At 62.8% G+C, this 57,172-nt stretch carries 53 protein-coding genes, 1 tRNA gene and 1 pseudogene (1 of these 55 cut by a window edge); 25 read left to right on the top strand and 30 right to left on the bottom strand.

What is annotated here, in order from left to right:
- The 4 genes from narH to G471_RS0107485 form a co-directional block, all read right to left on the bottom strand.
- On the bottom strand, positions 1-1,361 hold the 5' portion of the coding sequence (gene narH, locus G471_RS0107500; RefSeq protein ID WP_028994810.1) for a nitrate reductase subunit beta. 190 nt of this gene lie to the left of the window's left edge; the window shows 1,361 of its 1,551 coding nt (coding positions 1-1,361); the start codon lies at positions 1,359-1,361; the stop codon falls past the left edge of the window.
- A 26-nt stretch (positions 1,362-1,387) separates the two neighbouring features.
- A complete protein-coding gene (locus G471_RS0107495) occupies positions 1,388-5,137 on the bottom strand; it encodes a nitrate reductase subunit alpha (RefSeq protein WP_028994809.1) in 3,750 nt (1,249 codons plus the stop codon).
- A 75-nt stretch (positions 5,138-5,212) separates the two neighbouring features.
- Positions 5,213-6,859: an MFS transporter gene (locus tag G471_RS0107490; protein WP_051295349.1), complete on the bottom strand. Its 1,647-nt coding sequence runs from the start codon at positions 6,857-6,859 to the stop codon at positions 5,213-5,215.
- An 18-nt stretch (positions 6,860-6,877) separates the two neighbouring features.
- Complete coding sequence (locus tag G471_RS0107485; protein WP_028994807.1) at positions 6,878-8,143, bottom strand: MFS transporter; 1,266 nt, start codon at positions 8,141-8,143, stop codon at positions 6,878-6,880.
- A gap of 221 nt (positions 8,144-8,364) precedes the next feature.
- Here G471_RS0107485 and G471_RS19600 point away from each other — a divergent pair.
- The 3 genes and pseudogenes from G471_RS19600 to G471_RS0107475 form a co-directional block, all read left to right on the top strand.
- Positions 8,365-8,445: pseudogene (locus G471_RS19600) on the top strand (c-type cytochrome); the annotation flags it as partial.
- 279 nt (positions 8,446-8,724) lie between these two features.
- Complete coding sequence (locus tag G471_RS0107480; protein WP_028994806.1) at positions 8,725-9,186, top strand: ankyrin repeat domain-containing protein; 462 nt, start codon at positions 8,725-8,727, stop codon at positions 9,184-9,186.
- Positions 9,180-9,671 (top strand): DUF411 domain-containing protein, encoded by a 492-nt coding sequence (locus tag G471_RS0107475; RefSeq protein WP_028994805.1) that lies wholly within the window; start codon positions 9,180-9,182, stop codon positions 9,669-9,671. The genes G471_RS0107480 and G471_RS0107475 overlap by 7 nt, the downstream gene beginning before the upstream one ends.
- A 3-nt stretch (positions 9,672-9,674) precedes the next feature.
- Here G471_RS0107475 and G471_RS17000 read toward each other — a convergent pair whose 3' ends face one another.
- The 13 genes from G471_RS17000 to nosZ form a co-directional block, all read right to left on the bottom strand.
- Positions 9,675-10,922: an FAD-dependent oxidoreductase gene (locus tag G471_RS17000; RefSeq protein ID WP_157272465.1), complete on the bottom strand. Its 1,248-nt coding sequence runs from the start codon at positions 10,920-10,922 to the stop codon at positions 9,675-9,677.
- Between the two features lie 50 nt (positions 10,923-10,972).
- The gene (locus tag G471_RS0107465) at positions 10,973-11,854 is read right to left on the bottom strand and encodes a bile acid:sodium symporter family protein (protein ID WP_028994804.1); all 882 of its coding nucleotides are present in this window, start codon (positions 11,852-11,854) and stop codon (positions 10,973-10,975) included.
- Between the two features lie 36 nt (positions 11,855-11,890).
- Positions 11,891-12,391 (bottom strand): TlpA family protein disulfide reductase, encoded by a 501-nt coding sequence (locus tag G471_RS0107460; RefSeq protein WP_245580530.1) that lies wholly within the window; start codon positions 12,389-12,391, stop codon positions 11,891-11,893.
- Entirely contained in the window at positions 12,388-13,215 is an 828-nt protein-coding gene (locus tag G471_RS0107455; RefSeq protein WP_028994802.1) for an ABC transporter permease, read from the bottom strand. The genes G471_RS0107460 and G471_RS0107455 overlap by 4 nt, the downstream gene beginning before the upstream one ends.
- A gap of 1 nt (position 13,216) precedes the next feature.
- Positions 13,217-13,651, bottom strand: coding sequence for a nitrous oxide reductase accessory protein NosL (locus G471_RS0107450; RefSeq protein ID WP_245580529.1), 435 nt, complete (start codon positions 13,649-13,651; stop codon positions 13,217-13,219).
- Between the two features lie 73 nt (positions 13,652-13,724).
- Positions 13,725-14,576 carry an ABC transporter ATP-binding protein gene (locus G471_RS0107445; RefSeq protein WP_028994800.1) on the bottom strand — a complete coding sequence of 284 codons (852 nt, stop codon included), beginning with the start codon at positions 14,574-14,576 and terminating at the stop codon, positions 13,725-13,727.
- Positions 14,577-14,629: 53 nt separating this feature from the next.
- Entirely contained in the window at positions 14,630-15,595 is a 966-nt protein-coding gene (locus G471_RS0107440; protein WP_028994799.1) for a NapH/MauN family ferredoxin-type protein, read from the bottom strand.
- Positions 15,595-16,398: a 4Fe-4S dicluster domain-containing protein gene (locus G471_RS0107435; RefSeq protein ID WP_245580528.1), complete on the bottom strand. Its 804-nt coding sequence runs from the start codon at positions 16,396-16,398 to the stop codon at positions 15,595-15,597. Before G471_RS0107435 ends, G471_RS0107440 begins: the two co-directional genes overlap by 1 nt.
- 38 nt (positions 16,399-16,436) lie before the next feature.
- Complete coding sequence (gene nosD / locus G471_RS0107430) at positions 16,437-17,795, bottom strand: nitrous oxide reductase family maturation protein NosD (protein WP_028994797.1); 1,359 nt, start codon at positions 17,793-17,795, stop codon at positions 16,437-16,439.
- A 4-nt stretch (positions 17,796-17,799) separates the two neighbouring features.
- Positions 17,800-18,780, bottom strand: a complete 981-nt coding sequence (locus G471_RS0107425; protein ID WP_028994796.1) for a hypothetical protein — start codon at positions 18,778-18,780, stop codon at positions 17,800-17,802.
- Positions 18,781-18,899: 119 nt separating this feature from the next.
- Complete coding sequence (locus G471_RS0107420) at positions 18,900-19,631, bottom strand: c-type cytochrome (protein ID WP_043421158.1); 732 nt, start codon at positions 19,629-19,631, stop codon at positions 18,900-18,902.
- Between the two features lie 31 nt (positions 19,632-19,662).
- On the bottom strand, positions 19,663-19,971 hold the full coding sequence (locus G471_RS0107415) for a c-type cytochrome (RefSeq protein ID WP_028994794.1): 309 nt from the start codon (positions 19,969-19,971) through the stop codon (positions 19,663-19,665).
- An 80-nt stretch (positions 19,972-20,051) separates the two neighbouring features.
- The gene (gene nosZ, locus G471_RS0107410; protein ID WP_245580527.1) at positions 20,052-22,385 is read right to left on the bottom strand and encodes a Sec-dependent nitrous-oxide reductase; all 2,334 of its coding nucleotides are present in this window, start codon (positions 22,383-22,385) and stop codon (positions 20,052-20,054) included.
- A gap of 292 nt (positions 22,386-22,677) precedes the next feature.
- Between nosZ and G471_RS0107405 the strand changes: the two genes are divergently transcribed.
- The 14 genes from G471_RS0107405 to G471_RS0107340 all read left to right on the top strand — a co-directional run bounded on the left by G471_RS0107405 (position 22,678) and on the right by G471_RS0107340 (position 33,391).
- Positions 22,678-23,367 (top strand): SCO family protein, encoded by a 690-nt coding sequence (locus G471_RS0107405; RefSeq protein ID WP_245580526.1) that lies wholly within the window; start codon positions 22,678-22,680, stop codon positions 23,365-23,367.
- Positions 23,364-24,053, top strand: a complete 690-nt coding sequence (locus tag G471_RS0107400; protein WP_028994791.1) for a hypothetical protein — start codon at positions 23,364-23,366, stop codon at positions 24,051-24,053. Before G471_RS0107405 ends, G471_RS0107400 begins: the two co-directional genes overlap by 4 nt.
- A complete protein-coding gene (locus G471_RS0107395; protein WP_028994790.1) occupies positions 24,046-24,384 on the top strand; it encodes a hypothetical protein in 339 nt (112 codons plus the stop codon). Before G471_RS0107400 ends, G471_RS0107395 begins: the two co-directional genes overlap by 8 nt.
- On the top strand, positions 24,381-24,965 hold the full coding sequence (locus tag G471_RS0107390) for an SCO family protein (RefSeq protein WP_088177960.1): 585 nt from the start codon (positions 24,381-24,383) through the stop codon (positions 24,963-24,965). Before G471_RS0107395 ends, G471_RS0107390 begins: the two co-directional genes overlap by 4 nt.
- A 22-nt stretch (positions 24,966-24,987) precedes the next feature.
- Positions 24,988-25,614, top strand: a complete 627-nt coding sequence (locus G471_RS0107385; RefSeq protein WP_157272464.1) for a hypothetical protein — start codon at positions 24,988-24,990, stop codon at positions 25,612-25,614.
- A gap of 99 nt (positions 25,615-25,713) precedes the next feature.
- Positions 25,714-26,139, top strand: a complete 426-nt coding sequence (locus G471_RS0107380; RefSeq protein ID WP_028994787.1) for a c-type cytochrome — start codon at positions 25,714-25,716, stop codon at positions 26,137-26,139.
- Positions 26,140-26,172: 33 nt separating this feature from the next.
- On the top strand, positions 26,173-27,552 hold the full coding sequence (locus G471_RS0107375; protein ID WP_028994786.1) for a cbb3-type cytochrome c oxidase subunit I: 1,380 nt from the start codon (positions 26,173-26,175) through the stop codon (positions 27,550-27,552).
- A 153-nt stretch (positions 27,553-27,705) separates the two neighbouring features.
- The gene (locus G471_RS0107370; protein WP_028994785.1) at positions 27,706-28,296 is read left to right on the top strand and encodes a cytochrome c oxidase subunit 3; all 591 of its coding nucleotides are present in this window, start codon (positions 27,706-27,708) and stop codon (positions 28,294-28,296) included.
- Positions 28,283-28,576: a cytochrome C oxidase subunit IV family protein gene (locus tag G471_RS0107365; RefSeq protein WP_081700158.1), complete on the top strand. Its 294-nt coding sequence runs from the start codon at positions 28,283-28,285 to the stop codon at positions 28,574-28,576. The genes G471_RS0107370 and G471_RS0107365 overlap by 14 nt, the downstream gene beginning before the upstream one ends.
- The gene (locus G471_RS0107360; protein ID WP_028994783.1) at positions 28,576-29,376 is read left to right on the top strand and encodes a CbbQ/NirQ/NorQ/GpvN family protein; all 801 of its coding nucleotides are present in this window, start codon (positions 28,576-28,578) and stop codon (positions 29,374-29,376) included. The genes G471_RS0107365 and G471_RS0107360 overlap by 1 nt, the downstream gene beginning before the upstream one ends.
- 4 nt (positions 29,377-29,380) lie before the next feature.
- Entirely contained in the window at positions 29,381-30,109 is a 729-nt protein-coding gene (locus tag G471_RS16995) for a Crp/Fnr family transcriptional regulator (RefSeq protein ID WP_081700157.1), read from the top strand.
- A gap of 63 nt (positions 30,110-30,172) precedes the next feature.
- Complete coding sequence (locus G471_RS0107350) at positions 30,173-30,577, top strand: cytochrome c oxidase subunit III (RefSeq protein WP_028994782.1); 405 nt, start codon at positions 30,173-30,175, stop codon at positions 30,575-30,577.
- Positions 30,574-31,530, top strand: coding sequence for a 4Fe-4S binding protein (locus tag G471_RS16990; protein ID WP_081700156.1), 957 nt, complete (start codon positions 30,574-30,576; stop codon positions 31,528-31,530). Before G471_RS0107350 ends, G471_RS16990 begins: the two co-directional genes overlap by 4 nt.
- Before the next feature lies 1 nt (position 31,531).
- Positions 31,532-33,391: a nitric oxide reductase activation protein NorD gene (locus G471_RS0107340; RefSeq protein WP_028994781.1), complete on the top strand. Its 1,860-nt coding sequence runs from the start codon at positions 31,532-31,534 to the stop codon at positions 33,389-33,391.
- Between the two features lie 246 nt (positions 33,392-33,637).
- On the opposite strand, the gene G471_RS0107335 is transcribed toward G471_RS0107340, so the two are convergent.
- A tRNA-Arg gene (locus G471_RS0107335) sits at positions 33,638-33,714 on the bottom strand.
- A 99-nt stretch (positions 33,715-33,813) separates the two neighbouring features.
- On the opposite strand from G471_RS0107335, the gene G471_RS0107330 reads away from it, so the two are divergent.
- Positions 33,814-34,686 carry an HDOD domain-containing protein gene (locus tag G471_RS0107330; protein WP_028994780.1) on the top strand — a complete coding sequence of 291 codons (873 nt, stop codon included), beginning with the start codon at positions 33,814-33,816 and terminating at the stop codon, positions 34,684-34,686.
- On the opposite strand, the gene G471_RS0107325 is transcribed toward G471_RS0107330, so the two are convergent.
- Positions 34,687-35,187 (bottom strand): C40 family peptidase, encoded by a 501-nt coding sequence (locus tag G471_RS0107325; RefSeq protein ID WP_043421151.1) that lies wholly within the window; start codon positions 35,185-35,187, stop codon positions 34,687-34,689. It lies immediately after the preceding gene.
- Positions 35,188-35,248: 61 nt separating this feature from the next.
- Between G471_RS0107325 and G471_RS0107320 the strand changes: the two genes are divergently transcribed.
- The gene (locus G471_RS0107320; protein ID WP_028994778.1) at positions 35,249-36,700 is read left to right on the top strand and encodes an NAD-dependent succinate-semialdehyde dehydrogenase; all 1,452 of its coding nucleotides are present in this window, start codon (positions 35,249-35,251) and stop codon (positions 36,698-36,700) included.
- A gap of 28 nt (positions 36,701-36,728) precedes the next feature.
- Here the strand turns inward: G471_RS0107320 and G471_RS0107315 are convergent, their stop codons facing one another.
- The 10 genes from G471_RS0107315 to G471_RS0107270 form a co-directional block, all read right to left on the bottom strand.
- Complete coding sequence (locus G471_RS0107315) at positions 36,729-37,712, bottom strand: SPFH domain-containing protein (protein ID WP_028994777.1); 984 nt, start codon at positions 37,710-37,712, stop codon at positions 36,729-36,731.
- The gene (locus G471_RS0107310; RefSeq protein WP_157272463.1) at positions 37,703-39,403 is read right to left on the bottom strand and encodes a GGDEF domain-containing phosphodiesterase; all 1,701 of its coding nucleotides are present in this window, start codon (positions 39,401-39,403) and stop codon (positions 37,703-37,705) included. Before G471_RS0107310 ends, G471_RS0107315 begins: the two co-directional genes overlap by 10 nt.
- Positions 39,384-40,691 carry an HD-GYP domain-containing protein gene (locus G471_RS0107305; RefSeq protein ID WP_043421148.1) on the bottom strand — a complete coding sequence of 436 codons (1,308 nt, stop codon included), beginning with the start codon at positions 40,689-40,691 and terminating at the stop codon, positions 39,384-39,386. The genes G471_RS0107310 and G471_RS0107305 overlap by 20 nt, the downstream gene beginning before the upstream one ends.
- A 6-nt stretch (positions 40,692-40,697) precedes the next feature.
- On the bottom strand, positions 40,698-41,426 hold the full coding sequence (locus tag G471_RS0107300) for a type III pantothenate kinase (RefSeq protein ID WP_028994774.1): 729 nt from the start codon (positions 41,424-41,426) through the stop codon (positions 40,698-40,700).
- On the bottom strand, positions 41,423-42,211 hold the full coding sequence (locus tag G471_RS0107295; protein ID WP_028994773.1) for a biotin--[acetyl-CoA-carboxylase] ligase: 789 nt from the start codon (positions 42,209-42,211) through the stop codon (positions 41,423-41,425). Before G471_RS0107295 ends, G471_RS0107300 begins: the two co-directional genes overlap by 4 nt.
- A gap of 9 nt (positions 42,212-42,220) precedes the next feature.
- Complete coding sequence (ntrC, locus tag G471_RS0107290; protein ID WP_028994772.1) at positions 42,221-43,633, bottom strand: nitrogen regulation protein NR(I); 1,413 nt, start codon at positions 43,631-43,633, stop codon at positions 42,221-42,223.
- Between the two features lie 47 nt (positions 43,634-43,680).
- Positions 43,681-44,742 (bottom strand): nitrogen regulation protein NR(II), encoded by a 1,062-nt coding sequence (gene glnL / locus G471_RS0107285; RefSeq protein ID WP_043421147.1) that lies wholly within the window; start codon positions 44,740-44,742, stop codon positions 43,681-43,683.
- A 21-nt stretch (positions 44,743-44,763) separates the two neighbouring features.
- Positions 44,764-45,210: a DUF4124 domain-containing protein gene (locus tag G471_RS0107280; RefSeq protein WP_028994770.1), complete on the bottom strand. Its 447-nt coding sequence runs from the start codon at positions 45,208-45,210 to the stop codon at positions 44,764-44,766.
- 111 nt (positions 45,211-45,321) lie between these two features.
- Complete coding sequence (gene glnA / locus G471_RS0107275; protein ID WP_028994769.1) at positions 45,322-46,737, bottom strand: type I glutamate--ammonia ligase; 1,416 nt, start codon at positions 46,735-46,737, stop codon at positions 45,322-45,324.
- A gap of 190 nt (positions 46,738-46,927) precedes the next feature.
- On the bottom strand, positions 46,928-48,091 hold the full coding sequence (locus tag G471_RS0107270) for a cation diffusion facilitator family transporter (RefSeq protein WP_028994768.1): 1,164 nt from the start codon (positions 48,089-48,091) through the stop codon (positions 46,928-46,930).
- A gap of 46 nt (positions 48,092-48,137) precedes the next feature.
- Between G471_RS0107270 and G471_RS0107265 the strand changes: the two genes are divergently transcribed.
- The 4 genes from G471_RS0107265 to clsB are packed head-to-tail and all read left to right on the top strand — an operon-like array spanning position 48,138 to position 51,709.
- The gene (locus tag G471_RS0107265; RefSeq protein WP_028994767.1) at positions 48,138-48,590 is read left to right on the top strand and encodes a rhodanese-like domain-containing protein; all 453 of its coding nucleotides are present in this window, start codon (positions 48,138-48,140) and stop codon (positions 48,588-48,590) included.
- Positions 48,591-48,650: 60 nt separating this feature from the next.
- Entirely contained in the window at positions 48,651-49,748 is a 1,098-nt protein-coding gene (nadA, locus tag G471_RS0107260) for a quinolinate synthase NadA (protein ID WP_028994766.1), read from the top strand.
- A gap of 10 nt (positions 49,749-49,758) precedes the next feature.
- Complete coding sequence (locus tag G471_RS0107255) at positions 49,759-50,517, top strand: endonuclease/exonuclease/phosphatase family protein (protein ID WP_028994765.1); 759 nt, start codon at positions 49,759-49,761, stop codon at positions 50,515-50,517.
- Entirely contained in the window at positions 50,507-51,709 is a 1,203-nt protein-coding gene (gene clsB / locus G471_RS0107250; RefSeq protein ID WP_028994764.1) for a cardiolipin synthase ClsB, read from the top strand. The genes G471_RS0107255 and clsB overlap by 11 nt, the downstream gene beginning before the upstream one ends.
- Here clsB and gluQRS read toward each other — a convergent pair.
- Entirely contained in the window at positions 51,684-52,634 is a 951-nt protein-coding gene (gene gluQRS, locus G471_RS0107245) for a tRNA glutamyl-Q(34) synthetase GluQRS (protein ID WP_245580525.1), read from the bottom strand. The two genes, clsB and gluQRS, sit on opposite strands and share 26 nt — an antisense overlap.
- An 84-nt stretch (positions 52,635-52,718) precedes the next feature.
- On the opposite strand from gluQRS, the gene rpoH reads away from it, so the two are divergent.
- Together rpoH and G471_RS0107235 are read left to right on the top strand one after the other, a co-directional pair.
- Positions 52,719-53,579, top strand: coding sequence for an RNA polymerase sigma factor RpoH (gene rpoH, locus G471_RS0107240; RefSeq protein ID WP_028994762.1), 861 nt, complete (start codon positions 52,719-52,721; stop codon positions 53,577-53,579).
- Between the two features lie 174 nt (positions 53,580-53,753).
- Positions 53,754-57,172 (top strand): retention module-containing protein (locus G471_RS0107235; protein ID WP_028994761.1); only part of this gene is annotated, 3,419 nt, incomplete at its 3' end.

The following is a 57,172-nucleotide window of genomic DNA, read 5'->3' as shown; positions in this document are numbered from 1 at the left end:
TCCTCGTAATTGGCAATCGCCAGATAGCGGTACATCGCCTTGGCCGTGTCCTCGTCGATGCCAGCGGCAGTCAGCGGGCGGATGTCCGGCGTGCCTTCGACATTGACCGAGCGCATGTAGGAACGCATGGCGATCAGGCGGTTGAGTGCCGAGACGATGTATTCCTCCTTGCCGGCGGTCAGCAGGTTGGCCAGATACTTGACCGGCAGGCGCATCGCCGAGGCCTTGGGAATGACGCCGTCGGCTTCGGTCGGCAGGTTCTTCTGGTCGATCTGCGACTGCACCGGGGACAGCGGCGGCACATACCAGATCATCGGCAGCGTGCGGAATTCCGGATGCAGCGGGAAGGCGATCTTCCATTCGACGGCCATCTTGTAGATCGGCGACTTCTGGGCGGCGTCGATCCACGACTGCGGCACGCCGTCGGCCAGCGCCTGCTCGATGATCTTCGGGTCATTCGGATCGACGAAGAGGTCGAGGTGGGCCTTGTACAGATCCTGCTCGTTGTCGGTACTGGCGGCATCAAGCATCTTGTCGGCGTCGTAGAGGATGATGCCGTTGTAGCGGATGCGACCGACGCAGGATTCCGAGCAGACGGTCGGCAGGCCCGATTCGATGCGCGGGTAGCAGCCGATGCACTTCTCGGCTTTCGACGATTCCCAGTTGAAGAAGACCTTCTTGTACGGGCAGCCCGAGATGCACATGCGCCAGCCGCGGCAACGATCCTGGTCGGCAACGACGATGCCGTCCTCCTCGCGCTTGTACATTGCCCCGGACGGGCACGAAGCGACGCAGGCCGGGTTGATGCAATGGTTGCAGATGCGCGGCAGGTAGAGATGGAAGGTGTTCTCGAACTGCTTGTACATCTCCTTTTCCATGTTCGAGAAATTGCTGTCCTTCGAGCGCTTCTCGAATTCACCGGCGAGGTCGTCTTCCCAATTGGGCCCCCAGGTGATCTTGTCCATCTTCTCGCCGGTGATCTGCGACACCGGCCGGGCCGTCGGCGCGGCTTCCGACAGCGGCGCGTTCTGCAGGCGGGCGTAGTCGTAGGTGAAAGGCTCGTAGTAATCGTCGATCTCGGGCATGTTGGGGTTGGCGAAGATCTGGACGATCTTCTTCAACTTGCCGCCGGCCTTGAGTTCGAGCTTGCCGTTGAGCTTGGTCCAGCCACCCTGCCACTTGTCCTGGTCCTCCCAGTTCTTCGGGTAGCCGATGCCGGGCTTGGATTCGACGTTGTTGAACCAGGCGTATTCGATGCCCTTGCGGTTGGACCAGACGTTCTTGCAGGTCACCGAGCAGGTATGGCAGCCGATGCACTTGTCGAGGTTGAATACCATCGCGAATTGTGCGCGAATTTTCATGTTGATCTCCTAGATTGCGTTCGCGATTACTTGCTGCCGACACCGACCGGATTGCGCTGGGCTTCGCGTTCCGGGGTCAGCGGACGTTCCAGCCAGTCGATATCGCGGTCCTCGACCTTGTGCAGCACCACCTGCTCGTCGCGGTTGCAGCCGACCGTGCCGTAGTAGTTGAAGCCATAGGCGAGCTGGGCGTAGCCGCCGACCATGTTGGTCGGCTTGACGACGACGCGGGTGACCGAGTTGAGGATGCCGCCGCGTTTGCCGGACGACGGCGAACCCGGCACGTTTACGTTCTTCTCCTGGGCGTGGTACATCAGCGCCATGCCGCGCGGGACGCGCTGCGACACCACCGCCCGGGCCATCGTCGCGCCGTTGGCGTTGATCGCCTCGACCCAGTCGTTGTCGGCCAGGCCGATCTGCCTGGCGTCGTCCTCGGCGATCCAGATGTAGGGACCGCCGCGGAACAGCGTCAGCATGCGCAGGTTGTCCTGGTAGCTGGAGTGGATGCCCCACTTCGAGTGCGGCGTGATCCACGACAGCGTCAGGTGCGGCTTGCGGCGCACACTGTCGGGGACGGTTTCATGGGCCTTCAGGTCGACCGGCGGCTTGAACACGCAGAAGCCTTCGCCGAAGTCGAGGAACCACTCGTGATCCTGGTAGAAGTGGGCGCGGCCGGTCAGCGTGCGGAACGGGATGTGCTCGTGGATGTTGGTGTAGCCGGCGGTGTAGGACACCGTTTCCGACTCGATCCCCGACCAGGTCGGCGCGGTGATGATCTTGCGCGGCTGGGCGACGATGTCGCGGAAGGTGATCTTGTCCTCATGGCGGCCGGCGTACAGGTGATGGTGATCGAGGCCGGTCTTCTTCGACAGCGCCGACCACGACTTGTGCGCGACCTCGCCATTGGTTTCCGGCGCCATGCGCATCACCGAGTCGCAGACGTAGATGTCCTCTTCCAGCGACGGCATGCCCTTGGACACGCCATCGACCTGGACGGTCTTGTTGAGGACGGCGAGTTCCTTGTATTCCTGCTCGGTGTTCCAGTCGATGCCCTTGACGTTGTTGCCGAGCTTGGTCATCAAGGGGCCGAGCGCGATGTACTTGTTGTAGGTCTGGCCGTAGTCGCGCTCGACCAGGCGCAGCGCGGCCATGGTCTTGCCCGGGATCGGCTCGCACTCGCCGCGCTTCCAGTTCTTGACCTGGCCGAAGGGCTGCGCCAGCTCCATCGGCGAGTCGTGCTGCATCGGCAGCGCGACCAGATCGCGCTTCTTGCCCAGATGTTTTTCGGCGAGTGTGGAGAAGGTCTCGGCAATCGCCTTGAAGATCTGCCAGTCCGACTTCGATTCCCAGCCCGGCGTCACGGCTTCGCCCAGCGGGTGGATGAAGGGGTGCATGTCGGTGGTGTTGAGGTCGTTCTTCTCGTACCAGGTGGCCGTCGGCAGGATGATGTCGGAGTAGGCACCGGTGGAATTGAGGCGGAAGTTGATGTCCACCATCAGGTCGAGCTTGCCGACCGGGCCGTCTTCCAGGTAATTGACCTGGCTGCAGGCGGCGCCGTGAGTGCCCTCCTGCATCACGCCGTTCTGGGCGCCGAGCAGGTGCTTGAGGAAGTACTCATGGCCCTTGGCCGAGGTGCCGATCAGGTTGGCGCGCCAGACGAACAGGTTGCGCGGCCAGTTGACCGGGTTGTCCGGGTCGGCGAAGGCAACATCGAGCTTGCCGCTCTTGAGTTCTTCGACCACATGTTTGGCGATGCCGGCCTCGTCGGTCGCACCCTTCTTCTCGGCTTCAGCGACGAGATCGAGCGGATTGCGGTTGAAATGCGGCGCCCCCGGCAACCAGCCCATGCGCACCGCGTCGACGTTGTAGTCGGCGAGCGTGTAACCCTTGTATTTGTTCTTGCCGGCCGGCGACAGCAAGGCGTCGGCATCGACCGTTTCGTAACGCCACTGGTCGGTGTGGAAATACCAGTACGAGGTCGAGTTCTGATGCCGTGGCGGCCGTTGCCAGTCGGTGGCGAAGGCGATCGGCGCCCAGCCGGCCTGCGGGCGCAGCTTTTCCTGGCCGACGTAATGCGCCCAGCCGCCGCCGGTCTGGCCGACGCAACCGCACATGTGCAACAGGTTCATGATCGACCGGTAGGTCATGTCATTGTGGTACCAGTGGTTGATCGCCGCGCCCATGATGACCATCGACTTGCCGCGAGTCTTCGATGCGTTCTCGGCAAACTCGCGACCGGTACGTTCGATGTCGGCGGCCTTGACGCCGGTCACCTTGGCCGCCCAGGCCGGGGTGTAGGCGACATCGGCATCGTCGTAGGATTGCGCGACGTTGCCGCCACCCAGGCCGCGATCGATCCCGTACTGGGCGATCTGCAGGTCGAACACGCTGGTCACCAGGGCTTCCTCGCCATTGGCCAGCTTGACGATGCGGACCGGGACATGGCGCAGGATCAGCGTCGATTCGCCATTTTCGAAATGCGGGAAGCCGACACTGACCACGCCGTCACGGCGCTCGATGCAGCTGAGTTCGGCTTCGATCTCGCCACCGGCCGCCTGTTCGAGCAGGTTCCACTTGCCGTCCTCGCCCCAGCGGAAACCGATCGAACCGTTGGGAACGACGAAGGATTGGTGCTTGCTGTCGAAGACCACGGTCTTCCACTCGGGGTTGTTCGCTTCGCCCAGGTTATCGACGAAGTCGGAGGCGCGCAGGTTGCGGTCGGACACCCAGTTTTCGCCATGCCGGCGCAGCATCACCTGCATCGGCATGTCGGTGTACTTGCGGGCGTATTCCAGGAAATAGGCGTCCTGGCGGTCGATGAAGTATTCCTTGAGCGCGACATGGCCCATGGCCAGGAAAGCCGCCGTGTCGGTGCCCTGGCGGACCGGCATCCACAGGTCGGCGAACTTCACGTACTCGGCGTAGTCCGGCGCCATCGAGACGATCTTGGCGCCCTTGTAGCGGACTTCGGTGGCGAAGTGGGCATCCGGCGTGCGCGTCATCGGCAGGTTGGCGCCGGTGATGATCAGGTAGGTCGAGTTGTACCAGTCGGCGGCTTCCGGCACGTCGGTCTGCTCGCCCCAGGTCTGCGGCGAGGCGGCCGGCAGATCGCAGTACCAGTCGTAGAACGAACCGCAGGCGCCACCGATCAGCGACAGATAGCGCGAGCCGGCGGCATAGGAAATCATCGACATCGCCGGAATCGGCGAGAACCCGTAGATGCGGTCCGGGCCCCATTTCTTGATGGTGTAGATGTTGGCGGCGGCGATGATCTCCTTCATTTCCTCCCAGCCGGCGCGGACAAAGCCGCCCAGGCCGCGCACGCCGACATACTTGATGCGTTTCTGCGGGTCGTTCTGGATGGCTTCCCAGGCTTCGACCGGGTCAAGGCCCTTGGCCCGTTCGGCGCGGTACAGGTCGAGCAGGCGACCACGGATCATCGGGTGCTTGATCCGGTGCGGCGAGTACAGGTACCAGGAGAACGAGGCGCCGCGCTGGCAACCGCGCGGTTCGTGGTTGGGCAGGTCCTCGCGGGTGCGCGGGTAATCGGTCTGCTGCATTTCGAAGGCAACCAGGCCGTTCTTGACGAAGATCTTCCACGAGCAACCGCCGGTGCAATTGACGCCGTGGGTCGAGCGGACGACCTTGTCGTGCCGCCAGCGGTTGCGATAGGCATCCTCCCACTGGCGATCTTCGTTGGTGACGACGCCGTGGCCCTTGGCGAAGGTGCTCTGGACCTTGCTCAGAAATTTCAGGCGGTCAAGAAAATGACTCATGTTGTGCTCCTCGTTTGGCGACCTGCCCCAGGCCGCGGGGTTGATTGCAGAATGCGGTGATGGTGATGAGACGGCTCAGGGGTTGTGGATGTAGGCGTTCTTGCGCAGGTAGAACCACCAGTTGATGACGACGCAGATGGCGTAGAAGATGGCAAAGCCGTACATCGCGTTTTCCGGGGTGCCGGCCTTGATCTGGCCACCGATGACCACCGGCGCGATGAAGGAACCGTAGGCACCGACTGCCGAAGTCCAGCCGAGCACCGGCCCGCGCTGATCCTGGTCGAAGACGAAGCCGACGGTACGGAAGGTCGAGCCGTTGCCGATGCCGGAGGCGGCGAAGAGGACGATGAACAGGCCCATGAACAGGAAGAAGTAGTCTTCCGGCGTCGCCGACTGGTAGGCCAGGTGCATGACGTAGCCGGTGGCGGCCGAGGCGACGACGAGCACCAGCGAGATCACCTGGGTGACGATGGAACCGCCGAGCTTGTCGGAAATCCAGCCACCGAGCGGACGGATCAGCGCGCCGACGAAGGGACCGATCCAGGCGTACATCAGCGCCGACGGTGCATTCGGGTTGCGCGCATGAACCCAGGCCTGGGTCGCCGGATCGAAGACATGGGTGTTGCCGAAGATGACCGTGATCGACAACGGCAGCGCCATCGAGAAGCCGATGAAGGAGCCAAAGGTGACGACATAGAGGGCGGTCATCGACCAGGTGTGCTTGTTGCCGAAAATGGCGAACTGCTTGCCCAGGTTGGCCTTCATCTCGCCGGTGGCCAGCGCCTTCATGGCGAACAACGTGGCGACAATGACTAGGACCACCACCGCCCACATGTTGAGCAGGCCGAGGCCGCTCGGTGCCGGCAGGTAGAGGTAGAGGCCGAGACCGGAGACAACCAGCGCCAGGCCGTAGAAGACGACGACCCGGCCGAGCGCGGCGGCGGTCGAGCCGATTGCCGGTGAGACGGTGAGCAGGTTGTTCATGCCGAACCAGCCGACGACGGCCAGCGGTACCAGCAACAGCAGCCAGACGAAACCGGCGTTCTGGATCCAGGTCGGCGTGCCGGCGGCGATCTTGCCGATCAGCGTCGCCGAATCCTTGACCAGCGGAATTGCCTCACCGCCCAGCGCGCCGAACAGGCCGACGGTCATCACCGCCGGAATCAGCAACTGCATGGTGGTCACGCCGAAATTGCCGAGACCGGCGTTGAGCCCGAGCGCCGTTCCCTGCTGACGCTTGGGAAAAAAGGTGCTGATGTTGGACATCGAGCAGGCGAAGTTGCCGCCGCCGATCCCGGACAGCAGCGCCATCAACTGGAAGACCCACAGCGGCGTGCTCTTGTCCTGCAGCGCCAGACCGGTGCCGATGGCCGGAATCATCAACAGCGCGGTGGTCAGCCAGACGGTGTTGCGACCACCGCAGATACGGATGAAGAAGGACGCGGGAATGCGCAAGGTGGCACCGGACAGCCCGGAAATGGCGGCAATGGTGAATAGCTCGTCCGGCGAGAACGGAAAGCCGGCATTGGCCATCTGCACGGTGATGATCCCCCACATCAACCAGATGGCGAAGCCGCAGAGCAGGCTGGGAATCGAGATCCACAGGTTGCGGTTGGCGATGCGGCGACCGGTGGTCTGCCAGAAATTCTCGTCCTCGGGCCGCCAGTCGACGATGTCGACCGAACTGGTGAGCTGCGGGCGGGCGGATTTTTGCTTGTTCATTGAAACTCCCCGTTCTGATCATTCAAGGTTGTCGGCACCGACGCGCGCAGGGCGGCCACGGACCAAATCGGCATCACGCACCTCGGTCCAGTACATCCAGATCAGCGAGACCCAGACGACGCCGTACAGCAACATGAAGCAGGAGGAGCGCACACCGGTCAGGTCAACCAGGGCGCCGAACATGATCGGCAGCAGGAAGCCGCCCAGGCCGCCGGCCAGGCCGACGATGCCGGAGATGACGCCGATGTTCTTCGGGTAGTCGTCGGAGATGTACTTGAACACCGAAGCCTTGCCGACCGCCATGGCGACACCGACGACGAACAGCAGCGCGGTGAACACGTATTCGTTGAGATGGATTTCGTAGGTCTGCGGCCCAGTAACCGTCTTCACCGTGAATTCGGTCTGCGGGTAGGACAGGATGAACAGGCAGATCCAGCAAACCCAGAGCACCCACCAGGTCACCTTGTGGGCGCCGAACTTGTCCGAAAACCAGCCACCGAGCGCGCGCAGCACGCCGCCGGGCAGGGAGAAACAGGCGGCCAGGAAGGCCGCGCTGGTCAGGTCGAAACCGTATTCCTGAACGTAGTATTTGGTCATCCACAGCGCCAGCGCGACATAGCCGCCGAAGACGATCGAGTAGTACTGGCAGATCTTCCAGACGTTCGGATCCTTCAGCGCGCGCAACTGTTGCGCGACGGTCACCGTCGAACTGACCCGGTGTGCCGGATCGCTGTAGGTGAACACGAAGAAGGCCAGTGCCGTGACCAGCATCATCACGGCGAAGACCGTCGGCACCATGGTCCAGCCGTAGGCGACGACGATCGATGGGGCGAGCAGCTTGGTCAGCGCTGCGCCGGCGTTGCCGGCACCGAACACGCCCATGGCGAAACCCTGGTTCTGCTTCTCGAACCAGCGCGCGCAGTAGGCGATGCCGACCGAGAAGGAACCGCCGGCGATGCCGACGAACAGGCCGGCGACCAGCAACTGCCAGTATTCGGTGGCCTGGCCGATCAGATAGATGGGCAGTACCGTACTCATCATGATGCCGAAGAACACCGGCCGACCGCCAAAGCGGTCGGTCATCATGCCCAGCGGCAAGCGGATCAGCGAGCCGGTCAACACCGGCATGGCCGCGAGGATGCCGAACTGGGTTTCGTTGAGGCCCAGTTGTTCCTTGATCGGGATGCCGATCACGGCAAAGATCATCCAAACCATGAAGCAGACGGTGAACGCCAGCGTGCTCATGGTCAGTACGGACAATTGCTGCATTTTTCTGCTTGTCATGTTCTTGTCTCTCCCTCCGGTTTTTTCCGTTGGGTGAAGATTAAGAACTTGGGCGTCCGCAGCCCATTCGCCATTCGCCGGTATACGGGAGATAAAAAACGGTAGGCGGCGTAGTCATTTGGAACTAGCCCGAAGGTGCCCGCCCCCTTTGATACGCATCATGGTTTCCGACACCGCGTTAAAACGGGAATCGCTCCACCTCAATAACAAGGAGTCATTTCATGAGCGGGGTATTCACCAAATCAATGGCCAGGAACATCTTCTATGGGGGAACGGTGTTCTTCTTCCTGGTCTTTCTGGCCCAGTACGGAAAATCAGCCTCTCTGAACCATCGGCCATCACTATGTATTTGATGTATTAATCGATGCGTGCGCGTACAACAGCATTCGTAGGCATGAATATTTCTCCATCAATTGAGCCTCACCGTGGCCCACAGCCAACCATCCTGCCACGCGATTAAAGCCTGACTGTTTGACATGCAATATTGCCAAGCTGAAACTGATCATAAATATCGTATGGATCAAAGATCATCGATGCGCGCACGGCAATAATCGCATCGTTCCCGTTTTTGCGAGGCCATCATGCGCTTCCTGATTGTTTTTCTATTGGCTTGTCTGAAGATCCTTCCCGCAATTTCAGCTGACCTGACCATCCACAACGTCGCTCGCCAGGGGAGTGGCGAAGATGTTCGCCGCGCCCTAGCGGCTGATCCTGGTGCACGCGACCTGCGCACCGCCCATGGCTCGCAAGCCATTCATCTGGCAGCCATGAACCCTGACATCAGCGCTCTGCGGGCGCTGATCGCCGCTGGCGCCAACATCAACGCCCGGGACGGCGAAGGCGCCACGCCGCTGCACATGGCCGCCTATGCCAGCCGCGCGACGCACGCCCGCGTGCTGCTCGAAGCCGGCGCCGACCCGCTGGCGACTACCGACAATGGCCGCGACCCGACGTCGATGGCACGCAAGGTCAAGGCCGACGAAGCAGCGGGCGTTATCTCCCTGTGGGTGCTCAAGGGCTGCAAGGCAGGCAAGCCATGCTGAAGCAACTCGCCCACGCTCTGCTGCTCCTCGCCGCAAGCCACGCCGGAGCAGCCGAACTGCCACCGATTGCAGTCTACATGCCCAAGGTCTGCCTCGCCTGCATCGACTGGGCGGAACACCTGCGCCAGCACGGCTTCACCGTCCAGGTCACGCAGACCGACGAGATGGACGCGGTCAAACGCAAGCTGAAGGTACCGAAGGAACTCGAAGCCGTGCCCAGCGCCAGCATTGCCGGCTATTTCATCGAAGGTCATGTGCACGCCGAGCAGATCAAGGAATTGCTGAGCGAAAAGCCAAAAGCACTAGGTCTCGCCGTTCCCGGGCTGCCGCTCGGCGCACCGGGCCGCGAATACTCCAGCCCGATTTGCCAGACCGCCTGCACCGTGCTTGATATGGAAACGGCGGCCCCGCGCATCCGCCGGGAATTCTACGAAACCCTGCTGGTCATGCCCAACGGCCGAACCTCGACCTGGGCGCGCCACTGAGCGTTAGAGAAAACCCCCGTACTGGCCGGCGGCCCAGGCCACATCTTCACCCACCGGGTTCTGCCGGCTGACCTGCCGGACCTCCTGCAGCAAGAAACCATCGCTGCGCAGGCGGTAGGACGTTTCGATCCGCGTCCCGGCATCCGGATCAACCCCGGACAGCAGGTGACAGACGCCTTCCGGCAACATCGGCGCGCGCTGTCCAGCGATCTGCCCGGCGACGATGGCCCCCATCCGGCTAGCGACATGGCCAGTCTTCGGATAATGACCGAACAACGGCGAAACTACCCCGGCAGCATCGCCAATGATGAAAATCCGTTCGTCGCCAGGACTGCGCAGGTCAAGCGCGTTCTGTGCCGCCCAGCCATCGGGCGCGCCGGTATTGCCGTCGGCGCGGATCAGCCCGGCCGGCCAGAGCAGACCGGCGGCCTGTTGCGGCGGACTGAGCAGCGCCATGTCGAAACGGATGTCGTCGATATCCGTGCTCAGCGTGCCCCGCTCGGGATCGACACTGCGCACCCGCGCATGATCTAGATAGGTCACTTGGTCGCGGAAACGTTCGAGCAGTGCATGACGAAAAACCGGCATCAACGGATTCGGATCGACAATGATCAAGCGCCCGGGAATCCGCTGCGTCTTCAGCCACCAGGCAAGCAGCAGTGCTCGTTCGTAAGGCGCCGGTGGGCAACGATAGGGCAATGGTGGAATGTTCAGCAGCAGATCGCCACCAGTAAAAGCCTGCAAGCGCGCTTTCAGCGCCGGCAAGTCACCCGCATGCACCATAGCGCCGGAAAATCGCTTTTTCAGCAGATCGGCCGCAGCAGGATCGCTCAGCTGCCAGGCAGAATAATCCTCGCGGATGCCCGGCGACAGCACCAGCCAGTCGTAGGGCAACGCACCGGCCGAGGTCATCAGGCGCTGCCCGCTGCGGTCGATCCCGATGGCTTCCGCCTGAACGAAGCGGTAGCCGCGCGCTGCCGCGACAGCGGCATAATCGCGCCGCATCGGTGCCGGTGCCTGGCCGTGATCGACCAGCCAGCGATTGCCGAGGGCGAAAGAATGAAAGGCAGCGTGCCGGTCGACCAACGTGACCCCGATATCTGGCGCCTGTTGGCGTAGTTGCGCAGCGGCAGCCAGACCACCCCAGCCACCACCGACCACAACAACCTGACGTACCGCAGCGCGCAGCGGGCGATACAACGATAGCAAACCGCTGGCGAACAGCAGACGGCGGCGAACGGTGCTGATCATCGGCTTTTCCACAGCATCTTGCTCAGTGTCGAACGCATTTCAATGGCCAGCTAAGACAGCACCCTGCATAATTCCCGGCGGCTGCGCATGATGTAGAGGAAAACAACAGCGCCAAAATTCATCGTCAACGCGTAGACAACGCTGGGTACCGCAAGCGCTGGTTGCTGAAACAACGTAAGCGCGACAAAGATGCCTAGGCCGGCATTCTGGAGGCCACATTCCATCGCAATGGCAATGCTGTCGCGACGCTGCAACTGGGCAGCCCAGGCAATCGAAAAACCGCCGAGCATAGTCAGAACGTTGAGCAGCACAGTCGCGCTGCCAACCTCGGGCAAGCCGCTGATGATCGTATCGCGGTGGGCCATAAAGGTAATCATGACAATGCCCACAAAGAAACCAGTAGCGACCCGGCTGACGACACGTTCAGATCGCTCACCGATCAACTGGAGCTTGAGGCGTAGCACCATCCCAAGCATGATCGGTAGCGTTGTCACCAGCAACAGGCCGGCGAACAGCTTGCCCAAAGGCAGATCACCCGCACTCACATGAACACCGCCAGCCGGGACTCCCTGTAAACCGAGCACCGCATTGACGACAAAAGGCAGCGTAAGCAACGCAAGCAGACTGCTCCCGACGGTCAGAACCAATGACAAAGCAGTATTTCCACGCGCCAAATGAGTCAAAAAGGCCGAACTGACGCCTCCAGGGCAGGCGGCGATGATCATCAGGCCGAGCAGCATGGTTTCCGAAAGCTGAAGGCTGATCCCAACCAGCACAGCAGACAACGGCACCAATACGACTTGGCCGAACATACCGAAAGCAACACCGCGCCAATTAGCGAGCGCGCTGCGAAAATCGCTCACGCGCAGCGATAGGCCAAGCGAAAACATGATGAAGGCCAACACCAGCGGCAGAAAGAAGTTTTCGATCATGATCCGAGACCGACTATTCGGGCGTTCCGCCAGCCATCACTTCAGTAGCAACGGAATGGCGGCATCAAAATCCTGGCGGGTGAACAGCCCCATTTTGCGCTGGACGATATTGCCTTGGCTGTCGAGCAGCAGTGTGAACGGCAGCCCGGTGCTACCGTTGCCCAGCGTCTGCATCAGCCAGATGGCCTTTTTCTTGTCGACAACGAGCGGGTAATTGACGTCGTAGGCCGTAGCAAACTCCTTGACGGCGGCCGGGTCCTCCTCGACGGCAATGCCGAGCACGGTCAGGCCGCGCCCGCCGAACTCGCTCTGGAGCTTGACCAGTTCGGGGATTTCCTTGCGGCAAGGGGGGCACCAGCGGGCCCAGAAATTGACGATCAGCGGCTTGCCGCGGAATTTATCGAGATTGACTGGTTGGCCGTCGACGCCAGTCAGCGTCGCTGCAAACAGCTGGGCACTGTCAGTAGCGCCAGCGGCAGCCGAAAAGCCCAGTCCGAGCACGGCGAACAGTATGCAGAGCAGCTGGCAGACTCTCACAGCAGGTCTCCCCGACGGAACAGGAAGTAGCCCAGTGCCGCCGAGCCGAGGCCGAGGAGCGCTGGATAAGCCAGGGCAAACAGACGGAAGCCATCGGTACCGAACAGATCGAGGATAACGTAGGCCGAAGGACCAAGCACGATCAGTTGCGGGTCGAACATCGCCAACGCGGCGGTGCGGAACACCTGTAACGGATTGACCAGTGCCAACGTGACCGCAAGCTCAGGGTCTACCCGCCCCTGGATCATCACGCCAAGCAGGATCAGATCGAGGAATAACAACAGCACCAGCCAGATCATGAAGGCCGCACCCTGCGCCATGTCGGTGGTACGGGCGAATGCCGAGATGAGCATGCCGATGCCGAGGAAGCACAGCGCCATCGCCGCCAGCAGGCCGGTGTAGTAGGCGAACATGTTCCACGGCACTTCGATGTCCACGATGCTCGCCCAGATGACCGCACCGAACATCGCCAGGAAAACCGGCGCGAAGACAACCAGGTAACGGCCGAGGAACTTGCCCCAGAACCAGGCCTGCAAGGCGACCGGCAACGACAGCAGGTATTCGAAGACACCGGCCTCGCGGTCGCCGGCAACCGAACGGACGGTGGTGATCAGAACGAAGATCGGCAGGATCGCCATGGTCAGCTGGATATAGGTCACCAGCAGACGCGACAGGCCGATGAAACCGAGTACGCGTGACTCGGTCAGTCCGAAAACGAACAGCAGCGCGACGATGCCCCCGAAAACCAGGGTGTAGATCTGGAACCAGCGCGCACGCAGGGATTCGACAATGTCGAGTTTGGCGGTCAGCCACAGTTGATTCATGTTATTTGCCCTTGGCCAGAACATGCTGGCGGGTATCGGTGAAATCCAGGGCCCCCGCCAGCGGCGCAGCAACGGCGGCAAAGTTGTAACCCATCGGCGAAGTCCGTGAAACGAAGTAGGCGCGCTTCGGGTCGAGCCAGCGCATCTCCTCACGGCTCTTGCTGTCGTAGTCGGCCACCCAATGGCGGGTGGCGGCATCGGCCAGCCAGGGATACTTGTCGGCCTGCTCCCTCAGCCAGAAGATCAGGCAGCCGACATCGTCGAACTTGAATACCGTATCCTTCGGACCGCCTCGAGTCTGCGCCGCGAAACGGCGGTCGGAGATGACCATATTGCAGCGCACGCAGGTATCACGATCCCACTTGATCTCGGCCATGCCTTCGGGCCAGCCGCCTTTCCTGCCACAAGCGGCAAGCAGTGCGGCAAGGGGGCTCAACAACAGCCCCCCGGCCGCTGAGCGGAGGATGAAGCTCCGTCGCTGTTCGCGGTCAATTGACGGCGCACACATATCAACCCTCACGCAGCGACAGGTCGGCGACCAGCGCGGTATAGCGCGACACGATGCCGAGGAAGCGCAGGCGGTCCGGCCCCGCGATACCCCCCTGCCAGACCAGTTGCCCGGCGTCGGGAACCAGTTGCCAGCCCTCGACCGCCTTGGCAAAGGCCGGCTCGAAGCGCTTCAGCACGATGCGGCAGAGCAGCCTGTCGGTCAGCGTTGCATCGTCGGCGACCTGGGCGTCGATAACGACCTTGCCCATGTCCATCTCGATGACGCGGTTGACCAGCGACGAAACCTCGTCGAGGCGGTGGCTGGAAATGATCATCGTCGCATCCTCCAGACGCTCGGCCAGCAGGTCGAAGAAAATTTTGCGCGCTTCCGGATCAAGATTGGCGGCCGGTTCGTCCATGATCAGCAGGCGGGCATCGCGGCCGAGCGCGATGGCGATCAGCAGCTTCTGCTTCATGCCACCGGAAAGACGCACGAACTGCCTGGACAGAATCCCATCGACGTCAAGCCCTAGCCGCTTGCCGATCGCATGGATACGCGCCGGATCGGTATGGCACAGGGCCGCCGAAAAATCGATCAGCTGGCCAACCGGCATTTTCAACGGTGGCGGCAACTGCGGCACGAAACCGATCCGGCCAAGCACCGCAGTACGGTTACTGCGCGGATCGAGGCCGTCGATGCGGACCTCGCCCTGGTGGTCGTACTCGCCGAGCAGACAGCGGATCAGCGTGGTCTTGCCGGCGCCGTTCGAGCCGATCAGCGCAACGCGCTCGCCGATGCCGATGTCGAGATCGATACCGTTGAGAACGCTGGCGCGGCGGAAGGACTTGCTGAGTTTCTTGAACTGGATCATGGCTTGGATTCTAGGCTGGGCACTGGCGGTTCACTTTGAATCTGGATCAAAAATCACAAGAGTTTCGACAGCCCCTTGACCTCGTAACGCAACGCGCCGGTCGGGCAGATATCGACGCAATAACCACAGCGCGTGCAGTCCGGACCTAGGCCGAGCGTTTCCTCGGCGGCCCGGCCCTTGATCGTGACGTCGAGGACGTGCGGCACCAGGCAGACCTTGCGGCAGTCACCTTCATGGAAACAGTGTTCGACGTGGTAGGTGATCTGCAGCGGCGAGATTACGCCGACCGCACCATAGGTCAGTCCGATCGGACAGACATAGCGGCACCAGGCGCGGCGCGACCAGAAGATTTCGAACAGCAGCAGCAGGAACACCCAGCCCAGCGCCAGCCCCGGCCCATAGATCAGCGCCCGCGACAAAATGCCGGTCGGGGACAGCGTCTCGAAAATGGTATACCCGGTCACCACCGACAGCAGCGCGAACAGCAGCCAGAATACCGTGCGTGTCCCGCGGTGGAATTCATGGTCGGTGACGATCTTGCGCTCGACCAGCCACAAATGCAGCTTCTCGGTCCATTCGGCAAGCAGGTGGTAGGGGCAGACCCAGGAACAGAAACTGCGCCCGCCGAGCAGCACCCACAGCAGGAAAACCGTGAAGGTACCGATGAACAGGTTCACGATGATGTGCTTGTGGGCGAGCATCACGTGCAGCGCCGAGTTCAGGTCGATCAGGTGGAAGCCGACGAAACGCGACGCGGTCAGCGCCCCTTCGAGAATCTGGATGTCAAGCCAGAAGCTGAAGACGAACAGCAGGTTGGTGGCGATCAGCACCGCCCAGCGGCGGTTACGCCATTTGTGGCTGGTCTCGTGGTGCGCGCGCGCGTGCAGCTTTTCCTTGATGTAGCGATCCTTGTCCTCGTACTTGAGGAACATGATCTTCTGCACCTTTTCGGAGACTTTCTCCGGCTTTTTCGGGGCTGCGCCGAGCATCCCCTTGATCAGATCAAGTGGGCGTCCCATCACGCACCTCCCTTCCAGACGGCCTGCGCATCAACGACGATGGCCGCCGTCTCGACCGGGCAGATCATCTCGCAGACGCCGCAGCCAACGCATTGTTCGTGCACCATCGGGATGAAACGCCCGTCGCCGGTCGCCTGCAGCGAGATGGCATCGGCGATCGGACATTCAGTAACACAAAGATCGCAGATCTCGCGCTCGTAAGGATGATCCCGCACCGGGATCGGCGCCCAGCGATCGACGTCGACGTAGCGCATTTCGCCCTTGAAACCGGGACCGCGTGCCTGCCCCTTGAAACCCTTGCCCTGCACCGCCAGACAGGATTCCGGTCTGGCCAGGCGGGCCAGACCGAAGCGTTCCTTGAGATTGAGACTGGGTTCCGGATCATTTGCCTTGGCCTTGAGGATGGGCGCATGGGCCAATGGGGCACCGTTACGAACACCGAGAAAGTCAGGCTTCTCGTAAGTCAACGCACCGGTCGGGCAGGCCAGGATGCATTGGACCGCATCGCAGGAAAAATCGCAGGCCTGGTCACGCGCGGCGATGTAGGGAACGCCGAGACCGAAACCGTCGGTGATGTCGCCAAGTTTGATTGCCTGGACCGGACACACCTGCACGCACTGCCCACACTTGATGCACGAGGCCAGCAAATCGGCCTCGTCGAGTGCGCCGGGCGGACGCAGCAACGACGCCCGGGCACTGCTGACCGGAATGTAGCCGAGTAGCGAGGCGCCAACGATACCGACGGTGAGGCCGAGCGATTGCAAAAATTTGCGCCGCGCTTTCTGCGCCTTTTCGATGGACATCGCTGGCTTGCGCGCAGCGGACCTACTGTCTTCGCCGCTCATGACAAGGCCTTCCGTTCTGGCTTGTGAAACACCGGCTGCTCGTCGCGCAGGATCAGGTCAGGCGCCGAAAACGGCGCCAAGCGTTCAAGGAAGTCGAGCAATTCGAGCACCGGTGAACTGCGGAAGAAGCGCGCCATCGGTAATTCGATCCAGATTCGGTCGGCGTAGGAATAAAGCTCATGGACGTTGTCGCCAATGCCATCACCGTTACGGTCAAACCCCTGATAGTCGTCCCAGAAATTGCCTTCCCAGAAATTCTTTGACGAGTCTTCGCTACGCCCGCCATAGCTGACCTGGGTCAGGTTACCTTCGAACAGGTTGCCGCGCATGTTGTTGCCGCCGGTCTCGCTGTTGAACTGAATGGCAATGCCGTTGTAGGCCAGACGGTTGTTACGCACTTCGATGGTGCTGTCGGGCTGGAATGGCGACAGATCGGAACCGATACCGATGCCGCAGTAGATGATTTCGTTGTTCTCGATCAGCGTGCCAGAGGCTTCCTTGAAGCCAATGCCCATGCCGGTGGCGCCGGTGGCATGCGAAATGATGTTGTTGGTTGCAGCACCGCCTTCGGTGTACATGAAATAGACACCGACAGCGTTGTCGTAGAAGCGGTTGCCGTCGACAACGTTTTCGTTGGCAAACATGAAGTGGATCGAGTAACGGCTGCGTCGCCCTAGATTGTCGATGAAGCGGTTGCGGTGCGAATACCAGGCGACCATGTCACGCGAATCGACGATTTCATTACCCTCGATCAGATTGTCATGGCTGTACCACAACCGCAGGCCATCACCACGCACACCCAGTTCGAGGTCCTTCGAACTGATCTTGTTGCGGCGCACCGTGCTGTTGCTAACCTGTTTGAGATCGATACCGAAGAGGCAGTTATCGACGACGACATCCTCGATCAAATTGTCATGACCGCGCACATCGAGACAGGAGTCGTCGGTATCGTGCGAGTCACCCGAACCGGTCAGCCGTACGCCGCGCAGGACCGAATTGCTCGCGTTCAGCACCATGACCGTACCCTTGTCACCGGCATCGATGGTGACCTGTCCCCCACCTTCAATGGTCAGCGGCTTGTCTATGGTCACCGGCCCGGCATAGACCCCGGGCGGCGGTTTCAGTACAGACCCGGGTTCGGCTTTGTCGACCAGATCCTGGAAGGGCTTCAGGCCATGGATGCGCTTGTCGCGCTCAATCAGCATGAAGACCGGTTTCGGGCGGTCGATGGTTACCCGAGGTGCCGTGCTCAGATCGGCATTGGCACCGAATTCCTGCTCGCTCTGGCCGAGCGTGGCCGTGCCCAGCAGGGACAGCGCGAGCACGGAGCGCAACAGTCTCGACGAGGTTGTCACGGTCTTACTCCTGTTCCGGGTTTTCACGCAGTTGCTTGCGACGGATCAGCAGCGCCAGCATCATGCAGACGAAGATCACCAGCAGCAGGCCATAGCCCCAGTACGGATAGGAGTAGGTGGAGAATTGTGCGACCTTGCCCTCGCCGAAAACTGTCGGCATGAACGGCTTTACGGTGAAGGCCCCCCACGGATGCATGTTGTGGCCGAAGAACCACAGCCAGGCCGAGTAGGTAATGACGAAGAACACTGGCAGCAAAGCCGGCACCAGCGCCATCAGCAACTGGAAACTGCGCAGTTTGGCGACACCGGCAATGACCACCGCCATCACCGCGATCAGGCCGAAGATGACCAGCTTCGAAACCGACGATACAGTGTCGCCCCAGGCCTTGATCTTGTCCGGCTCATTGAAGAAGGTTGCGGTTTCGGTCATGTAATAGGCGACGTGCGCGTCTAGCCTGCCCATGACGAACTGGTCGACCAGCATCCACGCGGCGACACCGGCAAAACCTGCGCCCAGCACGAGCAGACGGGGTTTTTTCCGGGGCACGGCAAAGGCCAGCAGCATGACCCCGAAGAAACCGAAGAAGAATTTGGCCAGGGGCTTCTCGACCGGCGCGCCGGAAGCAATCGGGAACATCCCGACATAATGGTTGATGGTGTTCATTTCGTGCACACAGTCGAGACCTTCGGCTTTCATGTCGAAGTTCTTTTTCTGCGGATCAAGGATCGGGTTCCAGCGTTCGTCTTCGTGCGACAGATCTTTCTGGATCACCTCGTTGGCCATCCTTGTGCCTTTGCCGGCCGCCTTGCAACCGTTGTACACACCGTCGAAATGGAAATGGATGCGGATACCGTCAGGGAAGGCATCTTCGGGATAATTCGGCGCCGTCAGCGAGACCCACCAGATCGGGGCAAAATAGGCAACGATCAGGCAAATCAGCGATACGAGGCTGAGGCCGGCGACGATACGATTCTGTTTCTCCATGAGACTACCCTTTTTTCGCTACTGACCCCGCCAACCGGGTCGAGGCCGTCCGCCGGAAGGGCGAACGGCTTGCGCAACAGGCTGATTTACTCAGCTTCTTGTCTGCGTGAATTTACGACTTACTTCTTGCCCTTCGGCTTGCACATCGCGCCCGGCATCTGCAGGCTGGCCTGGTAGGCAGAGATTGCCACCAGTTGATCGTTGGTATAGGGCTTGATGACCTTGACCATGTCCGGGTTGGCATTGCGGCGATGGCCATCGCGGATCTCGGTCATCTGACGCAGCAGGTACTTGTAATGCTGGCCGGCAATCACCGGATAGAACTTGGCCTTGTCGCCTTCGCCGTTCTTGCCATGGCACTCGACGCATTGCTTCTCGTACAGTGCCTTGCCCTTGGCAATCTGGGCGGCGGCATCGGCACCTTCATACTTGCCGTGATCGGTCGGGATACACAGGCTTTCGATGTATGCGGAAACATGCGCCAATTCCTCGGGATCAACCAACTCCTTGGCAAACGGGTACATCGTCGGGTTGTCGCGCAGGCCCATGCGGATGTCAGCCATCTGCTTGATCAGCACGGTAGTGTGCTGACCGGCCAATTGCGGGAAAGTCCCGTCAGGGCGGCCAGCACCGGAAGGCAAATGGCAGGCGCCGCAGATCTCATAACCCTCCTCACCCTTCTTGGCGACCCCCTTGACCGCTAGGGCTGCCTTCATTTCGCCTTCCATCTTCGCCCACTGGTAATCCTTGGACTCGATGCCCGCCGCCTTCGGTGCGGGCGGTCCGGCAAATGCAACGCTACACGGCAACAGCACGCTGGCCAGTGCCAAGGTGATTGTTTTCTTGAACATGATTTCCCTCTCCTCTCAAGGATTTCGTGGCTTATTTCAGCGAAGCCAGGTACTCGGCCAGGACCTTGATCTCGGCATCGCTGACCAGGTGCATGACGCCCTTCATCGCAGCGGACTGGCCGTTGGCACGGGCACCGCTCTTGATGTCCTTCATCTGTTGTTCGGCGTAAGCGGCATTCTGGCCGGCGATCTTCGGATACTGCGGCGTCAGCGTCTTGTTGCCGTCCTTGCCATGGCAGGCGACACAGGTTTTCTCGGCATACAGCTTGGCGCCTTCCCCGGCAGCAAAGGCGCTGCTGGCAAGAAGTGCGCCGACGATCAGGGCAATGGTCTTTTTCATGAAATTTCCTTTTGGTCTTGATGGGGGCAGTTTCCTACCTGCCCCCTGAGATTCGCTTTAAGACAGATCAAAACGCCGGCTTACTTGACCTTTCTGGCGCCGTTCTGCTCGAGGTAGGTCTTGGCTCGCAGGCCGATGTCAGCCGCCTTGACCTGGTACTGCCAGACCTGCTCCGCCCACAGATTGGCCTGCTCCCAGTCCTTCTGGGCCGCCGCCGCTTCATGCTTCTGCTTCGCGTCCTTGATCTTGTTCAGCTGGTCCGTCGCGTCCTCAACCATCGCCACCACGTCCGGGAAGTCCTTGAAGTTCGTGCTGGTGATATACCCCACCACCGAATCAATCACCGCCTGCGTGTCCGCAACCTTCTTCAACGTCGCCTTGTAATCGGTTTCCGTGTAGTTGCCCTTGGCCATCGTCGTCTTCGTCGGCTTCCACCCCTTCGGCTTCACCAGCAGGTAACCCTGCATCTCAAGGTGCAGCGCCGAGCAGAATTCCGTGCAGTAGTACGGATACACCCCTTCCTTGTCGGCCTTGAACTTCACCGTCACCGTCTTGCCCGGCTCAACCGACGCATGCACGTTGTACGTAGACACCGTGAAGCCGTGGGTCTCGTCCTGCGCACGCTCCAGATTGGTCAGGTGGATCGTCACTTCGTCGCCCACTTCAGCTTCGATCGTTTCCGGCGTGATGTGCGAACGGATCAAGGTGCCATAGACCGTGATCTTGTTGCCCTTCTTCTCGATCCGTTCTTCACCGGCACGCACCGCACCCGGATGCGGCTTGTCGGTCCGGCTGTCAGTACCCACCTTGTAGCGAACCCCCGGCTTCAGCTTCGAGGCTTCGATCGCCACCACGTAGTGCGGCTCGCCCAGCGGCAACGGCATGTCGTACAGCAGCTGCATCTTGTCGTTGGCAATGTCGATCAGCTGGTGGTTCTGCGGATGCAGCGGCCCCACCGGGTTGAAACGGTCGATCGACAGCTTGTTCAAGGCCACCAGGTAACGCCCCTTCGGTGCCACCGTGTCACCTTCCATCGTCATCAGGTGACCAATGTTGTAGTGCACCGAAATCTTGTCCAGCACCTTGCCCTGACAGAAGTCCCACTTCGCCACCTGACTATCCACATACAGCGATGTGTAGGCAATGCACTTCTTCGAATCAAACTGCGTGTGCAAGGGGCCCAGACCCAACTGCACCTGCGTGTGCAGCGCGTCCTTCATCCCGATCACCGGAATCCCGTACGGGTCCTTCGATTCAAATTTGCCGGCCTTGATCGCCGCCTGGATCTTCTCGAAGCTGTACACCGATACGTGCGTGTCCAGCTTGCCCGACACCACAATGAACTTGCCGTCCGGCGTCACGTCCGCCCCGTGCGGCGACTTCGGCTCCGGAATCAGGAACAGAATCCCTTCCTGTATCGCCGTCTCCATCATGAGCACATCGTGACCGTTGATCTTCTTCGCCTTGCCCTGCTTGACCAGCTCCGCGGCCTTCTTCCAGTTGATCACATGCAGGTAGTCGGTGTCCTTCGCCGAACACCCGGCTTCGTACGGCGGACGACCCTTCTCGATGCCACCAACGTAGCGCTCCGTACAGAACGAGTTGGTGAACGACCAACCGTCCGATGGGCCCTTGCCCGCATCCGACAAATCCTGCGAGTACGGCGGCAACTCAACCGTGAAGGACTCCTTCGGGTTCAGACGCCCTTCCTTGCGGTCAAACTTCCAGTACGTCACACCACCGCGGTACTTCTCGTTGAACTCCTCCAGCGGATAGAACTTCTTGTTCTCCAGCGGCGCGGCATACTGCGCCGCCTCGATCACGTACTCCGTGTTCGGCGTCACAAAGGCACCACCGTGCTCCGACTTGAAGATCGGATTGACCACGATCTGCTTGGTCTCGAAATCGCGCAGATCAATCACCGCCAACCGCGGATTGGCCTTGTCGTTGATGAACAAGAACTGCCCGTCGTACTGGCCGTTGGTCTCCGAGATCGCCGGGTGGTGCGTGTCGCCCCACGTGATTTCCTTGCCGTCGATCCAGCCTTGCTTCAAGACCGCCTTCGAGTTCTCGTCAAAGCCGTAGCCTTGCCACGGTTCCGGCGTGAATACGCCGATGTACTTCAGAATCCGCATCGACGGAATCCCGTACACAATCACCTGACCCGACTGCCCGCCCGAACTGAACGCCAGAAACTCATCCCGCTTCCCCGTCGGTACATACGTCTTCGCCGCCGCCAGCAAATCCTGCTGGCTCAGCCCCCGACGCTTCAGAACGTCCTGCAGCGATTCCGCCGAAACAGCCGAACCCATCGCCCCAAGACCCAGACCCGCCGCCAGCAGCAGCACGCCCGACTTGATCCCTAATCCTCTCATCTTCGTTCTCCCAAAATATTTTTCCAGGTCAAACCCCAATCGCCTCAACTCCTACCCATGCCCCAACTCAGGGTGCGGCAATTTGTCGCACTCTATGACGCCGTCCCAGGGAAAAAATTGATCGATCCTAAATTCCCCGGTTTTTTTGAGAATGGACGCTGGCGAAGACAAAATCCATCGCCCATATTCCTGATTTATCTAGGACTTTTCCTAGCCGCGACCGGAGTATTCGGGCGTCTGCAATCAGTTCCCATGGGCTTAATCACCCCGGCCCGGACATGCACAATGCCCCCTGTTGCCCCTCATTGCGCAACGGAAAACCGGAAATTTGATGGCGATTAAATTTTTCCGCCCGCGCCTAGCAAATAATCCGGGCTGCCTGCCAACAATCGCCTGCATCCACAGCACGACCCGTCGAAACATGCTGGAAAAAACCCTTGCCGTCATTGCCGTTCTGCTTGCGCTAACGATCGCTGCGTTGGCAGTACTCTGGCATCCACAAGTACCGGAGCGTGACATACCGCGCCCCGGACTACCTCCCGGCGGCGACTTCGTGCTCGACACAGCTGCCGGCAGGCTGGCCCTCTCTGACCTGCGCGGCAAGGTCGTGATACTGAGCTTCGGTTACACCGCCTGTCCCGACATTTGCCCAACAACACTGATGACGCTGGCCGACGTGATCGCCCAACTGGAACCGAGCGAGCGAGACGCTGCCGCCTTCCTGTTCATCTCGGTTGACCCGGAACGCGACACGCCAGAGCACCTGGCTGAATACACCGCCTTTTTCAGTCCGGCGATCACCGGCGCCACTGGCTACCCGGCAACGCTGGCCGATATCGCCCGACGCTACGGTGTGATTTACAACCGACCGGAAGGCGGGGGCGAGAATTACGCAGTCGATCATTCGGCCGACCTCCACCTGATCGCTCGCGATGGCCGCATCGCCGACAAGATCGCCCACGGCACGAGTTCGACCGCGATCACCTCAGCCATCCGAAAACAGCTGCAGAGCCGACCATGAAACCCGCTGCCGCCTGCCTCGCCCTGATGCTGAATTGCCCACTGCTGGCCATCGCCGAAGCCGGCCCGGCACTCTACCGGCTGTTCCTCGAACAAGCTGCCGCCACCGATTGCATCGAGGTGGACATCGATCTCTCACACGGCGAGACGGCGCTTACGACGCCCGAGGTATTGCGCTACCCACTGCGCGGCAAGGAAATTGCCGAGGGCTGGAGCTGGCCTGACAGCACCTCCCGCGACCTGGATTACTACCGCTACAAGTACCTGCCACTGGCTTCCGAAAGTGAAGATGGGCAACGCTACCAGGCCGAAGACAAGATCGGCGAACCTCAGACCATGACCGAGCGTTGGCGTTACGACTATTTTCTTGCCTTTGCCAACTACGCTGCTTTCGTCGCCAGCGACGACGACGACGCGGCGCTGGTCGTACCGCTGCCGCCCGGCACCGAGTCTGTCAAGCTGGGACTGCATGCCGAAGCCTGCCTGACGCCACCGGTAACGCGCGAAAGCACGACATTCTGGAAGGCCACGCACGCGGCGCCGGTCGACCTGACGTTGAAGAAGCGTTATCTGGTCGGCGAGCTTACTGCCATCCACGTCGTCGATCTCGATGACGGCCGCCGGCTGGCAAGTTTGAAGCCGCGTCCGCCCCAACCCATCGCCAAGAAGGAGTCCAAGCATGACTAAATCCCTCCCCCTGCTCGCCCTGCTACTCACCTTTGCCAGCGTCACCCACGCCGACGAAACCGCCTTGCGCCAGGCGATCGGCGAACTCGGCACACTCAACGGCATTGCCCTGGCCTGCAAACAGAATGCCCTGACGGCGCGCATGCGCGAAATCATGGTCGATACCGTGCCCAAGGAAAGAAATATCGGTGAAGTCTTCGAACAGGCGACTCACGCCAGTTTTCTCGATTTCGGCAGCAGCGGCAAAGTCTGCCCGGACGGCAAAAGCCTGGCTGGCGACATCGACCTTGCCCGCGAGAAACTGCGCCTTGCCGCCGGCAAGACATCATGAACCGGCGCGCCTTCTGCCTGCTGCTGGGCACTCTGCCGGCGCTGGCCAGCGCCACGTCGGCGCATGACCTGCTGATTGGCGAAGTCCGCGATATCCGGCCACGTTACCTGTTGGTCGGACCGCAGGGCTCGGCGGTATCGAACGAGGATTTTCGTGGCCGCTTCCAGCTGATCGCCTTCGGCTACACCTTCTGCCCGGACATCTGTCCGACAACCCTGCTCGAAATGGCGGAAATCCTGAAACTGCTTGGCGAAGACGCCCGTCAGCTGCAGGGCATCTTCATTTCGGTTGACCCCGAACGCGACACGCCAGCGTCACTGGCCACCTATACCGGTTTCTTCGACCCACGCATCGTCGGCCTGACCGGATCACCAGCACTGGTGCAGGCTGCCGCACGTAACTTCAAGGTGCGCTACGCCAAGGTCGCCCGCGATGCCGGTGACCCCAACCTCTATGCAGTCGACCATTCGGCCGGCCTCTATCTGCTCGGTCCGGACAGCCGCTTCATCAAGAAATACGGGTACGGTACCTCGACGCAATTGATCACCGACGAACTGCGCGACTTGTTCCGTCAGCCCTGAACGCAACCCCATGGAAACCAGCATGCCCAAGACCCTGATTGCCGCCGCCCTGCTCACCGTATTCGGCCTCGCCCACGCCGACCAGCCGGCCACCGCAGTTGCGCCAGACAAGATTGCCCGCGGCCTGCTACTGCAGCACGAGGAGCGTCTGATCTTCTCACCCTGCCGTGATCGCAGCTATACCAACGTCGACGATGCTTCGGCCGGTGGCGAAGTGAGCGCCGCCCTGCGCCAGTTTGGCCTGGGCAACGGCAAACCGCTGTATATCGAAGTATTCGGTGCCGCCGAGTCAGGCATGTTGCGCATCAATGACCTCAACATGGCCCGTCGCGATGCCCGCTGTTACGCGCCACGGCGCAGCACCGGCGAATGGCGCGCCGGTGCCGGCGCAGCCTGGTCGCTGACACTGTTTGAGGGGATGGCAACCCTGCAACGTAACGGTCAGCCGGACTTGACAGGTAGCTACGAGGAAACCTTGAGCACACCAAAGCAATCAGAAATCCGAATTGCCGGCGCCTCCCCTGTCGCTGTCCGGATTACGCGCCAGCGTTGCCGTGACACTGCTGGCGACGACGAGCGGCTGTTTGCCTGGCAGGCCGAAATCACCACGGCCACGGGCAAGCTTGAAGGCTGTGCGTGGCGCCAGTGACTCTCGCGAATGACATTGTTTTTCAGTTCTTAAGGCAGATCATGGATTGAAAACCGCCGCAAATTGAAACTTCCCGCACCGTCAACAAGGAGCGCGAAAATGAGCGGCATATTCACAAAATCCATGGCACGGAACATCTTCTACGGGGGGACGGTGTTCTTCTTTCTGCTATTTCTTGCCCTGACCTTTGATTCACACAGGGAATTTCCCAAGCGTGACAATTCGCAGAACCTGACGCCGCAGGTCATCGCCGGCAAAAAGATCTGGGAAACCCGTAACTGCATCGGCTGCCATACCCTCCTCGGCGAAGGCGCCTACTTCGCCCCGGAGCTCGGTAACGTCTATCCGCGTCGCGGCCCAGACTTCATCAAGGGCTGGATGCAGGCCCAGCCCACCGGCGCACCCGGCCGTCGCCAGATGCCGCAGTTCCATCTGACCGACGAGGAACTCGACAACATCGTCGCCTTCCTCAAATACACCTCCGAGATCAATACCGCCAACTGGCCGCCCAACATCGAAGGCTGACCGGCTCATAAACACATTCAGGAGTTCACTGCGATGCAATATCAATCACAGGCGGTCGCCAAGCCTTACTTCATAGCGGCCATCGCCCTCTTCACCGGTCAGATCCTGTTCGGCCTGATCATGGGCATGCAGTATGTCGTCGGGGATTTCCTCTTCCCCGAAATCCCCTTCAACGTGGCCCGCATGGTCCATACCAATCTGCTCATTGTCTGGCTGCTGTTCGGCTTCATGGGCGCGGCCTACTACATGGTCCCGGAGGAATCCGAAACCGAGCTCTACAGTCCAAAACTGGCCATCGCGCTGTTCTGGATCTTCCTGCTGGCCGGTGCCGCCACCGTCCTCGGCTACCTGTTCGTGCCCTACGCCACACTCGCCGAATTGACCGGTAACGACCTGCTGGCGACCATGGGGCGGGAATTCCTCGAACAACCTTTACCAACCAAGCTCGGCATCGTCGTCGTCGCCCTGGCCTTCCTCTTCAACATCACCATGACCGTCCTGAAGGGCCGCAAGACCGCGATCTCGACCGTACTGCTGATCGGTTTGTGGGGCCTGGCGATCTTCTTCCTGTTCTCGTTCTACAACCCGCACAATCTGGTCAAGGACAAGTACTACTGGTGGTGGGTCGTGCACCTGTGGGTCGAAGGCGTCTGGGAATTGATCCTCGGTGCGCTGCTGGCTTTCGTGCTGATCAAGGTCACCGGTGTCGACCGTGAAGTGATCGAGAAGTGGCTGTACGTGATCATCACCCTGACCCTGGTCACCGGCATCATCGGTACCGGCCACCACTACTACTGGATCGGCGCGCCCGAGTACTGGCAGTGGTGGGGTTCGATCTTCTCCGCGCTGGAACCGATTCCCTTCTTCGCCATGACCGTGTTCGCCTTCAACATGGTGAACCGCCGCCGTCGCGAGCATCCGAACAAGGCTGCCGTCCTCTGGGCGCTCGGTACCGGCGTGATGGCCTTCCTCGGCGCTGGCGTCTGGGGCTTCCTGCATACCCTGGCGCCAGTCAATTACTACACCCACGGTTCGCAGATCACCGCCGCCCATGGTCACATGGCTTTCTACGGCGCCTACGTGATGGTCGTCCTGACACTCATTTCCTACGCCATGCCGATCATCCGCGGCCGGGCCGCCAATTCCAACAAGGCGCAGGTCCTGGAAATGTGGTCCTTCTGGCTGATGACCATCGCCATGGTCTTCATCACCCTCTTCCTGACCGCCGCCGGCATCCTCCAGGTGTGGCTGCAGCGTGTCGCCGAGGTACCAATGTCGTTCATGGCCACCCAGGACCAGGTCGCCCTGTTCTACTGGATGCGCGAATGGGCAGGCGTCATGTTCCTCATCGGCCTCATCGTCTATATCGTCTCCTTCTTCGTCAATGGCGACGACAAGGCAACAGCCCGGTAAGCAGCACCCTTCCTCATTGGGATTTCGGGCGGCGCAAGCCGCCCGTTTTTTTTCCCTGGCATGCCTCCCGCATCGGTTACGCCAAGCGGACATTTATTCAAAAATTAGCGCGGATCAAAGCTGAGCACATCATCGCTACCTAGACTCGCCGGCATGAGCCATCACACCCTGACCTTGTCCGCCACGCCATCTCGCCGACTGGCCGGTGACCTGGCGATCTGGTGCTTCATCGGCGCCGAACTGGTCGCCTTCGCCGCCTTCTTCGGCGCCTACGCGTTCACCCGCGCCAGCCACGTCGCCGAGTTCAATCTCGCCCAGCAAGGCCTGAACCGCGACGCCGGCGCCGTCAACACCTTGCTGCTGCTGACCGCCAGCGCCTTCGTCGTGCGTGCCGTGCAGGGCGCGCTGGCCGGCCGCGCCCGCGCCGACGCGGTCTGGCTGCTCGCCGCGATCGTCTGCGGCATCGGCTTCCTCGGCGTCAAGGGCGTCGAATACGCGGCCGCCTTCGACCAGGGCATCAGTCTGTCGAGCAGCACCTTCCACATGTTCTACCTGTCGCTGACCTTCTTCCATTTCATGCACGTGATCCTCGGCCTGATCATCCTCGTCGTGCTCTGGGCCGGCATGCGCGCCGGCCGTTACGGGCCGCAGGACATGAACGGCCTGGAAAGCGGCGCCGCCTACTGGCACATGGTCGACCTGGTCTGGCTGATCCTCTTTCCGCTCGTCTATGTCATCCACTGAAACCATCCCGGCCGGCAGCCACGGCAGCCCGGCCGGCACCCTGCGGCTATGGCTGGCGCTGATCGTCGCCACGCTGCTCACCTGGCAACTCGGCGAAGGCGGCGGCAGCCTGCCGCTCACCGTTGCCGTCCTCGGCATCGCGCTGCTCAAGGGCGCCGCCGTCGCCCTCGATTTCATGGCCCTGCGCCATGCCCCGCCGCTCTGGCGCAATCTGCTGCTCGGCTGGCTGCTCTTCGTCTGCGCGCTGATCGGCCTGGCTTACTGGAAAGGCATTGCCTGATGAACGCCCCCGAAACCCGCCTCGACCTGCCCTATTACTCGCCTTGTGGCCAGGAGGAAGCGATCTTCGAATCGGCCTGGCGCAACCGCCTGCCGCTGCTGATCAAGGGCCCGACCGGCTGCGGCAAGACCCGCTTCGTCGCTCACATGGCCGCCCGCCTCGGCCTGCCGCTGTACACCGTCGCCTGCCACGACGATCTCACCGCCGCCGATCTGGTCGGCCGCCACCTGATCGTCGACGGCGACACCCGCTGGTCCGACGGCCCGCTCACCCGCGCCGTCCGCGAAGGCGGCATCTGCTACCTTGACGAGGTCGTCGAGGCGCGCAAGGACACCACCGTCGTCCTCCACCCGCTCGCCGACGACCGGCGCATCCTGCCGATCGACCGCACCGGCGAACTGCTGGAGGCGCCGCCCAACTTCATGCTGGTGGTTTCCTACAACCCCGGCTACCAGAACCTGCTCAAGGGGATGAAGCCGTCGACCCGCCAGCGCTTCGTCAGCCTGCGCTTCGACTTTCCCGAGGGCGAGCGCGAAACCGCCATCCTGCTGCGCGAAACGCAATGCCCCGCCGACCTCGCCCGGCGCCTGGTCGGCATCGCCCACGGCCTGCGCCAGCTCAAGGACCAGGACCTCGAGGAAGCGGTCAGTACCCGCCTGCTGATCTACGCCGCGCTGCTGGTGCGCGACGGCATGGACCCGGTGGTCGCCTGCCGCGCCGCCATCGTCGACAGCCTGACCGACGATCCCGAAGTCGCCGAAGCGCTGATGGAAGTCATCAGCGCGACTTTCGGCCGCTGACGCCATGCGGACGACGACCCACGCCAGCCCGGCTGCGATGCCGCTCAGCGCCACCGAGGTGCTGACCCGGACGCCGCTGTTCTCCGACCTGCCCGCCGACGACCTGCAACGGCTCGCCCAGGGCTGCCGGGTCGAGCACTACGACCGCGGCAACATCCTCTTCCACAAGGGCGACCCCTGCCACGGCTTCCATCTCGTCCTCGACGGCCAGATCAAGCTCGCCTTCGTCTCCGCCGCCGGCAACCAGAAGGTGGTCGAGATCATCCGCCCCGGCCAGAGCTTCGGCGAGGCGGTGATGTTCATGCAGAAGCCCTACGTGCTGATGGCTCAGGCGCTGACCGACTGCCAACTGCTGTTCATCGCCAAGGACGTGATCTTCCAGGAAATCCGCAAGGACCCGGATTTCTGCCTGCGCCTGATCGCCGGGCTGTCGATGCGCCTCCACCACCTGATCAAGGACCTCGAGATCTACTCGCTGTGCTCCGGCCGCGAACGCATCGTCGGCTACCTGCTCGGCGAAATGACCGACGACGAATGCAGCCCACCCGACGGCAGGGTCGAGATCTGCCTACCAACCCACAAGAGCACCATCGCCTCGCGCCTGAATCTGACTCAGGAGCATTTTTCGCGCGTTCTCCACGAACTCGCCAATGATGGCCTGATCGAGATAGAAGGCCGGCGCATCGTCGTTCCGGATGTCACCAAGCTACGTTCCAGCCTGTGCTTGCCGTAACTCCCCAAACCTCAGGCCGACACCGTTTTCATCGACAGTCAGCCCCCCCTTCGAGGAAACCCCTTGACCATCACACGCCCCGACCCACTCAAGCACGTCATGCCCGGACCGGCGCTGGCGATTGCCGCCGGCGCCCTCTTCCTGATCAATCTCATGCTGCTGCCCGGAATCGCCTTTGTCATCCTCGTCGGGCTATGGTGGAAACATCGTGATCATGCCGATCTGCTGGTGCGCAACCACTTGCTGCAGAATGTGGTTGCCAGCTTGTGGGGGGGCGCCATGCTGATCAGCGTCAGCATGGCCATCCTGCTGCTTGGCGGCTTCTCAAATCCGTGGACCTGGCTGCTCGGCATCCTCTACTTCATTCTCTGCCACGCCGGGCTGATCTACCTCGGCGTAATGGGGCTGATCCGGGCGATGAACGGCCACGCCTGGCGTTTTCCGTTGATCGGACCACCTCCGCCATGAACGATGCGCGGCAACGCCAGCGGCTGGCGTTCCAGCTTGGCTTCTTCGCGCTTTTTCTTCTGGCGCCGGTGTTCAACCTGTTTCGCTACGACCTCGACGCAGGCCATGCCTGGCTGCTCGGTTTCGAATGGCGACTCGGCCTCGACGAATTTCTGGCTGGCCGCATCGGTGCCAGCGAAGCCGCTGCCAACGTTCTGCTCCGCCTTTTCCTGCCGCTGTTCGCTGGCGCTGCGGTTTTCCTGCTGATCGCCCGGCGCTGGGGACGGCTTTATTGCGGTTGGCTGTGTCCGCACTTTTCGGTGGTTGAGGCAATCAACGGCCTCATGATGCGCGCCAGCGGCAAGCCCAGCCTCTGGGAACGGGAGGCCCTGCCGCCCTGGCAGGCCGACGGCAGCCCGCGCCAGTACAGCCCGGGCTGGTGGCTGCTGGTGGTACCTGCCACCGTCGTTTTCGCCTTCGCCTGGGCAGTCATCTTCCTCACCTACCTGCTGCCGCCGGCCGAAGTGTATGGCAACCTGTGGCAGGGTACGCCGACACGCAATCAGGCCTTGTTCATTGGCGCCTTCACCACCCTCCTCAGCCTCGAATTCCTGTTCGCCCGTCACCTGTTCTGCCGCTATGCCTGTGCCGTCGGCCTGTTCCAGTCGCTGGTCTGGATGGGCAATCGCGACGCCATGGTGGTCGGTTTCCAGCGCTCACGCGGCAACGACTGCAACCGCTGCCTGCCGGAACGCCAGTCGGCCTGCGACATGGCCTGCCCGATGCGGCTCAACCCACGCAACATCAAACGTCACATGTTCACCTGCACCCAGTGCGCGCAGTGCCTCAGCGCCTGCGCGACCAGTCAGCGCGACAATCCCGGCGGCCCATTGCTGCTCTGGGTCAAGGATGCCGCGGCACGGCAGAACGAAGCCGGCTTCCGGCCCGGCAAGCAGGACAGGACGGGAGACTAGGATGGAAGAATGGGTCGGCAAGGTCTGGCATCGCTGGATCACTCGCGCCGCCGGCGGGCACCATCCGCAAGCCGCCGTCGAACTGAAAGCGCTGGCTCGGCCGCTGGCCATCTACTTCCGCGCGCTCGGCGGCGACCCCGGCCTGCGCGTGGCGGCAGCCACCAACGATGTCCTGGGCCACCGTCGGCACTGGCTGGCCCGCCTGGCCGGCAGTGACGAGCGCGGCGCGCTGGCCCGGCGCGATGACGCCACCCTGCGCCTGCCGCCGACCATCGACGCCTTTGCCGAGCCTGCACTCAACCGCGACCTCTATTACTGGCTGGCCGCGCTGGCCGCCAGTCACGATGCGCTGCCCGAACAGGTGCCGAGCGACCATGCGCACTTTGTGCGGCGCCAGCAACAGGCGACCTGCCACGCACTTCAGCGCTGGCCCGGCCTGCACACCCGCTACCACCGGCTGGTCGAGGCCTACCTGCCCTGCCGCCCTCCGCTTGCCAGCCTGCCGCCTGCCGAAGCGGCGCGCGAGGCAGCGATCCGGCAGGCCTTGCAGCAACCGGGCAGCATCGATTCCCTGCCGCCGGTGCCAACTGGCAAGCCACCGGCCCAACCGGTACTGCTCTGGCTGCACGCCGACCTGCTGGAAAAATCACCAACTGCCCCGCCCGGATCACGCGCAACGACACCCGGTGACGGCGGCAACAGCCAGGATGCCGGCGACGATGCCCATCGCGGTGAGCGGATCACGCCGCCGGCGGAAAAGAACGGCCTGCTGATGTTCTTCCGCGCCGAAAGCCTGCTTTCGGTTGCCGAGTTCCTGCGCATCAACCGCAGCGTCGACGACGATCCCGACCCGCACGCCGCCGACGCCGCCCGCAACCTCGAACAGCTGGCACTGGCCACACCGGATGCCGGCGAACGGATTGCCACCCGTGTCCGTTTCGATCTCGACCTGCCCTCGGCTGCCGCCGACGACCTGCCGCTGGGCGAAGGCATTCCCCTGCCCGAATGGGATTACCGCAAGGGCACGCTGGTGGCCGACCATGTCCGCCTGCAGGAACTCGTGGCCCGCGAGGCGCCGGCCGGCAAGCTCCCCGTCGAATTGCGGCGGACCGCCAAGCGGCTGCACCAGCAATTCGCCGCCCTGCAACCGCAGCGCCGCTGGCTCAAGGGGCAGCCCGACGGCTGCGAACTCGACCTCGACGCCATTTTGCGCGCGACCACCGACCGAGCCTGCGGTTACCACGGTGGTGAGCAACTGTTTCAGTCGCTCGAACGTCGGCAGCGCGATCTGGCCTGCCTGGTCCTGGCCGACCTCTCCCTGTCGACCGACGCCTTTGTCTCGAGCGAGGCCCGCGTCATCGACGTGATCCGCGACGCCCTGCTGCTGTTCGGCGAGGCCCTGCGCGGCACCGGCGACCGTTTCGCGATGTGCGGCTTTTCGTCGGTGAAGCGCCAGGTACGCTTTCATCGGCTGAAGGATTTCGGCGAACGCTTCGGCGACATCGCGCGCGGCCGCATCCAGGCGATCAAGCCCGGGTTCTACACCCGCATGGGCGCGGCGATACGACGCAGCAGCCAGTTGCTCGGCGACGAAACCGCCGGCCGCAAGGTGCTGATCATCCTCTCCGACGGCAAACCCAACGATCTCGATCAATACGACAGCCGTTACGGCATCGAGGACACCCGTGCCGCCATCCAGGAAGCCCGACACCAGGGCATCGTGCCGTTCTGCCTGACCATCGACCGCACCGGCAACAGTTACCTGCCTCACCTGTTCGGCGTCAGCGGCTACAGCATCATCCGCAACCCGGTCGAACTACCGGCGCGCCTGCCGCTCTGCTACGCACAACTGACCCGCTGAAGCCAGCCAGAAAAGAAAAAGACCCCGCACAGGGAGGTGTTTGTGCGGGGCCTGAAGACAATCGGGTCAGCGATCATCAGGGGGTCAGGTTGTGTCTGGAACAACCTGAAACGCAGTGTAGGAGCCCTGCCTTCCGGCAACAATCCGCCAAAGGGATTAGCTGCCTCTCTCTAAGGGGGTAGGCCAAAGCGAGGAGAAGAGAAAAAGAAAAAGCCCCGATCTATCAGGGCTTTACTCTAATGCAACTGGCCCGCCCGGCGCGATTCGAACGCACGACCCCTGCCTTCGGAGGGCAGTACTCTATCCAGCTGAGCTACGGGCGGAAAATGAGTGCGGATTCTACTCCTTAGTCCCCCCTTGCGTCCATGGCGGATGATCGAATATGCTGTTGGTAAATATCTTAAATGACAAAAACAAAACATATGGCACACAACAAGACTTATGAACTCAGTCATGACGACCTGAACAAGGTCATGGCTTCGGTCGATATCCCGGTTTGCCCCGGCGTCCTGACCGAGGCGATGAGTGAAGCGCAGAAGGATGAACCGGATATCCGCCGCCTGGCCGACATCATCACCGCCGACCCCGGGATGTCGGCGGCGGCGCTGAAGCTGGCCAATTCGCCGCTGTATGGCAGCGGCCGGGCGGTTTCCAGCGTGCGCAATGCTGTCGAGCGCCTGGGGACGAAAAATATTGTCTGCGTCGTGGTGGCTTCGTCCCTGCGCGCCAGCATCACCGGGCTACCGGCGGCCTGGCTGGAGCAGTTCTGGCGGCGCACCAGCATGATGGCCCTGGCCGCCAGCCTGATCGCCCGCCGGCTGTACGGGATTTCACCGGATGCCGCTTACACCTACACGCTGTTCCACGATGCGGCGATTCCGCTGATGATGAAGCGCTTCCCCAATTACGGCGAAGTGCTCGAGAAATGCGAGCGGGAAGGCATGCTGCTGGAACAGGCAGAAGCCCAGTTCTTCCCCTGCACACACCCGATCGTCGGCTCGCTGCTGGTCCGCAACTGGGGATTGCCGCCGATTCTCGGGCAGGCCATCCGTTTCCATCACGAACCGGATGCCTACGATCTGCCGGATCGCACCCTGCCCGGCGGCGCGCTGTCGTTCATCGCGGTGACCCAGGTGGCCGAGCACCTGCTGGCGGAAATCCAGCAAGGGGAAGACCTCGAGGTCGGCAGCGCGTTGTTCGAACGGGCAATCGACTATCTGGGAATTTCACCGGACGACCTCGACCGTCTTCGCCAGCAGGTCAATGCCGCCATCGAGGACGCCAGCCTGGCCTGATCAATCGAGCAGCGTCCGCGCCGCCTCGTAGCGTTGTGCGAAATAGCTGCTGCTCATGTTTTCGATGCGCACCCGGCCATTGGTCGAGGGCGCGTGGATGAAGCGGCCGTCGCCGATGTACAGGCCGACGTGGGAAAACGGCCGGTTCATCGTATTGAAGAAGACCAGATCACCCGGACGCAATTGCTCGCGCGGTACCGGCCGCCCCTGGCGGGCGATGTCGGCGGCACTGCCCTGAACCCGGCGCCCGGTGGCCTGGTCGAAGATGTAGCTGACCATGCCGCTGCAGTCGAGGCCAGCTTCGGGATTCTTGCCGCCGAAGCGGTAGCCGGTATCGATCAAGGACATCGCGTACATCACCACCTCGGCGGCCTCGCCGCTGACCGCCCGGGGCGGCTGGGTTATAGTTCCCCTGCCGTCGGCGCTGCGCGGCAGCGGGCTGCCGCAGGCGCTCAGGAGTAGCGCGGAGATCAGCAGCAGGCAGGAAAGGGACTGGCGCATTATTAAGGTCATTTCTTGAAGTTATTTATAACTTAACGTTTTTACAGGATTTTTCAAGCCCATGAACTTGCAGAACATGAATCTACTCCGTGCGACCAACCTGATCGGCGGGCAATGGATCCCTGCCGACGACGGCCAGACCCTGACCGTTGTCGATCCGGCGGACGGCCGGGAGATCGGCCGCGTGCCCCGCTGCGGCGCCGCCGAAACGCAGCGCGCCATCGCCGCGGCCGACGCCGCCCTGCCGGCCTGGCGGGCGCTCACGGCACGCCGCCGGGCGCAGTTGCTGCAGGCCTGGAACAAGCTGATCCTCGACCATGCCGACGACCTCGCCACCCTGATCACCGCCGAAGGCGGCAAACCGCTGGCCGAAGCCAAGGGCGAGGCCATTTATGGCGCGTCCTTCGTCGAATGGTTTGCCGAGGAGGCCAAGCGCACCTACGGCGAGAGCATTCCCAGCCCGGCGTCTAACACCCGCCTGCTGGTGGTCAAGCAACCGGTCGGCGTCTGTGCCGCGATCACTCCGTGGAATTTCCCGCTGGCGATGATCACCCGCAAGGTGGCGCCGGCCCTGGCCGCCGGCTGCACGGTCGTCGTCAAACCGGCCGAGTCGACGCCGCTGACCGCCCTGGCGCTGGCCGTTCTGGCCGAACAGGCCGGCTTCCCGGCCGGCGTGTTCAACGTGGTCACCGGCAATCCGGCAGCCATCGGCAATGAACTGTGCGCCAGCCCGATCGTCCGCAAGCTGTCGTTTACCGGCTCGACCGCCGTCGGCCGCCTGCTGATGGCCCAGTGCGCACCGACCATCAAGAAACTGTCGCTGGAGCTGGGCGGCAACGCTCCCTTCATCGTCTTCGACGACGCCGATGTCGATGCCGCCGTCGACGGCGCGATTGCCGCCAAGTACCGCAATACCGGCCAGACCTGCGTCTGCGCCAACCGCTTCCTGGTGCAATCGGGCATCTACGAGGAATTCGCCCGCAAGCTGGCCGAACGCAGCCGGACGCTGAAAGTCGGCGCCGGCACCGAGAGCGGCGTCGCCCAGGGACCGCTGATCAACGCCGCCGGCCTGGCCAAGGTCGAAGCCCACGTCACCGATGCACTCGCCAAGGGCGCCCGCGTGCTCTGCGGCGGCGCCCGCCACGAGCGCGGCGGCAACTTCTTCCAGCCGACCGTGCTGGCCGACGTCAGCCGCGACATGCTGGTCGCCCGCGAGGAAACCTTCGGCCCGCTGGCCCCGCTGTTCCGCTTCGAGACCGAGGAAGAAGCCGTGGCCATGGCCAACGATACCGAATTCGGTCTGGCCGCCTATTTCTTCACCCGCGACATCGGCCGCAGCTGGCGCGTCGGCGAAGCGCTCGAATACGGCATGGTCGGCGTCAACACCGGAATGATCTCGAACGAGGTCGCGCCCTTCGGCGGCATCAAGCAATCGGGCGTCGGCCGCGAAGGCTCGAAGTACGGCATCGAGGAATACCTGGAAGTGAAATACCTCTGCTTCGACGTCCGCTGAACGCTGACCGGGATCGCCCGATCCCGGCTCAGCCGAGTTTCTTCAGCAGTTCTTCCTTCTTGGCGTCGAACTCGGCCTGACTCAGCACGCCCTTGCCGACCAGGGCGTGCAGCTTTTCCAGCGTCGCCACGATTTCGTCAGCGCCCGCGGCAGCGGCCGGCGCTGTTGCGCCACCGACGCTCTGACCGATCATCTGGCCGAAACCGAAACCCGCCCCCAGCGCGGCCAGCCCGCCTTCGTTGCGGGCGGCATCGGGAATGCTGCTGGCCACCTGGTATTGGGTGTAGCGCTGCAGGTCGCCAAGCATGCCCATGCTGATGCGCTGATCCAGGGTTTTCTGCAACTCGTCGGGCAGGGAAAAGTTCTGCACGACCAGGGACTCGAGTTCCAACCCGAGTTCGGCAAACATCGGCGCGGCCCGCTCGCGCATCGCCTTGGCGAGTGCATCCTGGTTGGCCGCCAGATCGAGGAAGGGAATGCCCGATTCGGCAAACAGGGTCGTCAGCCCGGCAACCAGCGTATTGCGCAACTGACCTTCGAGATCGTCCCGGCCGTAATGCTCGCGCGTACCCGACACCTTCTGGTGGAAACGCAGCGGATCGCTCAGCCGGTAGGCGTAGATGCCATAGGCGCGCAGGCGAACGGCGCCAAACTCGGCATCGCGGATGACGATGGGCGTTGCCGTGCCCCAGGTCCGGTCGAGTTGCAGACGGGTCGAGAAGAAATAGACATCGCTCTTGAACGGCGAGGCGAACAGCTTGTCCCAGTGGCGCAGGTTGGTCAGCAACGGCAGGGTGGCCGTACTCAGGCGATGGCGGCCGGGACCGAAGACATCGGCCACCTGCCCCTCGTCGACAAACAGCGCGAGTTGCGACTCACGTACCGTCAGGCTGGCGCCGTTCTGGATTTCGTTGTCGCGCATTGGGTAGCGCCAGGCCAGCGTACCGTCGTCACTCTCGGTCCATTCGAGGATATCGATGAACTGCTTCTTGATGAATCCGGTCAATGACATCCCTTTTCCCCCTGCGTCCGGTACCAGTCGATGAATTCAGCCAGCGGCATCGCCTGTCCGTAAAGATAGCCCTGTGCGGCCTTGCAGCCAAGGGCCAGTAACTGGTTGCGCTGGTTTTCATCCTCGACGCCTTCGGCCAGCGGCACCATGCCCAGGTCGCGCGCCAGATCGACGATGGTACTGACCACGCGCAGGCTGTCGGCCGAATTGAGCATGGCCTCAATGAATGACTGGTCGATCTTGATCTCGTTCATCGGCAAGCTGACCAGATAGCTCAGCGACGAATAGCCGGTGCCAAAGTCGTCGAGCGCCAGGCGGCAACCGAGCGCCCGGATGCGGTTCATGATCGCCAGCCCCTTTTCGCGCTCGAGCAGCAAGGCCGATTCGGTCAGTTCGAAGGTGAAGCGTTGACCGGGCAGCTTCCAGGTTTCCAGGCATTGCCCCAGCAATTCCGGCAAATCCTCGTCGCCCATGTCGCCGACCGTCAGGTTGACCGACAGGCTGATGTTCACGCCGGCGGCTTCGAGTTCACTGGCAATACGCATGGCGGCACGCAGCAGCCAGTCGGTATACAAGGTCCGCCAGCCGTTTTCCTCGATCATCCGGATCGCCGCCGGCGGCGCTACCCAGGCACCATCGCTGCCACGCCAGCGCAGCAGCAATTCCGCTCCCGTACATCGCCCGTTCTGCAAGTCGACCTGGGGCTGGAGATAGAGGGTCAGCGCGTCCTGCTGCAGCGCCTGATGCAAGGCATCGACCTGGCGGTAACGTAACTGCCAGTCCTCACCGAGGCTGGTCTCGAACCAGGCAAACGATTGCTGCCGGCTGCCAGCCGCCCAGCGCGCCAGGCGGGCGGCGTGCAGCGCCCCTTCGGGATCGAGCGCATGCTCGGGGAGCATGGCGGCGCCGATGGTGGCACGCACCATGATGCTCGCCCCGCTGAACAGACTGACCGGCTCGGTGAACATCTGCCCGATATGGGCAGCCGCCAGCGCCGGCTGGGACAGACTGTGGACATCCGGCAGGACGACCAGCCATTCGCCCTCGCGCCCGGCGAACACCTTGTCTTCGACCCGCAGGCGGTCGGCGATCCGCGCCGCCAGCATTGACGGCAAGCGCTGCAGGTCGTTGGCCGCCAGGTAATTGAAGGAATCGCGATTGACCACTGAAATCGACAACAGGCCGACCTGACGGTCCGCCCCCTGCAGTTCACGCAAATAGCGCAGGGCGGCCAGCTCGCCCGGGATGCCGGCGGCGTCCATGCGCGCTTCCTCGCCCAACTCGATGGCACAACTGACGGCGGCAATGACCGCCCGCCGCAAGCAGGCAAACAGGGCCAGCACGACCCGACCGACACTTTCCCGCTCGCCCAGCAACTCGTCTTCACAACGCGCGACAAAGGCGAAGAACAGGTGAAGTATCTCGACCAGCGCATAACCGCGCCCTTGCAGACCATGCCAGTCACGCACCCAAGCCTGCTGCCACAGCGGATCGGCCAGCGATACCGGCAGGTTCTCGCTCAGTTCGAGAAAGGCGAGCAGGACGGCATCGTCGGCCACGGCCGGCCGCATTTCCCGGACCGCCATGCGCCAGATGTCGGCCAGCCCGGACAGCGACACCAGATCCTCGGCGCTTAGTCCGAACGCCTGGAAATCGATATAACCCGCATCCTTATCCGAGATAGTAGTCATGGGCGGACAAACCATAAGCGTCATTGGGCAGGGCACGGACGATACGCACCGAAGTGCGCTCCGGATCGCGCAGGTCGACGACCTGATAACTGCGCACCGGCACCTTGTCGGCGTCGAGCATCAACAGGATGCGGGGGCGTGAGCGCTGGACGCGATTCTGCTGGATGACCACGCCGACATCGCCGCTATTGAGTTCGACCAGCGTACCAACCGGGTACAGGCCGACGCACTGGACGAATTGCTCCATCAGCACCGGATTGAACTGCCGGTCGCGCAACTTGAACAATTCCTCCAGCGCCTGCTGGTGGCCGATGGCATCCCGGTAGGGCTTGTTGCGCAGCATCGCGCAGAAGGAATCGACCAGGCCGGCAATCTCGGCCGCCAGGCCGATCTTCTCCAGCGCCAGGCCTTGCGGATAACCGCTACCGTCCCAGCGCTCGTGGTGGCGGGAAACGATCTGCAGCACCTCGGCCGGCAGATTGACCTGCTGCATCAGGATTTCCAGCGAACTGGCCACATGCGACTGGATCAGGTGGCGCTCGTCGTCATTGAGCGCATCGGTCTTGGCCAGCAACTCCGGCGGCACCTGGGTCTTGCCCACATCCTGCAGCAGGCCGGCGATCCCCAGCTCCAGCAGGCGCTGGCCGCGCCAGCCGATATGGCCGCCGAGCAACAGGGCATGAACCGTGACGTCCATGGCGTGATCGAAACTGTAGTCGTCCAGACTTTTCAGGCGCAGCAGCCACATCACCGCATCCGGGTTGCGCTGCAGGCTGCCGGCGACATCGCGCACGCCTTCCCGCACATTGGCGAAATCGAAGTGCTTTTCGGCCGTCACATGCTGGAAGGTCTTCTGCAGGGACTGCAGCAGGGCATCGTAGCGCGGCTCGACATAACTCAGTTCGCGACTCAGCGACTGAACATGGGCATCGCCCTCCTGGCCGTGCAAAAAATCCAGGAAGCGGCGCCGCCGCTGTTGCCGTTCGACTTGTTCGGCCGAGAACAAGGGACGTCGGCGCGCGGCACTCTGCTCTTCATCTGCGGGCTTCTGTACCAGTGGAGCAGACTTCAGCGGGCGATCCAGGCGCGATTTGGGTGCGGCGTAGTGTTCGTTCAGCGAACGCGTGCGATCGATCTGGACAAAGCGGCATTTCTGCCGGAACAGATCGACCTGATCCGGCGAGGAAATGATGAAGCCCTGCAGGGCAAACGGAAAATCGGTCCACGGGCAGTCCGGTTCGACGATGAACATGCCGATCTTGAGTTCGGCAACCGGAATGATTTCCATGGGCAGTCAGCTCTCGGGAGACGTTTCGTCGGCCAGCACTTTCAGACCGAGTAGGGGAAGATTGTCCGCCTGCCGGCACGGCATGACAAGATGCTTTGTCAGCAAGGCCGCGTTGCCACCGGAAATCAGGCAAACCCGCTCGGCGCCGGGCAAGCGCGCCCAGGCACGCTCGATGGCGCCGACCTGCGCCTCGATTGCCCCACTGACAATGGCATCATCGGTCGATTGCGGCCAGTCCTGCCGCTGCCCGGTGGCAAACGGCAGTGCCGCCGTATTCCTGGCCAGCGCCGACAGCATCAGTTGCTGTCCGGGCAGGATCAGGCCGCCGAGGAAATGCCCCGAGGCATCGAGGCTGTCGACGGTGGTGGCGGTACCGGCCATGACCACCAGCAAGGCACCTGGAAGGAGCGAACGGGCACCGATCAGCGCACACCAGCGATCAACGCCCAGCTGCCCCGGGTTCCGGTAGCCGTTGCGCACCCCGCCGGCCGCGGCCGTCGAGGTGATTACGGTCAGCTTGGTCGACCACGCCCCCAGCGCCTGCCGGATCGCCTGTTCGGCAGCGGCGCCGGCGACGTTGGCCAGCATGATGCGCGCCGGCATCGGCCAGTCCGTCGTCAGGCGTGCCAGGTCCGCACAATCGGCATGGTCGAGTGCGCCCTCATGCAGCCAGCGAGCATCGCCCCAGAGACCGAATTTGATGCGGCTGTTGCCGCTGTCGAGACAGAGGATCATGCGGCACGCAGACTGAGGTCGCCGGCCAGGATGCGCGACAGGCCGGCAGCCGTCTCGAGCAGCAGCGCGCCGTCGTCGTCGACCCCGCGACAGACGCCAACCAACGGCACTTCGCCCTCGCCGAGCAACTGCACCGGGCGGTCCTGCCAGGCGTGCCAGGCGAGCCAGTCGTCTTTCAGCGCCGCGAAGCCGGCCTGGGCAAAGCGGTCAAGCACATCAAGCAGGGCCCGCAGCAGCGCCGCCAGCATGTCATGTCGTTCCGGGACGCGCGCCATGGCCTGGCTCAGGCCGGCCACCGCTTGCGGAAAATCGCCCGCCGGCTGGGCCAGGTTGATACCGATACCGATACAGGCCTGCGTACCGCGCCGGTCGCTGGCCAGTTCGACCAGCACCCCGGCCAGCTTGGCAAAACCAGTGTCGCCGGCGAGCAGGACATCGTTGGGCCATTTCAGGCGAACGCCGTTCGCCCCCAGCGCGTCGAGCGCCTGGGCCAGCGCCACACCAACCGCCAGCGACAGACCACCGGGAACGCGCCCGGCCGGCAAGCGCCAGAGCAGGGAAAAAGTCAGGCTGTCGGCAGGCGAAGACGACCAGCTACGGCCACGCCGACCGCGGCCGGCGAGCTGCCGGTCGGCAACGACGACGGTACCGGGCGGGGCACCGAGCGCCGCCCGGCGCAGCAGTTCGCTACTGGTGGAATCGCAACTGTCGAGGGCATCGACATCAAAACGACCAGCCTGCCCGGCCAGCCGTTCCTTGAGCAGTACAGGATCGATTAAAGGCATGCGGAGATTTTACTCCGCTGCCGACTCCTTGCCGCCATCAATACCCAGATCGGCGATCTTGCGCGTGATCGTGTTGCGCCCGATACCCAGGGCCTGCGCCGCCTCGATGCGCCGACCACCGGTATGCGTCAGCGCCCGGGAGATCAGGATGCGCTCGAAAGCCTGCGACAGCAGTCCATGGACATCCGGAACGCCGCGCGCCAGCAAGCGGTCGACTTCGCCTTCCAGCGCTTTTTCCCAGTCACCGACGAGCATCTGCGGCGGTGCCTCGCGCAATTCGCTGGGCAGGTCGCCGACCTCGACCTGCTGGCCCGGCGCCATCACGGTCAGCCAGTGGCAGAGGTTTTCCAGTTGCCGGACGTTGCCCTGAAAATCCAGGCCGCACAGGTATTTGAGCGCCGCTTCTGACAGCCGCTTGGGCTCGACGCCCAACTCGCGCGCGCTCTTCTGCAGGAAATGCCGGGTCAGCAGCGGGATGTCTTCGCGCCGCTCGCGCAGCGACGGCAGGCGGATGCGGATGACGTTCAGCCGGTGGAACAGGTCTTCGCGGAACAGGCCGTCCTTGACTCGGCTTTCGAGATTCTGGTGGGTGGCCGCAATGACGCGGACGTTGGCCTTGATCGGCGAATGCCCGCCGACACGATAGAAGTGGCCGTCGGACAAGACGCGCAGCAGGCGGGTCTGCAGTTCGGACGGCATGTCGCCGATTTCGTCGAGGAACAGCGTACCGCCCTCGGCCTGCTCGAAACGCCCACGCCGTTGCGCCTGGGCGCCGGTGAACGCACCGCGCTCGTGGCCGAACAGTTCGGATTCGAGCAGATCCTTGGGAATCGCCGCGGTGTTGATGGCGACGAAGGGGCGTTCGGCCCGCGGGCTGTGCCGGTGCAGGGCACGCGCCACCAGTTCCTTGCCCGAGCCGGACTCGCCGGTAATCAGCACGGTGGCGTGCGATAGCGCCAGCCGGCCGATGGCCCGGAAGACTTCCTGCATGGCCGGCGCCTGGCCGAGAATCTCCGGTACCAGCCCCTCTTCCTCGGCCGCACCACTCTGGTGCATCGACTCGTCGATGGCGCGACGGATCAGTTCGAGCGCCTGGTCGACGTCGAAGGGCTTGGGCAGGTATTCGAACGCGCCGCCCTGAAAGGCCGCGACGGCGCTCTCCAGGTCCGAATAGGCGGTCATGATGATCACCGGCACGCCCGGATGGCGCGTCTTCACTTCCTGCAGCAGCTCCAGGCCGGACTGGCCGGGCATGCGGATATCGGACATCAGCACCTGCGGCGGTTCGCAGCCGCCCTCCAGGCTGCTGATCGCCTCGCTGGCCGAAGCGAAGCTCTCGAACGGGATGCCTTCCCGCGACAGCGTCTTCTCCAGCACCCAGCGTATCGAGCGGTCGTCGTCAACAATCCATACCGGTTTCATGTTCTCTTGCCTCTTGTATCGCGATGTCCTGCTAGCTCTAGCAAGACTCAGGCCGACTCGACCGGCAGGCGCAGGGTGAACACCGTCTCGCCGGGTCGGCTATGGCAATCGATGCTGCCTTGATGGTGCTGGATGAAATTCTGGGCAATCGTCAGGCCCAGACCGTTGCCGCCCTCGCGCCCCGAGACCAGCGGATAGAACATGCGCTCGCGGATGTCCTCGGGGATGCCCGGGCCGTTATCAATGACCTTGATTTCCATGGCCAGGCGGTAACGCTTCTTGGCCAGCGTCACCTGGCGCAGAGCACGCGTGCGCAGGATGATCTCGCCTTGCCCGGCCATCGCCTGGGCGGCGTTGCGGGCGATGTTGAGCACCGCCTGGATCAGTTGCTCGCGGTCGCCGACCAGTTCCGGCAGGCTGGTATCGTAATCGCGGCGCACCTGCAGGCTTTCGGGGAATTCCGCGCGTAGCAGGCTGCGCACCCGCTCCAGGATTTCGTGAATATTGACGGTCGCCGGCAACATCGCCCGATGCGGGGTCAGCAGGCGTTGCATCAGGTCCTGCAGGCGGTCGGCTTCCTTGATGATGACCTGGGTGTATTCCTTCAGCGACGGGTTGCCGAGTTCGTGTTCGAGCAATTGCGCTGCACCGCGGATGCCGCCCAGCGGATTCTTGATTTCGTGCGCCAGATTGCGGATCAGTTCGCGGTTGGCCTGCTGCTGCTCGATCAGGCGCTCCTCGCGGCTTGCCGCCAGGTGATGGTCGATCGGCTGCAATTCGAGCAGCAGGCGCATGCCGGCCGCGATATCGGGACGCAAGGGCGTCACCGTGCAGTTGAGGTGCAGGGTCTCGCCATCGGCCCGGCCGAGCGCGATGTTCTGGCCGGTATAACCCCAGTTGTTGTGCAGGCCGTTGTCGATGGCCGACTGCAGGGTCGACGAGCATTTGCAGACATCGCCGAGACGACGCCCGACGACGCTGCGGCTGCTGACCGCCAGCAGGTTCTCGCCGGCCGGGTTGAGATAGCGGATGGCCTGGCTGTCGTCGATCAGGAGTACCGCCGAGGCAAGCAGGTCCAGCCCGGCGAAATTGGCATGGGTGACATTCATGATTTATCCGGAGAATTCCGCTCAGCGCAGATTGGCCAGCTCCCGTTGCAGTGCCTGCAGATTGCGTTCGTGCTGGGCAACCCGGTCACGATAGGGGGCTGCACGTTCCAGACCGCCGCTGGCGGCTTCGCGCTCGGCCAGTTCCTTGCGCGCCTGATCGAGCTTGCGTTGCTCGCCGGCCAGTTCCTGCTCCAGGATGTGGCGCCGGTCGGCATCGCGGGAGCGCTGGGTGTCCTGCTGCACGCGCGGGAAATCGGCCGGTGTCGGATTGCTTGCCGCCCTGGCCGCCGGCGCACGCGGTGCGGGAACGGTATTGCGCTCTTCGCTGACGATGGCCTGGCAGTTGTTATGCACGCGGGTATTGGAAATCAGCACCCCGCCACCGGCTTCCGTACAGCGATAGATCGTCTGCGCGGAGAGCGCCATCGGGACAAGCGCGCAAATCAGGGCAAGCAGTCTACGTGTCATTGGCATGGCTCCTCGTGAACTTTGCAGTTTACTGGGTAAACGATGCGCCGGTAAAAAGGTGAACAAAAAAGGGCGGGAAAGCCCGCCCTTTTTGCATTTCACTGCAATCGATCAGCAGCTGTAGTACAGATCGAACTCGACCGGGTGCGTGGTCATGCGGATCTTGTTCACTTCTTCCATCTTCAGGGCGATGAAGGCATCGATCCAGTCGTTGGAGAAGACACCGCCACGGGTCAGGAACTCGCGATCCTTGTCCAGGTTTTCCAGGGCTTCCTCGAGCGACGCGCAGACGGTCGGGATCTTTGCATCCTCTTCCGGCGGCAGGTCGTACAGGTTCTTGTCAGCCGGATCGCCCGGGTGGATCTTGTTCTGGATACCGTCGAGGCCGGCCATCAGCAGGGCGGCGAAGCACAGGTACGGGTTAGCGATCGGATCCGGGAAGCGGGTTTCGATACGACGGGCCTTGGTCGAGGCAACAAACGGGATACGAATCGAGGCCGAACGGTTCTTGGCCGAGTAGGCCAGTTTGACCGGGGCTTCGTAGTGCGGGACCAGACGCTTGTAGGAGTTGGTACCCGGGTTGGTGATCGCGTTCAGGGCCTTGGCGTGCTTGATGATGCCGCCGATGTAGTAGAGGGCCAGTTCGGACAGGCCAGCGTACTGGTCACCGGCGAACAGGTTCTTGCCGTCCTTCCAGACCGACTGGTGAACGTGCATGCCCGAGCCGTTGTCGCCAACGATCGGCTTCGGCATGAAGGTTGCCGTCTTGCCGTACTGGTGGGCGACGTTGTGGGTCACGTACTTCTGGATCTGGGTCCAGTCGGCGCGCTGAACCAGCGTGCTGAACTTGGTACCGATTTCGCACTGGCCGGCGTTGGCCACTTCGTGGTGATGCACTTCGACCGGCACGCCCAGGGATTCCAGGGTCAGGACCATGGCCGAACGGATGTCGTGCAGGCTATCGACCGGCGGAACCGGGAAGTAACCGCCCTTGACGGCCGGACGGTGACCGGTGGCGCCGTTGGCATCGTTGGTTTCGCCAGACTTCCAGGCGGCTTCGCCGGAATGGATCTTCAGCGAGCAGCCGGACATGTCGACCGACCATTCGACGCCGTCGAAGATGAAGAATTCGGGTTCCGGACCGAAGAAGGCGGTGTCGCCAATGCCGGAGGACTTCAGGTAGGCTTCGGCGCGCTTGGCGATCGAACGCGGATCGCGGTCGTAACCACGGCCATCGGCCGGATCAACGACGTCACAGGTCAGGACGACGGTGGTTTCGTCGAAGAACGGATCGACGTAGGCGGTGGACGGGTCCGGCATCAGCAGCATGTCGGAAGCCTGAATACCCTTCCAGCCGGCGATCGACGAACCGTCGAAGGCGTGACCGTTTTCAAACTTGTCTTCGTCGAAGTGCGAAATCGGCACGGTGACGTGCTGTTCCTTGCCACGGGTGTCGGTGAAACGGAAATCGACGAACTTGGCGTCGTTTTCCTTGATCATGCTGATCACGTCTTGCGGGGTTGCCATACGCGTTAGTCTCCTAAGAAAACAAGGTGCCGACCAGTGCGGCACATAACAGTAAATCGTAGCGAATCGGGTTTAGCAGAAAGCATGCCAAGCACTGGACGCCAGATTTTCCATTGTGCCACAAGGGCATGTTCAATCCGACAACAAAACCACTGCACCAAAATAATGCACCATCGCGGTGCAGGCACCGTTATGGTGCGGACAACCAGTTCAAGCGCACGCGACGCACCATCGGCAGTTCTTCAAGGCGGGCCGCCAGTCGTTGCTCGACCTCCGCCAGGGAGGCAGCATCGACTTCGGCCAGCGCCAGATACAGGTCGATCTCGATCTTGCCGGCCAGATAATGCAGGACGATCTTCCTCGGCGCCGGCAGGTCGGCGATCAGAGGCGCGATCATCGGCATCAGGGCTTCCCGCCCCGGCAGCCCGATTGCCGCCAGGTCCGGCTCGAGGTCGTCCTCGGGATCAATATGGACGAGTACGTCGAGCACTTCCGGATGCGCGCGCAAGACCCGGGCACGTGCCGACTCGGCGATGCGATGCCCTTCCGAAACGCTGATCCAAGGATCGACCTGAACATGCGCATCGACCAGCACCTGATGCGCCATGCGCCGCGTACGCAGCGCGTGCAGACCGCGCACCCCGGGCGTTGCCGTCAGGCTGTCACGGATGGCACCCAACTGGGCTTCGTCCAGACCGGTATCGATCAATTCCTTGATCGACGACCAGGCCAGTTCCCCGCCCATGCGCAGGATCATGAAACCCATCAGGGCCGCAGCGAGCAGGTCGAGGAAGGCCCAGCCGAGCAACGCACCGCCGATACCGACCACGACCACCAGCGCCGAAGCGGCGTCAGCGCGGGTATGCAGGGCATTGGCGGTCAGCAGCTGGGAACGTTGCTGGCGGGCCACGGCGATCAGGTAACGATACAGCCCTTCCTTCGCCACCACCGTCAATACGGCGATCCAGAAAGCCAGCATCTCGACCTGCGGCAGCAAAGCGCCTGCCTGCATACGCATGCCGGAATCCCAGAGGATGCCGCCGCCGATCAGGATCAGCGAGACGCCCAGGGCCAGCGTGGCCGCCGTTTCGACCCGGGCATGACCGTAGGGATGGGCCCGGTCGGCCGGCGCCGCACTCTGGCGGCTGGCCCAGATGACCAGGAAGTCGGACAAGAGGTCGGAAAAGGAATGCAGGCCGTGGGCAATCAGCGATTGCGAATGCGCCAGCCAGCCGACCACCAGTTGGGCGACGGTCAGCAGCAGGTTGACGACCACGCTGATCCAGGTGGCTTTCTGCGCTGCCTCAGCCCGATCTGCCGCCGTGGCGACCGGTGGCGAATGACCGTCTCTCATGAACTCTGTCCTATACTGTAGGCCTTGATTCTAGCAGCGATCCAAGATGGGCAAACTCAGGGAAATACTCGACCTCGCGCAAACCCGCGCCCGTGACCTCGAACGCCCCTACCAGGGCGAGCTGACGCCACGCGAGGCGTTTGAAATCTGGCAGGCGGCACCCGGGGCCCGCCTCGTCGACGTCCGCACCCGTGCCGAATGGGACTGGGTCGGCCGCATCCCGGGCGCCGTCGAGATCGAATGGAACCAGTACCCGGGCGGCGTGCGCAATCCGAACTTCCTCGCCGAACTGACCCGCCAGGTCGATCCGGAAGCGCTGGTCATGTTCGTCTGCCGCAGCGGCGTGCGCTCGATCGGCGCAGCGACGGTCGCCAGCGAAAACGGCTACAACAACTGCTATAACGTCCTTGAGGGCTTCGAGGGCGACAAGGATGCCAACGGCCACCGCAACAATGTCGGCGGCTGGCGACGAGCCGGATTGCCCTGGCATCAGGGATAATTCGCCCGCTCATTTTTTTGCCTTCACGGCGCGTCGACCGCGCGATTCACCGGAAACAGCATGCACACCGCGACCATCTCCTTCGACCCGTTCAACAAACTCTCCGACGAAGCCTGCCAGGAGCGCATCCGCGCCGCCCGCGCCAAGCTCGGCAAACGCGCCGTGATCCTTGGCCACCATTACCAGCGTGCCGACGTCTATCAGCACGCCGACCTCACCGGCGATTCGCTGAAACTGTCCAAGCTGGCCGCGCAGACCGATTCCGAGTACGTGATCTTCTGCGGCGTGCATTTCATGGCCGAAGTCGCCGACATCATGACCGCGCCGCACCAGATCGCCATCCTGCCCGACCTCGCCGCCGGCTGCTCGATGGCCGACATGGCCAACCTGGCCAAGGTCGAACGCTGCTGGCGCGAGCTGGCTTCGGTGCTCGACGTCGACAACGAGGTCACGCCGGTCACCTACATCAACTCGGCGGCCGACCTGAAAGCCTTCTGCGGCGAACACGGCGGCATTGTGTGCACCTCGTCGAACGCCGGCACGATCGCCAAATGGGCCTTCGACCAGCGACCCAAGGTGCTGTTCTTCCCCGACCAGCACCTCGGCCGGTGGACCGGCCACCAGATGGGCTTCCCGATGGACGAGATGGTCGTCTGGGACCCGGACCTAGAAATGGGTGGTTTAACCGTCGAGCAGATCAAAAAGGCGAGGATCCTGCTGTGGAAGGGGCACTGCTCGGTGCACCAGATGTTCCAGAAGTCGCACATCGACGCCTTCCGCGCCAAGTACCCGGACGGCAAAGTGATCGCTCACCCCGAATGCAATTTCGAGGTTTGTGCGGCGTCCGATTACGTCGGCTCGACCGAGCACATCGTCAAGACGATCAAGGAAGCGCCGGCCGGTACGCGCTGGCTGGTCGGCACCGAGTTGAACCTGGTCGACCGCCTGGCCAAGGAAGTGTTGCCGCAAGGCAAGATCGTCCAGTTCATGGCGACCACCGTCTGCATGTGCTCGACGATGCAGCGCATCGACCCGCAACACCTGGCGTGGACGCTGGAAAACCTGGTCGAGGGCAAGGTGGTCAACCAGATCAAGGTGCCGGAACACGAGGTCAAGTTTGCCCGCCTGGCGCTCGACCGCATGCTGGCGATCTCCTGACCGCCGCGCCATGAGCCAGCCCGCGCTGCACATCGCCACCTACAACATCCACAAGGGTTTCTCGCAGTTCAACCGGCGGATGATGGTGCATGAGCTGCGCGAGCGGCTGCGCCACCTCAACCCGGACATCGTCTTCCTGCAGGAAGTCCAGGGCCTGCACCTCGGCCACGCCGAGCGGCATGCCGACTGGCCGGGTCGGCCGCAGCACGAGTTCCTCGCCGACGAGGTCTGGCAGTCGGCCTACGGCCGCAACATGATCTACGACCACGGCCACCACGGCAACGCGATCCTGTCGCGCTTTCCCATCCTGCACGCGCACAACCAGGACGTGACCCACCTGCAGTTCGAGAAGCGCGGCATGCTGCACTGCCGGATCGAGCTGCCGCAAGGGCCGGCGGCGCACTGCGTGTGTGTGCACCTGTCGCTGTTCGGGCATTCGCGGCGACGTCAGATGGACGCGCTGGCCGATTACCTCGACAGCCTCGACCAACCCGATGCGCCGCTGATCGTCGCCGGCGATTTCAACGACTGGCGCAGCCGCGCCTGCGAGCACCTGGCCCGTCGCCTGCACCTGCAGGAGGTCTTTTCGCACGCGGTCGGCGGCCGTCCGGTGCGCAGCTTTCCGGCGGCGATGCCGATGTTCCGGCTCGACCGCATCTACGTGCGCGGCTTCAATGTACAGTCCACCGCCGTGCATTACGGCCCGCCATGGTCGGCAATCTCCGACCATGCGGCGCTCTCGGCTTTCCTGACGAGGCATGGCACCTGATTTCGTCGCCGGCAACCGCCTGACGCTGCTCGAATCCGGGCGCGAGTACTTCCCTGCGCTGCTCGCCGCGCTCGCCGGCGCCGAGCGCGAGATCTACCTGGAAAGCTACATCTTCGCCGACGACCCTGTCGGCCACGAGGTCGCTTCGGCACTGTGCGCGGCAGCCCGGCGTGGCGTCATCGTCAATGTCACGGTTGACGGCTTCGGCGCCCGCAATTTCGCCGAGGATTTCCGCCCGCGCCTGGCCGAGGCCGGCGTGCGCTCGCTGTTCTACCGGCCGGAAATCGGCCGCTTCCATTTCCAGCGCCATCGCCTGCGCCGGCTGCACCGCAAGCTGGTCGTGATCGACGGACGCGTCGCCTTCGTCGGCGGCATCAACATCGTCGACGACGACAACGCGCCGGAGGAGATGCGTCCGCGTTACGACTACGCGGTGCGCATCGAAGGTCCGGTGCTGGCGCAGGTGCACCACGCAGCACGGCGGATGTGGGAAATCGTCACCTGGGTTAATTTCCGCCGCCGCTTCCGCCTGGCGCCCATCGTCAAGCCCTGCTGCGAAGCCGTCGGCGATCAGCGGGCGGCGTTCCTGATCCGCGACAACATCCGCCACCGCAACGACATCCTTCACGCCTACATCGATGCGATCGACGCCGCCGTTGACGAAATCCTGATCGCCAACGCCTATTTCCTGCCCGGCATCCGCTTCGGCCGCGCCATCTTTGCCGCCGCCCGCCGTGGCGTGCGCGTCACCGTGCTGCTCCAGGGCAAGTCCGACCATCCGCTGCTCCACTACGCAACGCAGACGCTCTACGCCACCGGGCTCAAGGCCGGCATCCGCATCTTCGAGTACGAGAAGAGCTTCCTGCACGCCAAGGTCGCGGTCATCGACGGCAAATGGGCAACCGTCGGCTCGTCGAACATCGACCCGTTCAGCCTGCTGCTGGCCAAGGAAGCCAACCTGGTCGCGCACGACCGGCGCTTCGCCGGCGAGCTGCGCGCCAGCCTCTACACCGCCATGCAGGACGGCAGCCGCGAAATGCTGGCCGAGGACATCCTGCGCCAGCCCTGGCCCTCGCGTCTCCTGCGCTGGTTGAGCTACGGCATCGTCCGCCTGCTGGTCGGCATCGCTGGCTACGGCGACCGCCACTGGCGGGCCGAGGATCGGGTCAAGCCGCCGTCGCCGGAGCGCTGATCGATGCCTGCCGGGGAATCGCGGCAAACGACCAGTGGGCGGAAGCCCAGTCCCAGACCTCGGCGACCGTCGCCCGGCCCAGTTCAGCCGCTACCGGCTGCCCGAGAAAAGCCAATGCCCGCACCAGTTCGGCCGCTGCCTTGCCGCTTTCCAGCGCTGGCGCCAGCGTCTGCTTCGACCACTTTTCACCGGCCGTGTTGGTCGCCACCGGCAGGTGCGCGTAGCGTGGCGTCGGGTAGCCGAGGCAACGCTGCAGCCAGATCTGGCGCGGCGTCGAGGCGAGCAGGTCGGCGCCGCGAACGACATCGGTAATCCCCTGGAAACGGTCGTCGACGACCACTGCCAGCTGGTAGGCGAACAACCCGTCGGCACGGCGCAGGACGAAATCGCCGACATCGTCTTCGAGCTGCTGGACGACTTCGCCTTGCAGACGGTCGACAAAAGGCATCGGGATATTGTCGACGCGCAACCGCCAGGCCCTCGGTGCCGCGCCCGGCGCCAGGCCGCTGCGACAGGTGCCGGGATAGACCAGGCCGCCGTCGATTGCCGGCCGCGTTGTTCGGGCGGCGATTTCCTTGCGCGAGCAGGCACAGGGATAAGCCAGCCCGGCCGCATTCAGTTCGGCCAGCGCCGCCGCGTAGGCCTCGTCGCGCGTACCCTGCCAGAGCACTTCCCCGTCCCAAGCAAAACCGAAGGCGTCGAGCGTGCGCAGGATGTCGTCGGCAGCACCGGGGACGTTACGCTCGGCATCGACGTCCTCCATGCGTACCAGCCATTCGCCGCCATGCGCCCTGGCATCGAGGTAACTGGCGACGGCGGCGATCAGGGAACCGAAGTGCAACGCACCGGTCGGCGACGGCGCAAAACGACCGCGATAACGTGGTGTTTCCGGCGCAGACGCGGGCGGTTGAATTTTGTTACACACGTTCCGGAAACTCGTACGCAGAATTAGCACTCTCAGTCGCAGAGTGCTAACATATATTCATCAGTTGAAGGAGGATTCTACGCTATGACCCAAGCCCTGGCGCTACCAGTCCCCGCAGCAATCGGCAACATCGACGCCTACATTCAGGTGGCGAACCGTTACCCGATGTTGTCCGAGGCGGAAGAGACGCGGCTGGCCGAGCGTTTCCGCGACGACGGCGATGTCGATGCCGCGCGTCAGCTCGTCCTTTCGCACCTGCGTCTCGTCATTTCCATCGCCCGCGGTTACCTCGGCTACGGCCTGCCGCACGCCGACCTGATCCAGGAAGGCAACATTGGCCTGATGAAGGCGGTCAAGCGCTTCGATCCGTCGCGCGGCGTCCGTCTGGTGTCGTTCGCCATGCACTGGATCAAGGCCGAGATTCACGAGTACATCCTGAAGAACTGGCGCCTGGTCAAGGTCGCCACGACCAAGGCCCAGCGCAAGCTATTCTTCAACCTGCGCAGCCAGAAGGCCGGTTACGAGGGTGTCGACACCCTGTCCGGCACCCAGGCTGCCGAAGTCGCCGAACGCCTTGGCGTCAAGCGCGAGGAAGTCGTCGAGATGGAGACCCGGCTGTCCGGCCGCGATCTCGCCCTCGAAGGCAACCCGGACGACGGTGACGATGCCTTTGCCCCGATCGACTACCTGGCCGACAGCCGCTACGAGCCAACCCGCATGCTTGAGAACAAGGCCCGCGCCACGCTCGAAAGCGACGGCCTGCAGCAGGCGCTGGGCGCCCTCGACCCGCGCAGCCGGCGCATCGTCGAAGCACGCTGGCTGGCTGAGGGCGAAGCGGCGACGCTGCATGAACTGGCCGCCGAGTTCGACGTCTCGGCCGAGCGCATCCGCCAGATCGAAGCCAAGGCACTACAGAAAATGCGTGGCCTGCTGGTCACCAGCTAAGCCCGACGGCCCGCCGCCACCAGTTTGGCAAGGCAGCGCCCAGACACCCCGGTAGCCCCGGGGTGTTTTTCTTTCCGGAGACATTTATACCAATGGCGTAGCACCTTGGTCCAATAGACCAACAATTCATTTCGCATATGATGATCGACTATTCATTTTGGATGAAAGATCATCATGAAAAACGCCATCGCCAAAGTCAGCAGCCTGTCCGGAGAAGTCTTCGCCAGGACAGCCGACGGTACCCTTCGCCGCCTGCGCACCGGAGACTCGATTACCGAGGGAGAAACCATCGTTGCCGGGCAGAACGGCCGGACCAGGCTGATCCTCGCCGATGGCCGCGAAATCAATATCGGACCGCGCGAGTCGGTGGCCATGAACGCCGAAGTCGCAGCCAACCCGCCCCCGGCCGCCGAGGACAGCGCGTTCTTTTCGCGACCGCGCGAAGTGCGCAACCTTGCCCGCGCCTTGCAGGAAGGAGAGAACCTCGATGATCTGGTCGACGAAGAGGCCCCCGCCGCCGGCCTGGTCGGCGACGGCAGCGAAGGGCATTCCTTTGTCGAATTCCTGCGGATATCGGAAACCATCGACTCACAGAACAGCTACCGCATCGACGCCGGCGACCTGGGCATTCCCGACCTCGGGGCAGCACCGGCCGATGTGCTCGACACCGTTCCGCTAACCCTCAGCGCCGAACTGGACCCCGCCTCCGACAGCGGTATCCTGGGCGACAACATCACCAACGACAACACCCCGGGAATCATCGGCACCAGCAAGCCGGGCGCCAGCATCACGGTCACCATGCCGGGCACGGGCGAAGTACTGCTGACCACGGCAGCCACCGACGGCAGCTGGCGCGTCGAAGCCGGCCAGGCCCTCGCCGACGGCGCCCAGAACATTTCCGTCGTCGCCACTGACCGCACGGGCAATACCCTGAGCACCACGGTCTTCGTCATCATCGACACCGCGACCCCGAACGATGGGCAGGCGCCCATCGTCACCATCATCGAGGACGCCAACGACGACGGCTTCATCAATGCCAGCGAGCTGAACGGCGATGTCGATGTCCGCATCGCCTTCACCGGCGGCAAGGTCGACATCGGCGACATCATCCGCGTCAGCGACGGCAGCACCCGCATCGAGCATGTCATCAGCGCCGCCGACCAGGCCCGGGGTTATGTCGAAACCCGCTTTGCTGCCCCGGGCAACGGTGAAACCATCACGGTCACCGCCGACATCACCGACGCGGCAGGCAATACCAGCGCGCCTGGCAGCGATTCCGCCATGATCGACATTGATGTGCCAAACAGCGGCCAGGCTCCCGAGGTCGAGATCACCGAAGACGCCAACAACGACGGTTTCATCAACCGTGCAGAGGCCAGCGGCCCGGCCGACGTCAAAGTCTCCTTCAACAAGGACAAGGTCGATGTCGGCGACACCGTCCGCGTTTCCGACGGCACCACCAGCAAGGATTTCGTCGTCAGCGCCAGCGACAAGGCCAATGGCTTCGTCACCACCGACTTCCCGCTGCCCAGCGATGGCAGCACGCTCACCGTCACCGCCCACATCTTCGACCCTGCCGGCAACCGCTCCGCCACCGGCGCCGATTTCGCCAAGGTCGACCTCAGCACCCTGCTCAATCTGCAACTCGTCATCACCGAAGATACGAACAACGACGGCTTCATCAACGCCAGCGAACTCAATGGTAGCGTCGGCGTGGAAATCACGCTCCCCACCGATGCCATCGCCGGCGACCTCATCACCATCCACGCTACCGGCAATCCCACCCGGACCATCACCCTGATCCAGCCGCAGATCGACGCCGGCAGACTGTCCATCGAACTCGACGCTCCCGCCAACGGCACCAATCTCGAAGTCTCGGCCCAGGTCACCGACGCCGCCGGCAACAAATCAAATATCGCCACCGATGCAGCCGTCATCAACACCACGCCCCCCAGCCTTACGGTGCAACTGGCCCCAGCTTCGGACAGCGGCACCCAGGGCGACAACCTCACCAACGACAACACACCGGCCCTGACCGGCCGCAGCGACCCCGGCACGCGCATCACGGTCGTCATCCCGAGCACCGGCGAACAACTCAGCACCATCACCGACGGCAACGGCAACTGGCAGGTCACGCCGACCCTGCCCATGCCCGACGGTACCTCGATCGTTGAAGTCACCGCCACCGACAGCATCGGCAACAGCAGCAACACGACCCTGCCGCTGACCATCGACACCACACAGTTCAGCGGCCAGGCCGTCGCTATCCGCGAGGATGCCAACAACGATGGTTTCATCAACGCCGCCGAACTCCAGGGCGACATCGACGTCCGCGTCACCATCCCGAACGGCGCCGCCGTCGGCGACACGCTGACCGTCTCCGCCACTGGCAATGCCAGCCGGACCATCACCATCACTGCCGCCCAGATCGCTACCGGTTTCGTCGACCTGGCCTTCACGCCAACTGCCAACAATACCGACTTCATCGTCAATGCTTCCATCGCCGATGCCGCCGGCAACACTAGCGGCCCGGTCAGCGACTATGCGCGCATCCAGCTCTCGCCCCCCGACGCGCCCATCGTCAGCATCGTCGAAGACGCCAACGGTGACGGCTGGATCAATGCCGTTGAACTCCAGGGCAATATCGACGTCCGTATCGACCTGCCGACCGGCGCCAGCGACGGCGATATCCTGCTGACCACCGTCAATGGTGTTACCCAGCCCCCCATCACCCTGACTGCCACCGACATCGTCAAACAGTACATAGCCCTGCCCGGCATCGCCAATCCCGGTGAAGGCACCACCCTCACGGTGACCGCACAAATCCGTGACACCGCCGGCAACCTCGGCAGCGTCGGCAGCAACAATGCCCGTATCGACACCCTGCCGCCCGCCGTCACCGCACGCCTCGACCCCACCTCAGACAGCGGCACCCAGGGCGACGGCATCACCAACGACAACACGCCGACGATCAGCGGCACCGGTGAAGCGGGTGCCAGCATCACCGTCACCCTGCCAACCGGCGAAACCCTCAAAACCACCGTCGCCAACACGGGACTGTGGTCCGTCACGCCACAGCAGCCGCTTGCCGAAGGCCCCGCGACAATCTTCGTCACGGCTAGCGATGTCGCCGGCAACGCCGCCAATACCAGCGTTGATCTGACCATCGACACACACATCCCGAACAACAAACTGGCACCTGCCGTGACCATCACCGAAGATGCCAACGGCGATGGCTTCATCAATCGGGCAGAAGCCAGCGGCCCTGCCGACGTGAGGGTCTCCTTCAACAAGGACAACGTCGATGTCGGCGATACCGTCCGCATCTCCGATGGCAGCAGCGTCCGCAACATCGTCATCAGCGCCGCCGACAAAGCCAACGGCTTCGTCACGACCGACTTCCCGCTACCTGCCGACGGCAACACGCTCAATGTTTCCGCCTACCTCTTCGATGCGGCCGGCAACGAATCGGCCACTGGCTCTGCCAGCGCCATCGTTGACATCACCAACTACACCGGCCTCGCCATCGAGATCACCGAGGATGCCAACAACGACGGCTTCATCAACATCGCCGAACTCAAGGACAACGATAT

This window comes from Azonexus hydrophilus DSM 23864 (genome assembly GCF_000429605.1).
Classification (GTDB): Bacteria; Pseudomonadota; Gammaproteobacteria; order Burkholderiales; family Rhodocyclaceae; genus Azonexus; species Azonexus hydrophilus.
Note: the sequence above shows the minus strand (reverse complement) of the source record. Positions and strands in the feature narration are given on the sequence as shown.

Coding starts and splice junctions, on each gene's coding strand:
- G471_RS0107495 (WP_028994809.1), bottom strand. CDS start 5,137: ATGAGTCATTTTCTTGACCGCCTGAAATTTCTGAGCAAGGTCCAGAGC.
- G471_RS0107490 (WP_051295349.1), bottom strand. CDS start 6,859: ATGAACAAGCAAAAATCCGCCCGCCCGCAGCTCACCAGTTCGGTCGAC.
- G471_RS0107485 (WP_028994807.1), bottom strand. CDS start 8,143: ATGACAAGCAGAAAAATGCAGCAATTGTCCGTACTGACCATGAGCACG.
- G471_RS0107480 (WP_028994806.1), top strand. CDS start 8,725: ATGCGCTTCCTGATTGTTTTTCTATTGGCTTGTCTGAAGATCCTTCCC.
- G471_RS0107475 (WP_028994805.1), top strand. CDS start 9,180: ATGCTGAAGCAACTCGCCCACGCTCTGCTGCTCCTCGCCGCAAGCCAC.
- G471_RS17000 (WP_157272465.1), bottom strand. CDS start 10,922: ATGATCAGCACCGTTCGCCGCCGTCTGCTGTTCGCCAGCGGTTTGCTA.
- G471_RS0107465 (WP_028994804.1), bottom strand. CDS start 11,854: ATGATCGAAAACTTCTTTCTGCCGCTGGTGTTGGCCTTCATCATGTTT.
- G471_RS0107455 (WP_028994802.1), bottom strand. CDS start 13,215: ATGAATCAACTGTGGCTGACCGCCAAACTCGACATTGTCGAATCCCTG.
- G471_RS0107445 (WP_028994800.1), bottom strand. CDS start 14,576: ATGATCCAGTTCAAGAAACTCAGCAAGTCCTTCCGCCGCGCCAGCGTT.
- G471_RS0107440 (WP_028994799.1), bottom strand. CDS start 15,595: ATGGGACGCCCACTTGATCTGATCAAGGGGATGCTCGGCGCAGCCCCG.
- G471_RS0107435 (WP_245580528.1), bottom strand. CDS start 16,398: ATGTCCATCGAAAAGGCGCAGAAAGCGCGGCGCAAATTTTTGCAATCG.
- G471_RS0107425 (WP_028994796.1), bottom strand. CDS start 18,780: ATGGAGAAACAGAATCGTATCGTCGCCGGCCTCAGCCTCGTATCGCTG.
- G471_RS0107420 (WP_043421158.1), bottom strand. CDS start 19,631: ATGTTCAAGAAAACAATCACCTTGGCACTGGCCAGCGTGCTGTTGCCG.
- G471_RS0107415 (WP_028994794.1), bottom strand. CDS start 19,971: ATGAAAAAGACCATTGCCCTGATCGTCGGCGCACTTCTTGCCAGCAGC.
- G471_RS0107405 (WP_245580526.1), top strand. CDS start 22,678: ATGGCGATTAAATTTTTCCGCCCGCGCCTAGCAAATAATCCGGGCTGC.
- G471_RS0107400 (WP_028994791.1), top strand. CDS start 23,364: ATGAAACCCGCTGCCGCCTGCCTCGCCCTGATGCTGAATTGCCCACTG.
- G471_RS0107395 (WP_028994790.1), top strand. CDS start 24,046: ATGACTAAATCCCTCCCCCTGCTCGCCCTGCTACTCACCTTTGCCAGC.
- G471_RS0107390 (WP_088177960.1), top strand. CDS start 24,381: ATGAACCGGCGCGCCTTCTGCCTGCTGCTGGGCACTCTGCCGGCGCTG.
- G471_RS0107385 (WP_157272464.1), top strand. CDS start 24,988: ATGCCCAAGACCCTGATTGCCGCCGCCCTGCTCACCGTATTCGGCCTC.
- G471_RS0107380 (WP_028994787.1), top strand. CDS start 25,714: ATGAGCGGCATATTCACAAAATCCATGGCACGGAACATCTTCTACGGG.
- G471_RS0107375 (WP_028994786.1), top strand. CDS start 26,173: ATGCAATATCAATCACAGGCGGTCGCCAAGCCTTACTTCATAGCGGCC.
- G471_RS0107370 (WP_028994785.1), top strand. CDS start 27,706: ATGAGCCATCACACCCTGACCTTGTCCGCCACGCCATCTCGCCGACTG.
- G471_RS0107365 (WP_081700158.1), top strand. CDS start 28,283: ATGTCATCCACTGAAACCATCCCGGCCGGCAGCCACGGCAGCCCGGCC.
- G471_RS0107360 (WP_028994783.1), top strand. CDS start 28,576: ATGAACGCCCCCGAAACCCGCCTCGACCTGCCCTATTACTCGCCTTGT.
- G471_RS16995 (WP_081700157.1), top strand. CDS start 29,381: ATGCGGACGACGACCCACGCCAGCCCGGCTGCGATGCCGCTCAGCGCC.
- G471_RS16990 (WP_081700156.1), top strand. CDS start 30,574: ATGAACGATGCGCGGCAACGCCAGCGGCTGGCGTTCCAGCTTGGCTTC.
- G471_RS0107340 (WP_028994781.1), top strand. CDS start 31,532: ATGGAAGAATGGGTCGGCAAGGTCTGGCATCGCTGGATCACTCGCGCC.
- G471_RS0107330 (WP_028994780.1), top strand. CDS start 33,814: ATGGCACACAACAAGACTTATGAACTCAGTCATGACGACCTGAACAAG.
- G471_RS0107325 (WP_043421151.1), bottom strand. CDS start 35,187: ATGCGCCAGTCCCTTTCCTGCCTGCTGCTGATCTCCGCGCTACTCCTG.
- G471_RS0107320 (WP_028994778.1), top strand. CDS start 35,249: ATGAACTTGCAGAACATGAATCTACTCCGTGCGACCAACCTGATCGGC.
- G471_RS0107315 (WP_028994777.1), bottom strand. CDS start 37,712: ATGTCATTGACCGGATTCATCAAGAAGCAGTTCATCGATATCCTCGAA.
- G471_RS0107310 (WP_157272463.1), bottom strand. CDS start 39,403: ATGACTACTATCTCGGATAAGGATGCGGGTTATATCGATTTCCAGGCG.
- G471_RS0107305 (WP_043421148.1), bottom strand. CDS start 40,691: ATGGAAATCATTCCGGTTGCCGAACTCAAGATCGGCATGTTCATCGTC.
- G471_RS0107300 (WP_028994774.1), bottom strand. CDS start 41,426: ATGATCCTCTGTCTCGACAGCGGCAACAGCCGCATCAAATTCGGTCTC.
- G471_RS0107295 (WP_028994773.1), bottom strand. CDS start 42,211: ATGCCTTTAATCGATCCTGTACTGCTCAAGGAACGGCTGGCCGGGCAG.
- ntrC (WP_028994772.1), bottom strand. CDS start 43,633: ATGAAACCGGTATGGATTGTTGACGACGACCGCTCGATACGCTGGGTG.
- glnL (WP_043421147.1), bottom strand. CDS start 44,742: ATGAATGTCACCCATGCCAATTTCGCCGGGCTGGACCTGCTTGCCTCG.
- G471_RS0107280 (WP_028994770.1), bottom strand. CDS start 45,210: ATGACACGTAGACTGCTTGCCCTGATTTGCGCGCTTGTCCCGATGGCG.
- glnA (WP_028994769.1), bottom strand. CDS start 46,737: ATGGCAACCCCGCAAGACGTGATCAGCATGATCAAGGAAAACGACGCC.
- G471_RS0107270 (WP_028994768.1), bottom strand. CDS start 48,091: ATGAGAGACGGTCATTCGCCACCGGTCGCCACGGCGGCAGATCGGGCT.
- G471_RS0107265 (WP_028994767.1), top strand. CDS start 48,138: ATGGGCAAACTCAGGGAAATACTCGACCTCGCGCAAACCCGCGCCCGT.
- nadA (WP_028994766.1), top strand. CDS start 48,651: ATGCACACCGCGACCATCTCCTTCGACCCGTTCAACAAACTCTCCGAC.
- G471_RS0107255 (WP_028994765.1), top strand. CDS start 49,759: ATGAGCCAGCCCGCGCTGCACATCGCCACCTACAACATCCACAAGGGT.
- clsB (WP_028994764.1), top strand. CDS start 50,507: ATGGCACCTGATTTCGTCGCCGGCAACCGCCTGACGCTGCTCGAATCC.
- rpoH (WP_028994762.1), top strand. CDS start 52,719: ATGACCCAAGCCCTGGCGCTACCAGTCCCCGCAGCAATCGGCAACATC.